55 protein-coding genes and 3 tRNA genes (1 of these 58 running past the window's edge) are annotated in these 55941 nt (G+C 67.3%); 39 read left to right on the plus strand and 19 right to left on the minus strand.

Annotation, left to right across the window (positions count from 1 at the left end):
• Positions 1-17 precede the first annotated feature (17 nt).
• Positions 18-218: a hypothetical protein gene (locus ACZ5ZX_RS05410; RefSeq protein ID WP_465500784.1), complete on the minus strand. Its 201-nt coding sequence runs from the start codon at positions 216-218 to the stop codon at positions 18-20.
• Positions 218-565 carry a hypothetical protein gene (locus ACZ5ZX_RS05415; protein WP_465500785.1) on the minus strand — a complete coding sequence of 116 codons (348 nt, stop codon included), beginning with the start codon at positions 563-565 and terminating at the stop codon, positions 218-220. The genes ACZ5ZX_RS05410 and ACZ5ZX_RS05415 overlap by 1 nt, the downstream gene beginning before the upstream one ends.
• Positions 566-680: 115 nt before the next feature.
• Here ACZ5ZX_RS05415 and ACZ5ZX_RS05420 point away from each other — a divergent pair, with 115 nt between their 5' ends.
• On the plus strand, positions 681-1004 hold the full coding sequence (locus ACZ5ZX_RS05420) for a winged helix-turn-helix domain-containing protein (RefSeq protein WP_465500786.1): 324 nt from the start codon (positions 681-683) through the stop codon (positions 1002-1004).
• On the opposite strand, the gene ACZ5ZX_RS05425 is transcribed toward ACZ5ZX_RS05420, so the two are convergent.
• Positions 991-1197, minus strand: a complete 207-nt coding sequence (locus tag ACZ5ZX_RS05425; protein ID WP_465500787.1) for a hypothetical protein — start codon at positions 1195-1197, stop codon at positions 991-993. The genes ACZ5ZX_RS05420 and ACZ5ZX_RS05425 overlap by 14 nt on opposite strands.
• 191 nt (positions 1198-1388) lie before the next feature.
• Between ACZ5ZX_RS05425 and ACZ5ZX_RS05430 the strand changes: the two genes are divergently transcribed.
• From ACZ5ZX_RS05430 to ACZ5ZX_RS05445, 4 genes are all read left to right on the plus strand, one after another.
• Positions 1389-2462: a P-loop nucleotide/nucleoside kinase family protein gene (locus ACZ5ZX_RS05430; RefSeq protein WP_465500788.1), complete on the plus strand. Its 1074-nt coding sequence runs from the start codon at positions 1389-1391 to the stop codon at positions 2460-2462.
• Positions 2452-3009, plus strand: a complete 558-nt coding sequence (locus ACZ5ZX_RS05435; RefSeq protein ID WP_465500789.1) for a P-loop nucleotide/nucleoside kinase family protein — start codon at positions 2452-2454, stop codon at positions 3007-3009. Before ACZ5ZX_RS05430 ends, ACZ5ZX_RS05435 begins: the two co-directional genes overlap by 11 nt.
• 68 nt (positions 3010-3077) lie before the next feature.
• Positions 3078-4007 (plus strand): NAD(P)-dependent oxidoreductase, encoded by a 930-nt coding sequence (locus tag ACZ5ZX_RS05440; RefSeq protein ID WP_465500790.1) that lies wholly within the window; start codon positions 3078-3080, stop codon positions 4005-4007.
• Positions 4008-4067: 60 nt separating this feature from the next.
• A complete protein-coding gene (locus ACZ5ZX_RS05445; protein ID WP_465500791.1) occupies positions 4068-4568 on the plus strand; it encodes a hypothetical protein in 501 nt (166 codons plus the stop codon).
• Between the two features lie 70 nt (positions 4569-4638).
• Here ACZ5ZX_RS05445 and ACZ5ZX_RS05450 read toward each other — a convergent pair whose 3' ends face one another.
• The 3 genes from ACZ5ZX_RS05450 to ACZ5ZX_RS05460 form a co-directional block, all read right to left on the minus strand.
• On the minus strand, positions 4639-4935 hold the full coding sequence (locus ACZ5ZX_RS05450) for a hypothetical protein (protein ID WP_465500792.1): 297 nt from the start codon (positions 4933-4935) through the stop codon (positions 4639-4641).
• Between the two features lie 779 nt (positions 4936-5714).
• A complete protein-coding gene (locus tag ACZ5ZX_RS05455; protein ID WP_465500793.1) occupies positions 5715-6095 on the minus strand; it encodes a hypothetical protein in 381 nt (126 codons plus the stop codon).
• A gap of 68 nt (positions 6096-6163) precedes the next feature.
• Positions 6164-6733 carry a dihydrofolate reductase family protein gene (locus ACZ5ZX_RS05460; RefSeq protein WP_465500794.1) on the minus strand — a complete coding sequence of 190 codons (570 nt, stop codon included), beginning with the start codon at positions 6731-6733 and terminating at the stop codon, positions 6164-6166.
• Positions 6734-6773: 40 nt separating this feature from the next.
• On the opposite strand from ACZ5ZX_RS05460, the gene ACZ5ZX_RS05465 reads away from it, so the two are divergent.
• Complete coding sequence (locus ACZ5ZX_RS05465) at positions 6774-7307, plus strand: GNAT family N-acetyltransferase (protein ID WP_465500795.1); 534 nt, start codon at positions 6774-6776, stop codon at positions 7305-7307.
• Positions 7308-7407: 100 nt separating this feature from the next.
• The gene (locus tag ACZ5ZX_RS05470) at positions 7408-7620 is read left to right on the plus strand and encodes a hypothetical protein (protein WP_465500796.1); all 213 of its coding nucleotides are present in this window, start codon (positions 7408-7410) and stop codon (positions 7618-7620) included.
• Between the two features lie 46 nt (positions 7621-7666).
• On the opposite strand, the gene ACZ5ZX_RS05475 is transcribed toward ACZ5ZX_RS05470, so the two are convergent.
• Positions 7667-8308: a TetR/AcrR family transcriptional regulator gene (locus tag ACZ5ZX_RS05475; RefSeq protein WP_465500797.1), complete on the minus strand. Its 642-nt coding sequence runs from the start codon at positions 8306-8308 to the stop codon at positions 7667-7669.
• 97 nt (positions 8309-8405) lie between these two features.
• On the opposite strand from ACZ5ZX_RS05475, the gene ACZ5ZX_RS05480 reads away from it, so the two are divergent.
• Both ACZ5ZX_RS05480 and ACZ5ZX_RS05485 read left to right on the plus strand, forming a co-directional pair.
• Positions 8406-8549: a hypothetical protein gene (locus ACZ5ZX_RS05480; protein ID WP_465500798.1), complete on the plus strand. Its 144-nt coding sequence runs from the start codon at positions 8406-8408 to the stop codon at positions 8547-8549.
• Positions 8550-8595: 46 nt separating this feature from the next.
• The gene (locus tag ACZ5ZX_RS05485) at positions 8596-8976 is read left to right on the plus strand and encodes a VOC family protein (protein WP_465500799.1); all 381 of its coding nucleotides are present in this window, start codon (positions 8596-8598) and stop codon (positions 8974-8976) included.
• 52 nt (positions 8977-9028) lie between these two features.
• On the opposite strand, the gene ACZ5ZX_RS05490 is transcribed toward ACZ5ZX_RS05485, so the two are convergent.
• Together ACZ5ZX_RS05490 and ACZ5ZX_RS05495 are read right to left on the minus strand one after the other, a co-directional pair.
• Positions 9029-9673: a response regulator gene (locus tag ACZ5ZX_RS05490; RefSeq protein WP_465500800.1), complete on the minus strand. Its 645-nt coding sequence runs from the start codon at positions 9671-9673 to the stop codon at positions 9029-9031.
• Positions 9664-10815: a sensor histidine kinase gene (locus ACZ5ZX_RS05495; RefSeq protein WP_465500801.1), complete on the minus strand. Its 1152-nt coding sequence runs from the start codon at positions 10813-10815 to the stop codon at positions 9664-9666. Before ACZ5ZX_RS05495 ends, ACZ5ZX_RS05490 begins: the two co-directional genes overlap by 10 nt.
• Before the next feature lie 135 nt (positions 10816-10950).
• Here ACZ5ZX_RS05495 and ACZ5ZX_RS05500 point away from each other — a divergent pair, with 135 nt between their 5' ends.
• Positions 10951-11601: a DedA family protein gene (locus ACZ5ZX_RS05500; RefSeq protein WP_465500802.1), complete on the plus strand. Its 651-nt coding sequence runs from the start codon at positions 10951-10953 to the stop codon at positions 11599-11601.
• A gap of 42 nt (positions 11602-11643) precedes the next feature.
• Here the strand turns inward: ACZ5ZX_RS05500 and ACZ5ZX_RS05505 are convergent, their stop codons facing one another.
• Positions 11644-12804, minus strand: coding sequence for an alkaline phosphatase PhoX (locus ACZ5ZX_RS05505; RefSeq protein ID WP_465500803.1), 1161 nt, complete (start codon positions 12802-12804; stop codon positions 11644-11646).
• A gap of 132 nt (positions 12805-12936) precedes the next feature.
• Positions 12937-13683, minus strand: a complete 747-nt coding sequence (locus ACZ5ZX_RS05510; RefSeq protein ID WP_465500804.1) for a TetR/AcrR family transcriptional regulator — start codon at positions 13681-13683, stop codon at positions 12937-12939.
• A gap of 83 nt (positions 13684-13766) precedes the next feature.
• Here ACZ5ZX_RS05510 and ACZ5ZX_RS05515 point away from each other — a divergent pair, with 83 nt between their 5' ends.
• Positions 13767-14699 (plus strand): zinc-dependent alcohol dehydrogenase, encoded by a 933-nt coding sequence (locus ACZ5ZX_RS05515; RefSeq protein ID WP_465500805.1) that lies wholly within the window; start codon positions 13767-13769, stop codon positions 14697-14699.
• Between the two features lie 54 nt (positions 14700-14753).
• Here the strand turns inward: ACZ5ZX_RS05515 and lon are convergent, their stop codons facing one another.
• The 3 genes from lon to ACZ5ZX_RS05530 form a co-directional block, all read right to left on the minus strand.
• The gene (gene lon, locus ACZ5ZX_RS05520; protein WP_465500806.1) at positions 14754-17156 is read right to left on the minus strand and encodes an endopeptidase La; all 2403 of its coding nucleotides are present in this window, start codon (positions 17154-17156) and stop codon (positions 14754-14756) included.
• A 342-nt stretch (positions 17157-17498) separates the two neighbouring features.
• Positions 17499-18362: an SAM-dependent methyltransferase gene (locus ACZ5ZX_RS05525; protein WP_465501048.1), complete on the minus strand. Its 864-nt coding sequence runs from the start codon at positions 18360-18362 to the stop codon at positions 17499-17501.
• A 38-nt stretch (positions 18363-18400) separates the two neighbouring features.
• Positions 18401-19339 (minus strand): GNAT family N-acetyltransferase, encoded by a 939-nt coding sequence (locus ACZ5ZX_RS05530; RefSeq protein ID WP_465500807.1) that lies wholly within the window; start codon positions 19337-19339, stop codon positions 18401-18403.
• Between the two features lie 280 nt (positions 19340-19619).
• On the opposite strand from ACZ5ZX_RS05530, the gene ACZ5ZX_RS05535 reads away from it, so the two are divergent.
• From ACZ5ZX_RS05535 to ACZ5ZX_RS05560, 6 genes are all read left to right on the plus strand, one after another.
• Entirely contained in the window at positions 19620-22235 is a 2616-nt protein-coding gene (locus ACZ5ZX_RS05535; protein ID WP_465500808.1) for a putative bifunctional diguanylate cyclase/phosphodiesterase, read from the plus strand.
• Between the two features lie 78 nt (positions 22236-22313).
• A tRNA-Thr gene (locus tag ACZ5ZX_RS05540) sits at positions 22314-22386 on the plus strand.
• 50 nt (positions 22387-22436) lie between these two features.
• A tRNA-Met gene (locus tag ACZ5ZX_RS05545) sits at positions 22437-22509 on the plus strand.
• Positions 22510-22554: 45 nt separating this feature from the next.
• Complete coding sequence (gene rpmG / locus ACZ5ZX_RS05550; RefSeq protein ID WP_005152047.1) at positions 22555-22719, plus strand: 50S ribosomal protein L33; 165 nt, start codon at positions 22555-22557, stop codon at positions 22717-22719.
• Between the two features lie 89 nt (positions 22720-22808).
• Positions 22809-23258 (plus strand): MaoC family dehydratase N-terminal domain-containing protein, encoded by a 450-nt coding sequence (locus ACZ5ZX_RS05555; RefSeq protein ID WP_037314051.1) that lies wholly within the window; start codon positions 22809-22811, stop codon positions 23256-23258.
• Positions 23255-23659: a MaoC family dehydratase gene (locus tag ACZ5ZX_RS05560; protein ID WP_465500809.1), complete on the plus strand. Its 405-nt coding sequence runs from the start codon at positions 23255-23257 to the stop codon at positions 23657-23659. The genes ACZ5ZX_RS05555 and ACZ5ZX_RS05560 overlap by 4 nt, the downstream gene beginning before the upstream one ends.
• A gap of 494 nt (positions 23660-24153) precedes the next feature.
• On the opposite strand, the gene ACZ5ZX_RS05565 is transcribed toward ACZ5ZX_RS05560, so the two are convergent.
• Genes ACZ5ZX_RS05565 through ACZ5ZX_RS05575 form a run of 3 tightly spaced genes read right to left on the minus strand, consistent with a single transcriptional unit; the run spans position 24154 to position 27237 of the window.
• Complete coding sequence (locus ACZ5ZX_RS05565) at positions 24154-25086, minus strand: SGNH/GDSL hydrolase family protein (RefSeq protein ID WP_465500810.1); 933 nt, start codon at positions 25084-25086, stop codon at positions 24154-24156.
• A 28-nt stretch (positions 25087-25114) separates the two neighbouring features.
• Positions 25115-26011, minus strand: coding sequence for a TIGR03619 family F420-dependent LLM class oxidoreductase (locus tag ACZ5ZX_RS05570; RefSeq protein WP_465500811.1), 897 nt, complete (start codon positions 26009-26011; stop codon positions 25115-25117).
• Positions 26008-27237, minus strand: a complete 1230-nt coding sequence (locus ACZ5ZX_RS05575; protein ID WP_465500812.1) for a pyridoxal phosphate-dependent aminotransferase — start codon at positions 27235-27237, stop codon at positions 26008-26010. The genes ACZ5ZX_RS05570 and ACZ5ZX_RS05575 overlap by 4 nt, the downstream gene beginning before the upstream one ends.
• A gap of 206 nt (positions 27238-27443) precedes the next feature.
• Between ACZ5ZX_RS05575 and ACZ5ZX_RS05580 the strand changes: the two genes are divergently transcribed.
• The 6 genes from ACZ5ZX_RS05580 to ACZ5ZX_RS05605 all read left to right on the plus strand — a co-directional run bounded on the left by ACZ5ZX_RS05580 (position 27444) and on the right by ACZ5ZX_RS05605 (position 31083).
• Positions 27444-27516, plus strand: a tRNA-Trp gene (locus ACZ5ZX_RS05580).
• Between the two features lie 27 nt (positions 27517-27543).
• Complete coding sequence (gene secE, locus ACZ5ZX_RS05585) at positions 27544-27996, plus strand: preprotein translocase subunit SecE (protein ID WP_007031001.1); 453 nt, start codon at positions 27544-27546, stop codon at positions 27994-27996.
• Between the two features lie 76 nt (positions 27997-28072).
• Complete coding sequence (gene nusG, locus ACZ5ZX_RS05590) at positions 28073-28933, plus strand: transcription termination/antitermination protein NusG (RefSeq protein ID WP_465500813.1); 861 nt, start codon at positions 28073-28075, stop codon at positions 28931-28933.
• A gap of 78 nt (positions 28934-29011) precedes the next feature.
• Positions 29012-29446 (plus strand): 50S ribosomal protein L11, encoded by a 435-nt coding sequence (gene rplK, locus ACZ5ZX_RS05595; RefSeq protein ID WP_020633284.1) that lies wholly within the window; start codon positions 29012-29014, stop codon positions 29444-29446.
• Positions 29447-29527: 81 nt separating this feature from the next.
• Positions 29528-30241: a 50S ribosomal protein L1 gene (gene rplA / locus ACZ5ZX_RS05600; protein WP_061979985.1), complete on the plus strand. Its 714-nt coding sequence runs from the start codon at positions 29528-29530 to the stop codon at positions 30239-30241.
• Positions 30242-30318: 77 nt separating this feature from the next.
• On the plus strand, positions 30319-31083 hold the full coding sequence (locus tag ACZ5ZX_RS05605; protein ID WP_465500814.1) for an alpha/beta fold hydrolase: 765 nt from the start codon (positions 30319-30321) through the stop codon (positions 31081-31083).
• An 88-nt stretch (positions 31084-31171) separates the two neighbouring features.
• Here ACZ5ZX_RS05605 and ACZ5ZX_RS05610 read toward each other — a convergent pair whose 3' ends face one another.
• A complete protein-coding gene (locus ACZ5ZX_RS05610; RefSeq protein WP_465500815.1) occupies positions 31172-32017 on the minus strand; it encodes a hypothetical protein in 846 nt (281 codons plus the stop codon).
• Positions 32018-32346: 329 nt separating this feature from the next.
• On the opposite strand from ACZ5ZX_RS05610, the gene rplJ reads away from it, so the two are divergent.
• The 13 genes from rplJ to ACZ5ZX_RS05675 all read left to right on the plus strand — a co-directional run bounded on the left by rplJ (position 32347) and on the right by ACZ5ZX_RS05675 (position 45422).
• Positions 32347-32898 (plus strand): 50S ribosomal protein L10, encoded by a 552-nt coding sequence (rplJ, locus tag ACZ5ZX_RS05615; protein ID WP_005152070.1) that lies wholly within the window; start codon positions 32347-32349, stop codon positions 32896-32898.
• A 48-nt stretch (positions 32899-32946) separates the two neighbouring features.
• Positions 32947-33333: a 50S ribosomal protein L7/L12 gene (rplL, locus tag ACZ5ZX_RS05620; RefSeq protein ID WP_219146144.1), complete on the plus strand. Its 387-nt coding sequence runs from the start codon at positions 32947-32949 to the stop codon at positions 33331-33333.
• Positions 33334-33865: 532 nt separating this feature from the next.
• The gene (locus ACZ5ZX_RS05625) at positions 33866-35035 is read left to right on the plus strand and encodes an ABC transporter ATP-binding protein (protein WP_465500816.1); all 1170 of its coding nucleotides are present in this window, start codon (positions 33866-33868) and stop codon (positions 35033-35035) included.
• A gap of 38 nt (positions 35036-35073) precedes the next feature.
• Complete coding sequence (locus ACZ5ZX_RS05630) at positions 35074-35826, plus strand: MlaE family ABC transporter permease (protein ID WP_020633292.1); 753 nt, start codon at positions 35074-35076, stop codon at positions 35824-35826.
• 3 nt (positions 35827-35829) lie between these two features.
• Positions 35830-36666: an MlaE family ABC transporter permease gene (locus tag ACZ5ZX_RS05635; protein WP_037314104.1), complete on the plus strand. Its 837-nt coding sequence runs from the start codon at positions 35830-35832 to the stop codon at positions 36664-36666.
• Positions 36663-38006: an MCE family protein gene (locus ACZ5ZX_RS05640; protein ID WP_465500817.1), complete on the plus strand. Its 1344-nt coding sequence runs from the start codon at positions 36663-36665 to the stop codon at positions 38004-38006. The genes ACZ5ZX_RS05635 and ACZ5ZX_RS05640 overlap by 4 nt, the downstream gene beginning before the upstream one ends.
• Positions 38007-38175: 169 nt before the next feature.
• Positions 38176-39207, plus strand: coding sequence for an MCE family protein (locus ACZ5ZX_RS05645; RefSeq protein ID WP_465500818.1), 1032 nt, complete (start codon positions 38176-38178; stop codon positions 39205-39207).
• Positions 39204-40190, plus strand: coding sequence for an MCE family protein (locus ACZ5ZX_RS05650; protein ID WP_465500819.1), 987 nt, complete (start codon positions 39204-39206; stop codon positions 40188-40190). The genes ACZ5ZX_RS05645 and ACZ5ZX_RS05650 overlap by 4 nt, the downstream gene beginning before the upstream one ends.
• The gene (locus ACZ5ZX_RS05655; protein ID WP_465500820.1) at positions 40187-41365 is read left to right on the plus strand and encodes an MCE family protein; all 1179 of its coding nucleotides are present in this window, start codon (positions 40187-40189) and stop codon (positions 41363-41365) included. Before ACZ5ZX_RS05650 ends, ACZ5ZX_RS05655 begins: the two co-directional genes overlap by 4 nt.
• A complete protein-coding gene (locus ACZ5ZX_RS05660; protein WP_465501049.1) occupies positions 41365-42567 on the plus strand; it encodes an MCE family protein in 1203 nt (400 codons plus the stop codon). Before ACZ5ZX_RS05655 ends, ACZ5ZX_RS05660 begins: the two co-directional genes overlap by 1 nt.
• Positions 42567-43832, plus strand: coding sequence for an MCE family protein (locus ACZ5ZX_RS05665; protein ID WP_465500821.1), 1266 nt, complete (start codon positions 42567-42569; stop codon positions 43830-43832). The genes ACZ5ZX_RS05660 and ACZ5ZX_RS05665 overlap by 1 nt, the downstream gene beginning before the upstream one ends.
• Positions 43833-43863: 31 nt before the next feature.
• On the plus strand, positions 43864-44397 hold the full coding sequence (locus ACZ5ZX_RS05670; protein ID WP_465500822.1) for a hypothetical protein: 534 nt from the start codon (positions 43864-43866) through the stop codon (positions 44395-44397).
• Between the two features lie 83 nt (positions 44398-44480).
• The gene (locus ACZ5ZX_RS05675; protein ID WP_465501050.1) at positions 44481-45422 is read left to right on the plus strand and encodes a hypothetical protein; all 942 of its coding nucleotides are present in this window, start codon (positions 44481-44483) and stop codon (positions 45420-45422) included.
• A gap of 138 nt (positions 45423-45560) precedes the next feature.
• Here the strand turns inward: ACZ5ZX_RS05675 and ACZ5ZX_RS05680 are convergent, their stop codons facing one another.
• Complete coding sequence (locus tag ACZ5ZX_RS05680) at positions 45561-46799, minus strand: hypothetical protein (RefSeq protein WP_465500823.1); 1239 nt, start codon at positions 46797-46799, stop codon at positions 45561-45563.
• Between the two features lie 665 nt (positions 46800-47464).
• Between ACZ5ZX_RS05680 and rpoB the strand changes: the two genes are divergently transcribed.
• The 3 genes from rpoB to ACZ5ZX_RS05695 all read left to right on the plus strand — a co-directional run.
• Positions 47465-50965, plus strand: a complete 3501-nt coding sequence (gene rpoB / locus ACZ5ZX_RS05685) for a DNA-directed RNA polymerase subunit beta (RefSeq protein WP_061979972.1) — start codon at positions 47465-47467, stop codon at positions 50963-50965.
• Positions 50966-51050: 85 nt separating this feature from the next.
• A complete protein-coding gene (locus ACZ5ZX_RS05690) occupies positions 51051-54965 on the plus strand; it encodes a DNA-directed RNA polymerase subunit beta' (protein ID WP_465500824.1) in 3915 nt (1304 codons plus the stop codon).
• Positions 54966-55163: 198 nt separating this feature from the next.
• Positions 55164-55941, plus strand: partial view of a serine hydrolase domain-containing protein gene (locus ACZ5ZX_RS05695; RefSeq protein WP_465500825.1) — the 5' portion only. 326 nt of this gene lie beyond the right edge of the window; only the first 778 of its 1104 coding nucleotides appear in the window; the start codon lies at positions 55164-55166; its stop codon lies beyond the right edge, outside the window.

The raw sequence follows: 55941 nt of genomic DNA on the forward strand, positions 1-55941 counted from the left end.
ATGAGCGAGAAGTCAGCTCAGAAACATGTGCGCTGAACGGTCACCAGCAGCGGGATCAGGCGCCACGCCTGCACACCGTGCGGGCCGGGAATCTCGGCGCGCAGCGCGGTCACCGTCGCCTGCAGCCACTCCCGGCACCGCGCGGCCGGCGCCGTCTTCGGCGGCATCGACGCGAACAGCTCGGCGAACACGGCCGGAACAAACAGACGGGCGCCCATCACGCCACCTCGCCGAAGCCGTGCAGCTGCGCGAGCAAGCGGGCCGACGACTTACCCGAACCCGACACCCCGCCAAGCGACCAAGACGACAGCTCGACCACCGAAGCCATCTGGTCGACGACCGGGGTGATCGCCGCCTCGAACTCCGCCAGCGTCCGCGTCTCGAAGTCGAATTCCGGCAGGTCGAACACCTCGTAACCCAGGTCCACCAGCAGATCCGCCACCGCGGCCACCTCATCGGCCACCACCAGCGCATCCACACCCACCGGATTCACCGCCAAGGCGTCAAACCCCAGGTCATCAGACATCGCCTCGATCTGGCGGCGGGTCGGTCGTGCGTTCCTCATCGGAAGTTCCTTTCGTCGTGCTGACATGAACCAGACTAGATCGCTATGTGTCAGTTGTCGTTAGACCGTTCGAGTGGTCTAGGTCAGTGTGTGTCGGTCCGGCTAAAATGTGCCTATGACCGCCAAGTACGAAAACTTTGCCGAGACGATCCGCGCCAGGATTCGTAGCGGCGAGCTGCGACCTTCTGAAATGTTGCCGGGCTATCGTGTCCTTGCGGAGCAGGAGAAGGTCTCACCCGGAACCGTGCAGAAGGCGCTGCAAGTCCTGCAGACCGAGGGCTGGTTGTCAGTGACTCCCGCCGTCGGCTTTTTCGTTAACGAGCCACCGTCCGACCTTCCGGGCACCGTGGACCTGGCAGGTGAGGTCGCAGCCCTCAAGGCTGGCCTAGCGGAACTAGCTGAGCGCGTGGCGCACCTCGAAGACATCAACCGTTCCTGAGGGATCGGAAGAAGGTGATCAGGCTGTCGACCACGTCTTCGCCGCTGTCGCGAGCGTCGGTGACAACTCCTGCCGACTCACCAGGGGACTTGAGCACCATCACGATGATCGCGAGAACGACCGCCGTGATAACCAGCTTCTTGAGGATCCCGCCGCCGGTCTTGAAGTTGAAGGGGTTGTTTTTGTTGGACATGTCCGCCTCCTGGCGTCTCGGTTGGAGTTCGTTGCTCGCTGTCTGAAATCAGCTTTGCGAACCGCGTCACATGTCGGTGACCTCCGACACATGTCAGTGACACTCAGCCGACAGCACCAACCGACAACACCGACAAGCACCGACAGCGCCGACAAGCAGCGTCACCTGTCAGGGTCGAGGAGTGAGGATCAATGACTCAGCAACGGGAAACCGTGCTGGTTGCACAGCAAGAACTGGGCCGCATACTCGCGCATTGGCGGAGCTCTGCTGGCCACGGCCAGCACGGCCTGGTCGACTTGCTGAAACAGGCCGTCCACAACGGCAAGGCGCCGGGCGTGCACCCCTACACCCGATCCTCACTGGCCAATTTCGAAGCAGGGCGACAGCGGCCGGACCGGCTCTTCTGCGAGTGGGCCGACGCAACGCTCAAGGCAGGAGGAGAGATCTTGCTGGCATATAAGGCAATGGAGCAGGCCGTGGCGACGCTGCATGAACGCTCACGACCTCCCGCGACGACCAGCGGGGCAGAGTGGCGTCGCGCGGATCACCACATCGCACAAGCTCCCGTCGCCTCGCCGCTAGACGACGTCATTCTCAACGCGTTCGCAGGAGCGGAAACGACCGGATCGGACATGCTGGAGGACCGCGTGCTGGCCGCACATCACTCCGCTGCCGAGCAGGACAACAACCTCTCTGTCGTGGTCGTTGCGGGCTTCGCCGGTTCCGGCAAGTCCGAGTTTGCGCGGTTCCTGGCAGCGGCGGCGCGCTGGGCACGGCTGAACAAGGACACGATCACGCGGCCCGTGGTCGAACAACTTCTCATCGCGCTTGGCAGTGACCGCCACGACCGGCATTCCGACCTGTACCTGCAAAAAGTGCGCCCGTTCGAGTATCGCGCCCTCATGGATGCCGCTATGGAGAACCTCGACGCAGGCGTCTCGGTGGTGCTGGACGCCCCGTTCATCCGCGAATTGGGCGACAAAGCATGGATGACCCGACTGCAGAACAACTGCCGTGCTCGCGGCGCCACACTGTCGGTGGTCTGGGTGCGTTGCGATGTTGAATCGATGTACGACTACCTGTCCTATCGCGCCGCCGCCCGCGACGACTGGAAGCTCTCGAACTGGCAGGACTACATCGCGACGATCGACCCCGACTTCCGACCAGTCGTTCCGCACTACCTGGTGGACAACAGGCTGAACGCGGCCACCACCCTGGTCGAACAGGCAGATCGGATCGTGAAGGCGATGCGCCGTGCCGAGTAACCGCGGCATCCTGCTCTACGGGCCGCCGGCCGCAGGGAAGGACACCGTTACCAAGCAACTGGTCGCGATCGGCCCGTACACGCATTTCCGGCGTCTCAAGGTAGGGCCGGGCCGGACCAGCGGCTACCGCATGGGCACTATCGAGCAGTTGACGACGCTGCGCGAGCAGGGACAGGTCATCTACGAAAACGAGCGCTACGACTCAACCTATGTTGTCGATAAGGGCGAACTAGACGCCATCGTGCACGAGCACGAGCGGGTTCCGGTGCTGCATGTCGGCCAGGTCGAAGCCCTTCGCGCGATCCGCCGCGACTATCCACTGACCTGGACGGTCGTGATGGTGTTCTGTCCGCGAGAAGAGGCTGAAAAGCGGCTCATTGCACGGAGTGACTTGAGGATTGCTGAGCGACTGGCGGTGTGGGACGAGACGCTTGCCGAAGCGCGCGGAGTAGACCTTGCACTGTTCGACCTGGTCCTGAACTCCGGTGCGTTCGAGCCGACGCACACAGCCAGGGCAATCGATTGGTGTCAGCGCCACCACCTGTAGTTCACGCTGCGCAGGGCAGACCTCTATCGTCGTTTCCCCTTGCGCCCCAGGGAAAGAATCCATTTCGCATGCCGAAAATCCTTGTCAGTTGCGAACCCGACGACCAGACCGGCGTTGATCTCCTGAGCCAGTTCGAGGATGTCGAAGTACTGCCCTACGACCCAGTCAAGCTCGCACTCACCGCGGACCAGCGGCAAGCCGAGATACTCGTGGTCTCCTTCCGTGGCAGCCGCCGCCCGATCCCGCTGATTTCTCAGCTTCCCGACCTGCGGATGGTGCAACTACTTTCCGCCGGAACAGACGAATGGGCGCCGCATGTGCCCGCCGACGTGGTCCTTGCCAGCGCCCGAGGCGGTCATGCGCATTCCGTCTCCGAATGGGTCCTATCCGCAGTGCTCTGCCTGTACCGAGGATGGCCCGTGCTGCTGGACTACCAACGCGAAGGCGTCTGGGCGCACCGCAAGGTCGACCCGGACACAATCGCCGGAAAACGAGTCCTCATCATCGGCGCCGGCCACATCGGAGCTGCTTCTGGTGAGCGACTCCGCAAGATGGGCGCCACCACCACGCTGGTCGCGAGCACAAGGCGGGACGGCGTGCACGCGCCCGATGAGATCCCGACTCTGATCGCCGGACACGACATCGTGGTGATCTCGGCGCCTCTCACCGCCGAGACGCGCCGCCTGGTCGACCAGAAATTCCTGGCGACGATGCCCGACGGCGCGCTGCTCGTTAACGCTGGTCGGGGTGAGATTGTCGACACCGACGCACTAATCGCCGAACTTCGGACCGGGCGACTGCGCGCGGCGCTGGATGTCACCGACCCCGAACCCTTGCCGCCAGGGCACCCACTCTTCACCTGCCCCGGCGTCATCATCAGCCCGCACATGTCGAAGAACGTCCCCGACACCGCACAACGCTGTTACGAGGTCGCTGCGCAGCAGATCAAAACCTTCCTCGAAGGCGGCATCCCATCGAACATCGAACGGCGACGTTAATCCATGTTCGTGCTGGTACTGCCGTCTTCCGATGTCAGAAGCTAGCCTCGAAAACGGCCGATGATCGCGCAGGAGAGGGGACGCGGCATGAGTGGACGACCAGAAGCAAGCGGGGGAGCTTGGAAGGCCAACGGATCCGATCTCCCCGACGACTGGAAGCCCTGGCGGCCAGGTGACCCGAGCACGATCAGCGAAGCCCCGGCTAGCTACGCAGCCAGCACATTCGCGGACGAACGCATTTATCGGCCGTCTGCTGACAACACGATTGAGGATTCTGGTCGCGAAACGAGCCAGGCAAGAAAGGAACCGAACGAGCGGGAACCGCGCACACGCTGGTGGACTGAGGAAAGCGCCCCCCGAAAATACGGCGAGGGCGACAAGGTCAAAAGCCGTCACGCGATTGGTGGCCCCTTCATGCGCCACGTCGACCCCGGTACACGCGGGAAAGTGGTAGGCAAGCGGAGCGGTCTCTTCGGCGATGACTACGTCAAAGTTGAGTTTGACAACGGCTACATAGAAGAGATCAAACCCGATGCTATTCAGCGCGACACCTGGTTCTGACAGACAGGTCGCGCCCAAACAACGAAGGCCGCCAGCGACTCCGCTGGCGGCCTTCGTTGTTTGGGCGAGCTCAGTTCGGCTGACCCGTTCCCGGCTGAGTACCGCCGAGTAGGCCGATAATCTGCTGCAACGATCGGTTCACTGTCGCGAAGCCCTCGCGCATTTCTTCGCGTAGGTCGATCTGGTTTTCGCGCAGCGCATTCAGCGTGCCGGTGTGAGCGCGCAGCTCAGCCCGTACCTCGCCGACGTCGCGATCCGCGCCAGCCGCCAGCACCCGAGCGGCAGCGGCATCGGCGGACCTCTCAGTCAGGTCCATCACCTGCCGCTCCAGTCGGGCAACTCGTTGCGCCAGCTCCTCGTCAGACATGGTGCGATCGTATCCTTCCAGTCGTACTCGGCAAGCACGTCGTGCACGAGCGGTCCGAGGAACTCAGGTTGCATAATCGAACGTATGTCCGAACCGGCAAGTCGTGTCGATGCTGCGCCGTACGTGCACGTGGTCGAGCCGCCTAGGCCAGTGTGGGTGGATTTGGGTCGCGTCTTCCCAGTTGACGCGCCGCGGAAGTCGCTCCCGGATGGGCTTGACCTCACCAGGACGGTGCCGGGGAGCCTGAGCAAGTGGGCCGCCACGGTCACCGGCCACTGGGTCGGATGGGTCGTCTTCGCCCTCGGAGTCCCCGGCGAGGGCGCTACGTGGCATCGTCAGTGGATCTTGTCGGACGCGCTAAAACCGCGGCGTGAGGACACGTGAACGGCATCCTGATGGTCCGCTACGGGCGTAGAACGGGCGCACGGGCGTCGATATTGACAACATTGCAGGTCAGAGTGTTGCAGTCGTTTCCCTGTAAATCAGACGGCACTGCCTTCGGGGGTTCGAATCCCTCACTCGCCACCCAAGAGCGGCCCCGTGACCAGGTCACGGGGCCGCTCTTGTGCGTACTGCCGGGCCGGTGCTGGGGACTGTCACCGTCTCAAGCGTGGTGGCCTTGGTGACGTGGCACCGCACTCACGTGCTCAGAGCGCGGGGTCCAGGCACGCGAGTTACGTGTCTGAGCACGCGAGTTACGCCTTCGCGCTCCCCGCCACCCCGGCGAACAGGCCCGCCCACAACCACGGCACGGTGGGCATACCCCTCGACAACTCTCGCTAACGGCCGGGTTCCGGCCGGTGCGGCCATGCCGGATGCCTGCTCGGTTCGGCCAGGTCTTCGAGGTAGGTGAACTGGCTGAAGTCGTCGTCCGCCAGAGGTGCTTCGAACGCGCGGCGGCGGCGTCGTCGTTCGGGCGGTGGGGGCGCCGTTTCGAGGGCCGCGGCCACCTCCGTCAGCAGCGGCCACAGCTTCTCCTGGGCTTTCGGGGCGAACAGTGCCTGCGCGAGCGGATGCTGGCAGGTCCCGGCGGCGACTTCCTCCCAGCTGAACGTGCCCTGCAGGACACAGTCCGCCGCCCGGCTCAACCGCGGCGGCGCGTCAGGTCGCGCGGCCGCCTGGCGGAAGACCTCGGCCGTGAATTTCGACGCGTCGACCATGACCCGCCACCTCCGTCTGTCTCCCGCCGCTACACGAAGCACGACCCTACCGAGGGGCGTAACGGACGTCAGTTCGACGCGGCTCGGTAGCGCAGCAGCACGATCCCCGAAGTGAACGCCCGTTCCTCCACCAGCCGCAACTTCGGCACGGCGGTCGCGCCCTCGAACAGCCGTCGGCCTTCGCCCGCGACGACGGGGTAGACGAACAGCCGGTACTCGTCGACCAGCCCGGCGCCGATGAGCGCGTGCACCAGCGAGACGCTGCCGGTCGTCACGATGTCCTTGCCCTCGGCGGCCTTCAGCTTCTCGATCTCGGAACGCAGGTCGCCGGAGAGCACCGTCGTGTTCTCCCACTCCGGCTCCGTCAGCGTGCTGGAGACGACGTACTTGCTCACCGAGTTGAGATAGGCCGAGATGCCCGTTTCGTCATCCGTCTGTTTCGGCCAATAACCGCGCATGTCTTCGAAGGAGACGCGCCCGAGGAGGAGGGCGTCGGCGTTTTCACGTTGTTCGCGGAGCGCGGCCAGCACGTCCGACCGGTCGACGTCCGGATCGCTGTCGCCGGGGCTGAACCAGTCGCCCGCCAGTTCGATGACGCCGTCGATCGTGCTGTTCTCCGTGACGATGAGTTCCCTCATGAGCCCGACCGTACCGCCGCCCTCCGACAAGAATGGGCTGATGAGCCTGCCGCCCTGGCCGTCCACCCCACCGGCGCACGGATCCGTCGTCCTCCGCGAGTTCGCCGAAGCCGACGTCCGCCTCGCGCTCGAACTCGGTGAAGATCCGTACGTGCCGCTCATCGGGAGCCTGCCCGCGCATCCCACCCGGCGGGAGGCGGAAGAGTGGATCGGCGGACAGAAAAGCCGTCACGCCGAAGGCCGTGGATTCCCCTTCGTGATCGACGTGGCGGGCACCGGGGTCGGGACGATCGGCCTCTGGTTGCGGAAACTTTCCGAAGGCATCGGGATCGTGGGCTATTCGGTCTCGCCTGAGCACCGGCGCCGCGGCTTCGCGTCCGACGCGCTCAAAGCGATCACTCCCTTCGCCTGGACGGTGCCGGGTGTGGAGCGGATCGAGCTGTACATCGAGCCGTGGAATCGCGGTTCGCTGCGCGCGGCCGAGAACGCGGGCTACCGGTACGAGGGGCTGCTGCCCGCCCATCACGAGATAGGCGGGATCGCGCGAGACATGCTGCTCTACGTCTCGCGTTGACGCCGTCGGCGTGTCAGGTGTGCCGTTTTCCCGGTTGAAAGTTGTGGCTTCCGGGGGTGCGAAGCGGGCTATGCTGCCGGGCGATGGCGAAGGGGAGAATATGAACGCGCTCCAGCCGTGGCACCTCATCATCCTGCTTCTGGTGGTCGCCATCATCGCGACCGTGGTCGTCGTCGTGGTGGTGTTGACCAGGAAGAAGCCGCCGCGGCCGCCGTATCCCGGCGGGCAGCCTCCGTATCCGCCGCAACCTCCCTATCCGCCCCAGCAGCCGGGTCAGTACCCGCCGCAGGGCGGCCCTCCTCCGCCGCGGTAGACCGACTGCTCGCGTTTAGCCCGCTAAACGCGCTTTGCCGTACCCCTCAAGATTCGCGGACCGCGTAGTCGCCGAAAGCGGGTTCCAGTAGCTCGAAAGCCCGCTTCGCCGCCTTCGTCAGCGCTTCGGCGATCTCGTCGTTGCTCTCGCCGGCGTGCGATCGCCGGAGCACCTCGCGGAAGAGGACGCGGTCGATCGCGTTGAGTTCGGCGGCCGCCATCACCGGGGTGACGTCGTCCGCATCGGCGCCGGTCTCGGCGGCGAGGAGTTCGGCGAGCGCCGCTTCCCGCAGTTCGTGCAACTCGCGCAGCCGTGCGGTCAGGGTGGGGCTTTCCAGCACCATCTTCGCGAAGGCGGGTCCGGTGAAGCCGATCACGGGGGAGTGCTCCGCCACCGCGTCCAGGAAGGTGCGCCGTAGCGCGGCCAGCGCCGACTCACCCGTCTTCCTGGAGCCGACCGCGTTCGCCAGTCCGTTCGTGAACTCCTCGTGCTGGTCGAGCGCCAAATCCTCTTTGCGCGAGAAGTAGTTGGTGACGGTCTTCTTCGCCACCCTCGCCGCCTTGGCGATCTCGGCGATCGTCGTCTCTTCGAAGCCCTTCTCGATGAAGAGCATCGTCGCGTGGTCGGAGATCAGCTGCCGCGTCTCCTGCTTTTTGAGTTCTCGCAAACCCACATCCGTGCTGGTCATGAGCGAACTTTACCACCGTCGTAAAAATATCCTTGACTTACTGTAGGTCGGATGTAAACTTACATCCGTACTACCGACCAGTGAGAGAAGAGGCTCCTTGACCGCTCGAATCCCCCAAGGCAACGAAGGCGCAGGCCGCGCCCAGGTCCGCCGGAACGACCGCCGCCATCAGCAGTCGTTCCCCGGCCGCACGACGCCGGTGCGCCGCTCGATCGGCGTTCCGCGGCGCAGGTCGTACTGACCGCCCAGCCAGTCCGAAAACCACCGCTGACCGAAGGGGATAGCCCATGAACGTCCTGACCTCCACCATTTCGCTGACCGTCGACGACGTCGCCGCCTCCAGCCGCTTCTTCACCGAGCACTTCGGCTTCACCGAGCAGATGGCCGCGGAGGGTTTCGTCTCCCTCGGGCACGAAACCGCGAAGGTCAACATCGTCCTGCTCGCGGCGGGGATCGAGGTCCTGCCGGAGCACCTGCGGCAGCAGCGCGCGGCCGGGGTGATCGTGGCCTTCACGGTCGACGATCTCGACGCCGAGGAGAAGCGCCTGCGTGCCGAAGGTGTCGAGATCACGCTGCCACTGCGGGAGGAACCGTGGGGAGAGCGTCTCTTCATGGTCACCGACCCGAACGGGGTGCCCGTGGAACTCGTGGAGTGGGTGCAGCAGTAAGGAAATATGAAGCGGGGCTTGGTCCACAGTGGACCGAGCCCCGCTTTTCCGCTCAGGAGCCCAGATACCGCAGGATCGCGAGGACGCGGCGGCTGTAGCCCGCGGTGTTGGCCAGTCCGAGCTTGTCGAAGATGGCGTTCACGTGCTTCTCGACGGCACTCTGCGACACGTACAGCGACTCGGCGATCCCGGCGTTGGTGTGGCCCTGCGCCATTTTCTCCAGCACTTCACGCTCGCGGGCGGTCAGCTTCGCGAGCGGATCGGTGTGCGTGGTCCTCGCGAGCAGCCGCCGTACCACCTCCGGATCGAACGCGGCTCCACCGGCGGCGACCCGGTCGAGCGCCTCCAGGAATTCGCCCACCTGGGCGACGCGGTCCTTCAGAAGATAGCCGACGCGTTCGCCGTCACCGGTGATCAGTTCGGCCGCGTAGCGCTTCTCGACGTACTGCGAGAGCACCAGGACGCCGATCTCCGGCCAGCGTTTCCGGATTTCGAGTGCGGCGCGAAGGCCCTCGTCGGTGTGGGTGGGCGGCATGCGGACGTCGGTGACGACCACGTCGGGCCGGTACGCGGCTGTCGTCGAGACGAGCGCTTCGCCGTCGCCGACCGACGCGACGACGTCGTGCCCTTCTTCGGCCAGCAGCCGGACGAGGCCCTCCCGGAGCAACGTCGAGTCCTCGGCGAGGATCACCCGCACGGCAGCACCGCCGTCACCACGGTCGGACCGCCGAGCGGACTGGCCACGGTGAACTCCCCGTCCGCCGCCGCGACGCGCCGCGCGAGACCGGAAAGGCCGCCACCGGATTCCCGCGCCCCGCCCGTGCCGTCGTCGGTGATCCGCACCCGCACGCTGTCCCCGTCCCGCTCGGCCTCGATGTCGATCCGCGTCGCCGCGGCGTGCTTGATCGTATTGGTGACCGCCTCGGACGCGACGAAGTAGACGACGGTCTCGATGGCCGCCGACGGCCGTTCCGGCAGGTCGACCCGCAGGTGGACCGGGACACCGGAGCGCTCCGCGAGCGCCTCCAGCGCGGGGTGCAGCCCGTCCGAGTCCAGCGCGATCGGATACACCCGCCACGAAACCTCGCGCAGATCGTTCAGCGCGCGCTGGGATTCCTCGTGCGCCTGCCGGAGCAGTTCCGACGCGTGTGCCGGATCGCCGGCGCGCCGCGCCCGGCCCAGCAGCATGCCGAGCGCGACGAGCCGCTGCTGGACGCCGTCGTGCAGGTCTCGTTCGATCCGCCGTCGTTCGTCGTTGACCGCTTCGACGACCTCGGCGCGGCTGGTCGCCAGCTCGGAGACCCGGCGGCGCAACTGTTCCTTCTTGCTGGGGCCGAAAAAGCTCGTCGCCAGTTTGCGATCCAGCGTCGCGGCCCCGATGAGTCCTTGCACGGAAAGGAAAATGAGGAGCGCGCCGAAGAGTGCGGTGGTGACGGGGTCGTACCAGTCGGCAGGGGCGTCACCGCCGGGCGACCTGCCGTCGAGGAGCTGATAGCCGATGATCACGCCGGATCCCGCGCCCAGCAGGATCAGGCCGAAGATCCCGGCGCTGAGCAGCCCGATGACGCAACGCGGGATCAGGTAGGCCATCGCGCGGCGTCCGGTGTAGTCCGTCGCGTTCTCGGCGCCGAAATACTTCTCCAGCCGCTGTCGCTCCATTTCGGACAGTGTGCGGGCGCCGGAGAAGACGGACCGCCGGAACGCGGGGACCGCGAGCGCGATGCCGCCGAAGAGCAGGTAGAAGAACTCCGCGACCGCTGTCGTGGCGCCGATCGCCAGGCCCAGCGTGCCGCGGAGCATCTTGCGCAGGTAGCGGCGCATCGCTGCCGGAACAGGCATAACGCCAGGTTAGCGGGGTAACCGAAGATCGGTACTGCGGTTTTCCACAGTGATCTGTGCCGCTTGACCGCAGTGTGCGGAACCCGGCTGATTCGTACGTTCGTTGATATCCGCAGACGACCACGAAAGGCCGCCATGAACCTCCTCCTCGCCCAAACCGCCAGCGAACCGATGGGAGGACTCGCCGGCTGGGCGGTGTCGCTGATGGACGCGCTGGGCGGTCCGGGGGCCGCGATCATCGTCGGCCTGGACAATCTGTTCCCGCCGATCCCCAGCGAACTGGTGCTCCCACTCGCCGGGTTCTCCGCCAGCCAGGGCACGTTCACCTTGGTGGAGGCGCTGGTGTGGACGACGTTCGGCTCGGTCGCGGGCGCGATCATCGTGTACTACCTCGGCCTGCTGCTGGGCCGAGACCGCACCCGCCGCTGGATGGCGAAGATCCCGCTGGTCAAGGCATCCGACTTCGACAAGACCGAAGCCTGGTTCCAGAAACACGGCACCAAGGCGGTGTTCTTCGGCAGGATGGTGCCGATCTTCCGCAGCCTCATCTCGCTGCCCGCCGGAATCGAACGCATGCCGTTTTGGCGGTTCCTGGCCCTGACCACGCTGGGCAGCCTGATCTGGAACACGGTGTTCGTCCTGGCGGGCTACGCCCTCGGGGAGAGCTGGCATCTGGTCGAGGAGTACGCCGGGTTCTTCCAGTACTTCGTGATCGCGGCCGTCGTGGTCGCACTGACCTTGTTCGTGGTGAGCCGTCTCCGTGAGAAGAACCGCACGAATGCCTGAGTCGTGCGGGGGCCGCCGGCCCGGGGCCCCCGCACGCTGGTCTCAGGAACGGAAGGGGCCGGTCACCTCGTAGGTGATCCCGCCGGAGGACGAACCGGAGGTGCCGCGTTGCGAGGAAAAGTACAGCCGGTTCCCCGCCGGGCTGAACGCCGGACCGCAGATCTCCGACGAGCTCTGGCCGTTGATCCGCAGGAACGGCGCCACGATGTCGTTCGGCGTGATGATGCAGATCTCCATGTTGCCGCCGTCTTCGGCGACGTACAGGTCACCCGACGAGGTCCCGGTGACGTTGTCGACGCCGGTCAGCGGCGCCGAACCGGGGCTGACGAGCGAATCGTCGTAGGCGAGTTCGTAGGTGCTGTTCGTCAGGTTGAGCTGCCAGACGCGGTTGTCACCCTTGGTGGTGAACCAGGCGGTGTCGTTGGCGTAGTGCAGGCCTTCGCCGCCGCTGAACCGCTTCGCGCCGGACACCTGGTTGCGCGTGGGGGTGGGGGAGCCGTCGGGGTCGGGCACGTTCGCCCAGGTGAAGCTGCCCGATGTCGCCGTACCGGCCTTCAATACCTGAAGTGTTCCGGCGGAAAGGTCGCCCCAGGTCGTCGGGACGAAGCGGTAGAAGCAGCCGTCCGTGGTGTCCTCGGTCAGGTAGACGACCTTGCGCACCGGGTCGGCCGCGGCGGCCTCGTGCTTGAACTTCCCCATCGCGGGCCGCTGGACCGCGGCCGTGGCAGGCCCGTTCGGCTGGCACTCGTAGACGAAGCCGAGGTCGATCTCCTCGCAGGAAAGCCAGGTGTTCCAAGGGGTTTTGCCACCCGCGCAGTTCTGCCGCGTATTCGCCAGGATGCGATGGGCGCCGGTGATGTTCCCGCTCGCGTCGAATTTGACCGCGCTGGCGCCACCACCCGGGTTGATCTCCGAGTTCGACACGTAGATCCAGCCGCTGCCGTCGGCGAACACCGCGCCGCCGTCCGGGGCGTTGTGCCAGGTGTAGCCGGTTCCCGCCACCTGCTGGCCGGAGCGCGCGATGACGCGGCTGGTGAATCCGGCCGGCAGCTGGATCCCGTTCGCGTCGGCCGCCTGGAGCGCGCCGTACGGGCTGGGTCCGTTCTGCGCGGGCGCCGCCAAAGCCGTCCCCGAGAGCCTGTTGCCGAACGCCGTGACCCCGGCGCCGACCACGGCCGCGCGCAGGAAATTCCGTCGCTTCACTCGTGCCTCCAAGACATCCGCTGATGTGGTGGTGCGGTAAGGAGCGGAGGGGAGGTTACGGGCGGAACGGGACTTTCAGGTGAATTCGCAACGTATTCGCCGGTGGCGAGGGAACTTTCGTAGGAACCGCGCTCAGTCGGGGGTGCCGTCCGGGTTCTCGATCAGGGCGCGGAATCCGGCGAGCAACGCGGTGAGGCCGACTTCGAACTCGTCGTCGCTGCCGAGTTCCGCGAGGACGTCGGCGTGCCGGACGAGCAACGGAACCGCCGCGGCGTCCCGCGAGCGGTACAGCTGTCCCCGGTGCCGTTTCTCTTCCGGATCCCGTGCGTCGACGCCGAGATTGAAGTGCACCGAGCCGATGACGAAGGTGGCCAGCGACGACGCGGCGGCGGCGGCGAGCTTGGGACTGAGACCCGCGCCGATGAACAATCCGAGGGCGTAATTCATCCCGGCCAACGAATTGGGGCCGAGCCGTTCGGTCCCGCGAAGGAGCGAGGCCACGCCGGGATGACGGCGCAGGTGCTCCCGGAATCGGTGCGCGGACCACGCTGCCTTCTCGGCCCAATCCGCGTCTTCGGGCGGAGCGGCGCTCGCCACGCTGATCGCCCTGTCGACAAGCAGGGTCACCAGCTCCTCACGGTTGCGGACGTGCCGGTAGAGCGACGCCTGGGTGCAGCCCAGCTCCTCGGCGACGTTGCGCATGGTCAGGGCGGCCGCTCCGCGCGCGTCGAGCAGGGCCATGGACGCGTCGAGGATGCCCTCGAGGGTCAGCGATCTGCGCCGCCGCTGCCGCGCGGGTTCGTTCTCCCTGGCCAGCCACCAGGCCGCCGTTCCCGGCCGGGGTTCGCCGGTCTCCGCTGTCGTGCTCGGTTCGTCCACCGGCCAAGGATAAGTCCTATGCGAACAAGTATCACTTAATATAAGCTAACGTTGTTCGCTTAACAGTGACCGAAGGGGAGACCATGCGTGCCGTACGAAACTCCGATCAGGGCATCCTCGTGACCGAGGCCGACGAGCCGGGAGGTTCCGGCGTCCGCCTCGCCGTCGCCTCGGTCGGCATCTGCGGAACCGACGTCGGCTTCGCGGCGAACGGCGTGCAGGGCTACACCTACGGCCACGAATTCGCCGGGACCGCCGCCGACGGCCGGTCCTACGCCGTCGAACCCACGGTCTACTGCGGAGAATGCGAGCAATGCCGCCAAGGCCACGTCCAAAGATGTGACGACCCTGACCACGGAACGCTCGGCATCTTCCGGGACGGCGGCATGTGCGACGCGGTCACGATTCCCGAGAACATGCTCGTCCCCCTCCCGGCCGGCCTGGACGTGCGCGACGCCTGCCTCGTCGAACCGGCGTCAGTGGCCGGGCACGGTGTCCGCGTCGCGGCACTCGAAAAGGGGGAGCGGGTCGCGATCGTCGGCGGCGGCAGCGTCGGGCTGCTGGCCGCGGCGACGGCCCGGCAACGCGGCTTCGACGTCGATGTCGAGGCGCGCCACGAGCACCAGAGGACCGCGGCGGAACGCCTGGAAGCCGGTTCGGTCACAGGCACCTACGACGTCGTGATCGACGCCGCGGGCAGCGAGGCGGGCCTCGCCCGGTGCGCCGAACTCGCCCGCCCTGGCGGTCGCGTCGTGCTGCTGGGGGTCTACCAGCACACGGCTCCGATCCCGGGCATCGTCAGTCTGGTCAAGGAACTCACCTACGTGCACTCCATCGCCTACAGCAGGCACGACGGCGTCCGCGACACCGAAGAGGCCGCGGCGCTGCTCGCCGGCAACCCCGAGATCGCACGGACGGTGATCACCCACCGCTTCCCGCTCGAAGACGCCGCGGAGGCCTTCCGCGTGGCGGGCGATCGGGCCGCCGGGGCCATCAAGGTCGTCCTTCACCCCTGAACAGCCGAAAGCCCCGGATCCTTCGCGGATCCGGGGCTTTCGGCTTCGTGCCGTTTACGCCGCCTGAGCGACCGGCGTGGACGCCAGGGTCAGCGCGATGTCCAGCACGTCACGGACGTTCGCCACGGCGTGGACGTCCAGCTGTGCCAGCACTTCGGCCGGGACGTCGTCGAGATCCGGCTCGTTGCGCTGCGGGATGATCACCGTCTTCATCCCGGCCCGGTGCGCGGCCAGCAGCTTCTGCTTGACCCCGCCGATCGGCAGCACCCGCCCGGTCAGCGACACCTCACCGGTCATCGCCACGTCCGACTTCACGACCCGGCCGGAAAGCAGGGACGCCAGCGCGGTCGTCATCGTGATCCCGGCGCTCGGCCCGTCCTTGGGTACCGCGCCCGCCGGGACGTGGACGTGGATGCCGCGCTCCTTCAGGTCGCCGACCGGCAGTTCCAGCTCGGCGCCGTGCGAACGCAGGTACGACAACGCGATCTGCACGGACTCCTTCATCACCTCGCCCAGCTGGCCGGTCAGCTGCAGCCCGGTGGCGCCGGACTCCGGATCCGCCAGCGACGCCTCGATGTAGAGGACGTCACCACCGGCGCCGGTCACCGCGAGGCCGGTCGCCACGCCGGGGGTCGACGTGCGCTGGGTCGACGCGGGCAGCGACGACTCCGGCAGATGCCGCGGACGGCCGAGGTAGGTCTCGAGCCCGTCGGCGTCGATGGTCAGCGGCAACTCGACCTCGTCCAGCGCGACCTTGGTCGCCACCTTCCGCAGCACCTTCGCGATGGTCCGGTTCGCGTTACGCACCCCGGCCTCCCGCGTGTACTCGGCGGCGATGCGGCTGAAGGCGTCGTCGGTCAGCTTGACGTCTTCCTTGCCGAGGCCGGCGCGGTCCAGCTCGCGGGGAAGCAGGTGGTCGCGGGCGATGGTGACCTTCTCGTGCTCGGTGTAGCCGTCGAGGGTGACCAGCTCCATCCGGTCCAGCAGCGGGCCGGGGATGGTCTCGAGCGCGTTCGCCGTCGCGAGGAACACGACGTCGGACAGGTCGAGTTCGACCTCCAGGTAGTGGTCGCGGAACGTGTGGTTCTGCTCCGGGTCCAGCACCTCCAGCAGCGCCGCCGTCGGGTCGCCGCGGTAGTCGGCGCCGACCTTGTCGATCTCGTCGAGCAGCACGACCGGGTTCATCGAGCCCGCTTCCTTGATGGCGCGGACGATCCGGCCGGGCAGCGCGCCGACGTAGGTGCGGCGGTGCCCGCGGATCTCGGCCTCGTCGCGGATGCCGCCGAGCGCGACCCGGACGAACTTGCGGCCCATCGCCTTCGCCACGGACTCGCCGAGCGAGGTCTTGCCGACCCCGGGAGGACCGGCGAGCGCGAGCACGGCACCCGAACGGCGTCCGCCGACCGGCCCGAGACCGGACTCCGCGCGACGCTTGCGCACGGCCAGGTACTCGATGATGCGTTCCTTCACGTCGTCGAGACCGGCGTGATCGGCGTCGAGGATGTCGCGCGCGGCGGCGATGTCGTGGACGTCGGTGGTGCGCTCGTTCCACGGCAGTTCGAGGACGGTGTCCAGCCACGTGCGGATCCAGCCGCCCTCGGGGGACTGCTCCGACGTCCGCTCCAGTTTGTCCACTTCGGACAGTGCGGCCTTCTTGACCGCGTCCGGCAGTTCGGCGGCCTCGACGCGGGCGCGGTAATCGTCGTCGCCCGCGGTGCCGTCGAGTTCGCCCAGCTCCTTGCGGATCGCTTCGAGCTGGCGGCGCAGCAGGAACTCCTTCTGCTGCTTCTCCATACCCTCCTGGACGTCCTTGCGGATGGTGTCGGTGACCTCGAGTTCGGCCAGCTGCTCGCGGCTCCATTCGAGGGCCTTTTCGAGCCGTGCCGAAACGTCGAGGGCGGAGAGCAGTTCGAGCTTCTGGTCGGTGTTCAGGTACGAGGAGTTGCCCGCGAGGTCGGCGAGCGCGGACGGGTCCTCGACCTCCTGGACGGCGTCGATCATCTGCCAGCCGCCGCGCTGCTGGAGGATCGCGAGGACGACGCTCTTGTACTCGGACGCGAGCTTCGCGGAGTTGTCGTCGGTGGTCTCGGTGGCGACTTCGGCGTGGACCCAGCGGGCGGCGCCTGGGCCGTCGGCGATGCGGCCGACCGTGGCGCGGCGGGTGCCGCGCAGCAGCACCGCGGTCTTGCCGCCGGGTACGCGGCCGATGCGCTCGACGGTCGCGATGGTGCCGAGTTCGGCGTACTCGCCGTGGACGCGGGGGACGATCAGCACCTCGGCCTTGGTGGCGGCGCTGGAGCGGATCCCCGGGAAGGAAGCCTGGGCAGGCGTGTTGGCCTGGGCGGACTCCACCGCGGCCCGCGTCTCCGTGTCGGTGAGGTCGAGCGGGACGATCATGCCCGGCAGCACGACGTCGTCATCGAGCGGGAGGACGGGCAGGAGGCGGTTGTCGGTCATCTGTGCACTCCTCGGTTAGTTGAGTCTGACTAGCTCAACTCTCCGATCGACCCGTTTGTTTCCCCCTGACGTTCGCCGTCAGCGATCACCCACCCCTCAGACCTCTGCCCCCAAGGGCGGCGCGTTTAGCCCGCTAAAGGCGACGCGACGCCCCGGGAGGTCGGATCTTTGGGTGGCGTGGAGTTCCGGGCTTGCGGTCAGCGGCTCGCCCCCCGGCCATGAGACGCGGGCAGCGAGCCCGTCGGCCTCCCTGCCCCCTCGCCACCGGCGTCACCTTGCCCACCCCTCGGACCTCTGTGCCCCAGGGGGCGCGTTTAGCCCGCTAAAGGCGACGCGGAGGGATCAGAGGTCGGACGTAAGCGGGTGCGCGGCGACCCCGCACCAGGCGAACGGCCGGGCACCTTCCTCGTCCCGTCGCAGCTCCCGCACCGGCCGCCAGTCAGGCAGGTGCACGACGCCGGGCTCCAGCAGCGGCCAGTCCCCGAAGAGCGGCTCGATCTCTTCGCGATCCCGCATCCACACCGGGTTGCTCGTCTTCCGGTACTGCTCGACCATCCATCGCAGGCCGTCGGCGTCCTCGCCGGTCTGCCCACCGAAGCTCATATGCGACAGCCCCAGCCAGCTGCCCGGCGCCAACGCGTTCCGATAGGTCGCGACCAGCGCGGGCGGATCGTCATGCGGCCCGGCGAAATGCAGCACGGCCATCAGCATCAGGCACACCGGCTGGTCGAAATCGATGAGCCGCCGCGTCTCCGGATGCCCCAGGACGTCCTTCGGCCGCCGCATGTCCGCATGGACGATCCCGGCCCAGTCGGTCGCCTCATGTCGTTCGAGGATCAGTTCCGCGTGCGCCACCGCCACCGGCTCGTAGTCGACGTACACGACCTTCGCCGTGTCGCCCGGTTCGAGTTCCTCTTGGACGATCTCGTGCACGTTCCCGGCGGTCGGGACACCGGAGCCCAGATCGATGAACTGCCGGATGCCCGCGTCCAGCGCGGCGCGCACGACACGGTTCATGAACTCGCGGTTGTGCCGCGCACCCGGTTTGACCCATCGCCACTGCCGTTCCAGCGCGCGGGCGAACTCACGGTCGACCGCCCAGTTGTGGGTGCCGCCGAGAAACCAGTCGTAGATCCTCGCCGCGGACGGCTTTTCGGTGTCGACACCGGCCGGCGCCACCGGCGCCGCGTCATCGTCGCTGGTCACCATGAACCCCCTGATCCTCGAAGATCAGCGTATCGGGATCAGCGCACGGCGGGCCGACGCTGCCAGTAGGTCCAGAGCGGCCGGTAGCCCTGCGCGTACCAGAACGGAGTCGAGCGCGGATTGGCCAGCGCGTGGTGCAGCAGCACGGCTTCGGTCCCGCATTCGTCGAAAACCTGGTGCGCGTGCGCGGCGAGGGCGGACCCCACCCCGCTCGACCGCGCCGGCTCGGCCACCGCCAGCGACGACAGATAGCCGACGCGGTCCGCCGCGACCCGGTCGCCGATCCACGAAGTCTCGTCGGGGAACTGCACCCGCACCATGCCCAGCGCGCGCCCGTACAGCTCCGCGATCCACAACGTCGGGTTTTCCCGGCCCAGCTGTTTCGACAGATCCGCCGTGATCGCTTCCTTCGCGCCTTCGCGCAAAGTGACAGATCCGAACTGGGCGTCATATCGCTGCAATTCCAGCTCGAGCCCGACCGCGGTTTCGAGATCATCCGTCTCGGCGGGCCGGATGTGCACCCCAGGCGTCGCGGGCGGCCCCGTCATGGCGAGCCGGTCGGCCGGCCGGACCGCGATCACCAGCACCGGAGCGAAACCGTGACGCAGCAATTCGGCCGAGCCGGGCGAATCGCGGCTCGGCCGCACCACGATCGCCGCCGTTTCGACATCCCCAGGTGGGGCGACCGCCTTCAGATGTTCATCCCATCGGGTGAGTAATGCGTCAAGAGCCGCTTCCGGGCGGGGACCGGTGAGCCGGGCTTCGAGACGATGTTCGACGAGGGCCCGCCACGGAGAGTCAACAGAATCAGGTCCTGCCTCGGTGCGTACCGACAATCCGGCGGCGGCCGAGTCGCCGGCTGTCGCGGAGAGTGACACGGAGCCCTCGACAGGCTCCAGTGCAGGCATTTCCGGGAGCAGGGCGTCCACTGTGGCGAGCCGCTCGGCGTGTCCGGCGGCGATCGCGTGGCTATTCATAGGGCTATTCAAGCCCCTACTGACGGGTCCGCGGGGAACTTCACGAGATTGGCCCCACCGCGGTGCCAGGTGACTTCCGGTAGTCGGAAGGAACGCGAATAACGCTCCCATTTCACCCCTTGGTCCACGCAGGTCAGCGCGACGAGCCCATTGTTAACCCTGGGGTGATCTCATACTGTCTCGAATGGGACTTGGGTACGCCCTCCGGGGTACTGTATTGCCCTCGTCCCCGAGGTCGCGGTAGGACAAGACCGGTTGGGCAGCCGGGAAGGAAGGTCGGATGCCGGACACGAACGGCAGCCCCGGGAGCACCGCACAGGCGGCACCGGGCAAGGGAGGGGCCGTTACGGAGGCTCGAACCGACGAGCGTCGATTCCGCGTCTACACCTTCGCCGTACTCACCATGGGCATCGCCGCCGCGGCCGCGGTCAGCCTGTGGCTGGACTTCGAGGCCTCCGACGATCTGTTGTGGATCGGGCCGATCCTCGCGCTCGCCTTCCTGCTCGCCGAACAACTCGGGATCAACGTCGACGTCCGCAGCGGTATCTCGTGGACGATCTCGTTCACCGAGATCCCGCTGGTCATCGGATTCTTCGTCGCGCCGTTCGAAGTCGTCCTCGCCGCGCATCTCGCGGCGGGCATCGGAACCCTGCTGGCCCGCAAGGTCGCGGGCCGCGTCCTCTACAACGCCGGCGCCTTCCTGCTGGAGATCACCGGCGCGTTCGCCGTGGCAGGACTGGTGAAACAGGCCTCCGGCGCGCACGACATGACCTGGATCGCCGCGCTGGCAGGCACTTTGACCGCACCGCTGGTCAGCACGCTGCTCGCGCTCGCCGCCGTCCGCGTACTGCGCCGCCGCATGCGGGTCAGCACCGCGATCCGGCTCACCGGCCGCATCCTCGTCGTCGGCTTCGTCAACGCGTCGGTCGGTCTTTCCGGTTATTTGGTCATTTCCGGTACGCCGAAGGCCTGGCCGCTCGTGCTGGCGGTCTTCCTCGGGCTCACCGCGTTGTACTGGGCGTACTCCGATCTGCTCCGCGAACAGCGCGACATGGAAGCGCTATCCGACGTCAGCCTGATGGTCGCGCGTTCCGGTCAGCAGGCGGCCGCGCGTCCCGCCGGGCGGGCCGACGAACTCGTCGGCGGGGTGGACGTCCGCGAGTGGGCGACCATCGCCGAACGCATCAAGGACCAGCTGGCCGCCGGCCGCGTCGTGCTCCGGCTGCGGCTGGAACCCAAGGACACCATGCGGATGGTCGTCGCGGGCGACGAACTGCCGCCGGTGGATCCGGCCGCCGACGACCCGTTGCTGCGCCTCCCCGGCGCGCACGTCCGGCATTTCCGGATCACCGAAGCCAATCCCGACGTCCGTTCCGCGTTGCTCGACCGCGGCGCGCAGGAGGCGCTGGTCGTCCCGCTGCGCAGTGCGAACCAGCTCCTCGGCGTCGTCGAAGCGCACGACAGGCTTTCGCGCTGGCGTGGTTTCGGCAAGTACGACGTCCAGTTGCTCGGCACGATGGCCAGCCACCTCGCGACGTCGCTCGACAACCGGCGCCTGCTCGCGACCCTGCGCCACGACGCCTACCACGATCCGCTGACCGGCCTGCTCAACCGGCCAGGCTTCCGCCAGGTCGCCAAGGAACCGTTGCGGGAACAGGTCGACGCGGTCGTGCTGCGGGTCGACCTCGACGTCTTCTCCACCGTCAGCGACGCGCTCGGTTACGTGTGGGCCGACCGGATGGTCATCGCCGCCGGTCGCCGTATCCGCGACGCGCTCGGCCCCGACGTCCCGCTCGCCAGGCTCGAAGGTGCTTCCTTCGCGGCGCTTCTCGTCGGCTGTGCGCCGGAACGCGCCCAGGCCGCCGCGGAACTGCTTCGCGCGGAACTCGTCGCCCCGTATCCGGTGGACCGGCTTTCCGTGGAAGCCAACGCGATGATCGGCTACGCCACGTCCTCCGCGGACGACGAGGACCAGGTCGACGTCGACGGGCTCCTGCAGCGCGCCGACGTCGCCGTCCGCGCGACCAAGGGCGGTGAAGAGGTCCGCGGCTACATGGCCAGCATGGGCCAGATCTTCATGCGCCGGTTCCAGATGGTCACGCAGTTCCGGCAGTCGCTCGAAGAAGGCCAGCTGAGCGTCCACTACCAACCCAAGATCACCTTGCCGAACCGGCAGATCCAAGGGGTCGAGGCGCTGGTGCGCTGGGTGCATCCGGAGTTCGGCAGGCTCGGCCCGGACGAGTTCGTCCCGGCGATCGAAGCCGCCGGTCTCATCGGCGTCCTGACGTCCTTCGTGCTCGAAGAATCGTTGAAGCGCGTGCGGAAGTGGCTCGACGAAGGTCTGCGCATCTCCGCCGCGGTGAACCTCTCGGTGCGGAACCTGGCCGACGAGGACTTCCCGACGAAGGTCGCGCGCGAACTCGACCGCTTCGGCATCCCGCCCGAGCTGCTCACCTTCGAGCTGACTGAATCCGGTGTGATGTCCGACCCGCAGAAGGCGCTGCCGATCCTGCGGGAGCTGCACTCGCTGGGCATCGTGCTCGCCGTGGACGACTTCGGCACCGGCTACTCGTCGCTGGCCTACCTGCGGCAGCTCCCGGTCGACCAGGTCAAGATCGACAAGAGTTTCGTCCTCGGCATGGGTACCGATCTCGGCGACCTCGCCGTCGTGCGCTCCATCGTCGAACTGGGCCACTCGCTCGGCCTCACGGTCGTCGCCGAGGGTGTCGAGGAGGACGTCGCGCGGGATCAGCTCGAGGCGATGGGATGTGACGTGGCACAGGGCTACCTCATCTCGCGACCGCTGCCGGAAGACCGTCTGGAGGCGTGGCTGCAGGCCCGCACGGCGCGTTCGCCGGGGCGACACTCCGAGACCGTCTTGACCCTGCTGACCTGAGGTTTTGTGGTAACCGGCCCCCCGGTTCAGACCCCTGAACCGGCCTGCTAATCTTTTCAAGTCCTCGCGAGAGGCCAGGCCCCTTTAGCTCAGTCGGCAGAGCGTCTCCATGGTAAGGAGAAGGTCTACGGTTCGATTCCGTAAAGGGGCTCGCGACCTCAGCCGCGTCACGCAAGCGTGTCGCGGCTTGGAGCATGTAAGGGCGGTGTAGCTCAGTTGGCAGAGCAAGCGGCTCATAATCGCTGTGTCGCCGGTTCAAGTCCGGCCACCGCTACGCGGTAACCCTGGGTGTCCCAGGCCTAGTAGAGAAGGAAATGCTGTGGCTGCCACTGACGTGCGACCGAAGATCACGCTCGCGTGTGAGGAGTGCAAGCACCGCAACTACATCACCAAGAAGAACCGGCGCAACAACCCGGATCGCCTGGAGATGAAGAAGTTCTGCCCGAACTGCGGTACGCACCGGACTCACAAAGAGACCCGCTGAGCGTCTGGCGGTTCTACAAGTCTCACCCGAAGCCGTCCTGGTCACACCAGGGCGGCTTCGGGCATTTCCGGGTTCTGTAGCCTGCTCGGGTGGCCTTGGACCAGTCGTTCACCGGGCGGGTGTACCCGCCGACCAGTACCTATGAAGTGAGTCGCGAGAAGATCCGGGAGTTCGCCGACGCGCTCGGCGACACGAACCCGCTCTACCGCGACACCGAAGCGGCGAAGGCGGCCGGATACCCCGACGTCATCGCGCCGCCGACGTTCCTCACGATCATCAACCTCGCCTCGATCAACGCGATCGTCACCGACCCCGAACTCGGTCTGGACTATTCGCGGATGGTCCACGGCGACCAGCGGTTCACCTACGTGCGGCCGGTGCACGCGGGCGACGTCCTGTCGCTCACCACGCATATCGACAACATCATGGCCCGCGCGGGGAACGACTTCATCAACCTGCGCGCCGAGATCGCCGGCGCCGACGGTGGCCCGATCGCCACCACGCACGCGCAGCTCGTGGTCCGAGGGGAGGGCGCGTGAGCACGTTCACCGCCGGAGAAGAACTGCCGCCGCTGACCGTCGAGGTCACCAGGGAGCAACTGGTGCGGTACGCCGGTGCCTCGCTGGACTTCAACCCGATCCACTGGAACGAGGCCTTCGCGAAGGAGGTCGGCCTGCCGGACGTCATCGCGCACGGCATGCTGACCATGGCGCTCGGCGCGCGGCTCGTCACCGACTGGCTGGGTGACCCGGGCCGTCTCGTCGACTACTTCGCGCGCTTCACGCGCCCCGTGGTCGTGCCGAACGACGGTGCGGCGACGATCGAGTTCACCGGGAAGGTCGCCGTGGTCAACGACGACGGCACCGCGCGGATCGACATCACCGCCAAGTTCGACGGCAAGGCCGTCCTGGGGAAAGCCCAAGTGATCGCCCGCGCCTGACCCGAAAACGACAGCAAGGGACCTTTGCTAGCGTCGCTTAGCATGCCTAAGTAAGCGAGAGCAAAGGTCCCTTGCTCTCTTTTCGCAGGTCAGAGGGGTCACCAAGGTTCCGGGGCGGCTTGCGAAGCGCCGCGAAGGCGCTTCGCAAGCTTATTGAGGGGTAAGCCAAATTTGGCGTGTCCTGAGGGCCTTCAGGACATCACGCTTCGACGCTGGGGCAGCGGGGGCTCGCCTTTGCTTACGCACTGGTGTGGAGCTTGTGCGGGTTGCCGGGGCAGTCCGGGTGGGGAGGATTCCGGACGTTGAGTGTCCCGGATCTTCCGTTGATCAAGGGGCGAGACCGGGCGACGATGCCCGCGCAACCACCTCGTCCAGGTCAGGCCCAAGCCCGGTCCGTGAAGGCCTCCTTCACTACCTTCAGGGTAAGCAAGGGGGCCTTCACGGCAACGAGCCGATCACGCCATATTTGCCTTACCCCTCAATAAGAAAGGCCCCTACGCGACCTTAAGCAGTTTCTCGATGACCTCCGCCATGCCTTCCTCGCCCCGGGCGTTCGGGTGCAGCGGCGCCGCGGGAACCGCGGGCGCGGGCCCCTCGACCCACCGCCGGTTCGCGGCGCTGCACATGTCACGTCCCTTGCTCGCGGTCGACATGTCGGCGAAGCCTGCTTCGTGCTTCTTCGCCGTCTCCTGCAGCGCGGTGTTCAGCCGCGCAAGCGAGCTGCGGAAGTAGGCCATGTCTCCGGCTCCCACCGGCAAGACCGGCCAGCAACCGTTGTCGTCGTCCGGAAGCACTGTCGGATATCCGACGACCACGATGCGCGCTTCGGGCGCCTTCGCGCGGATCTGGCCCAGAATCCCGCCCAACCGGTCCGTCGCGGCGTTGATCCGCTCGACGAGTTGATCGCGTCCGCCGGCGGTCAGCTGCGTCTTGCACGGCGAAGCGGTTTGGTGCTGCGTCGCGCACTGGCTCGCGAAGCCGACAAAGCCCACGTCGTTGCCGCCGATACCGACGGTCACCAGCGTCGTGTCGCCGTCGATCGCGTCGAGTTGCGGGGCGTTCGTGCCGTCGCGGGTCTTCTGCGCGCTGGTGAGGTGTTCGGTCGTGGCGCCGCCGCAGCTGACGTCGACGAACTCGGCAGGACGCAGCTTCGCGGCCAGCAGGGTGGGGTAGTTGTTGTCCGAGCGATCGCAGCCGGCGGGCGCGCCCACGGGCCGTCCGGTTCCTGGGGACGCCGTGTAGGAGTCACCCAGAGCGACATATCGCCCAGCGCCATCCGAGGTGGTGACCCCCGCTGGTGTCACCGATGTTCCGCGCTCCCACAGGTGGTAAGCGATCCCCAGGGCCGACAGCACGATCACCAGGAACAGACAGCCGCCGCCAGTTCTCCGCTGCGTCACCCATTCGTTGTACGCGACCAAGGTCACTTTGTCATCGGACTCAAGGCCCGTTCCTTCAGTCGCCCGGGACGAGCCCGCGCAGCTCGGCGGCGAGATCGAGCGCGTGAGCGACATCCCGCGCGAGGTAATGCGGGTCGACGAAGGCCTCGGTGATCCCGGTTTCGGCGGCCTCGTCCAGCTGCCCCGCGACATCCTTCAGATCGGTACCCGACTTCGGATTGATCCGCAGCACCCGCCGCAGCGCGCCGGGGTCGCGGCCCGCCTTCTCCGCCGCGCTCGCCGCGGTCTCCCACAGCTTCGCGAGGTAGGGCGCGGGCAGTCCGGCAGGCAGCCAGCCGTCCGCGCGGCGGCCGACCCGCTCCAGCGCCGCCGTCGAGAATCCGCCGAGCAACACAGGCGGACACGGGCTCTGCACCGGCCGCAGCCCGACCTTCGACGCCGGGATCCGCCAGCGTTCGCCCTCGTGCTCGACCGGATCGCCGGTCCAGAACTCCTGAAGGACGTCGAGAAGCTCCTCCAGCTGCTTGCCGCGCCCCTTCCAGGGCGTGCCTGTCGCGGTGTACTCGTCGCGAAGCCAGCCGGTGCCCAGCCCGACGTCCAGACGGCCACCGCTCACCTGATCCAGTGAAGTGAGCATCCGGGCGAGCACCACGGCCGGATACACCGTTCCGGTGAGCGTGCTCGTCCCGAGCCGGACCTTCTGCGTGACGCTCGCGGCCACCGTCAGCAGGATCAGCGGATCGGCGAAGGTGACGAATTCGGGCGGGTACGGCCGTTCCGGCGTGCCGCCGGGGTAGCGGTCCGACGGCGAAACCGGGGCCAGCACCCGGTCTCCGACCCACAACGACGCGTAGCCGAGTTCCTCGGCGGCCGTCGCGAAACCGGCGACGGCGTCCATCGTCGCGAGAGGACCGTACTGCGGAAGAGCGATTCCCAGGCGCATCACGGTCACCGTGCTTCCGCGAGCAGCCGCCCCATCCTGGTGATGCCCTCGGCGAGATCATTTTCGTCCAGCGCATAGGAAATCCGGAAGTACCCCGGCGTCCCGAACGCCTCGCCGGGCACCACGGCGACCTCGGCCTCGCGCAGGATCAGATCGGCCAGGGCCACCGTGTCCTTCGGCCGCTCGCCGCGAATTTCCTTACCCAGTAAGGCTTTCATCGACGGGTACAGGTAAAAGGCGCCGAGTGGCACGGGAGTCTCGACTCCCGGGATCTCGGAAAGCAGCGAAAGCGCCGTCTTGCGCCGGAAATCGAACGCTTCACGCATCATGTGAACGGCGTCGAGCGGACCGCTCACCGCCGCCAGCGCGGCCCGCTGCGCGACGTTCGAAACGTTGCCGCACAAGTGCGACTGGTACGCCGTCGCCGCCTTGACCACGTCCTGGGGGCCGATCAGCCAGCCCACCCGCCAGCCGGTCATCGAGTACGTTTTTGCGACGCCGTTCAGGATGACCGTCCGGTCGGCGAGTTCCGGGACCACGACGGGCATCGAGGGGGCTTCGGCGCCGTCGTAGACCAGGTGTTCGTAGATCTCGTCGGTGACGACCCAGAGGCCGTTCTCGTACGCCCAGCGCCCGATCGCCTCGACCTGTTCGCGCGGGTACACGGCGCCTGTCGGGTTGGACGGCGAGACGAACAGCAGCACCTTCGTGCGCGGTGTCCTGGCGGCTTCGAGCTGCTCGACGGTGACCAGATATCCCGTCGTCTCGTCCGCGGTCACCTGCACTCCGACGCCGCCGGCGAGGGCGATCGACTCCGGGTAGGTGGTCCAGTACGGCGCGGGCAGCAGCACTTCGTCGCCCGGGTCGAGCAACGTCGCGAACGCGGAGTAGACCGCCTGCTTGCCGCCGTTGGTCACCAGGACGCGGCCAGGGTCGACGTCGAACCCGGAATCGCGGACGGTCTTCGCCGCGATCGCCTCGCGAAGCTCCGGCAGCCCGCCCGCGGCGGTGTAGCCGTGGTTCACCCTGTCCCGGACGGCCGCTTCGGCGGCGTCGAGCACGTTGGCCGGGGTGGGGAAGTCCGGCTGGCCCGCCCCGAACCCGATCACCGGACGGCCCTGCGCCTTGAGCTCCCGGGCCTTCGCGTCGACCGCCAGCGTGGCCGACGGCGTGATACCGCCGATGCGGGCCGAGACGCGGGACGCCGGGGAAGGTGAGGGTGCGGGAGCGCTCATGGCGACATCGTGGCACGATCATGGGGTCGGCCGTGGGGGAATTTCCTCGCGGAAGGCTGCTCCGCGCCGCTTTGAGGGGCGCGGTTGCGAAGCTGTTCGGGGGTTGCCGTAGACTTCTGGTCTCGGAACGCACTACGGTCATCCCCGCCACGGCGGTGGGGACGATGGAATGCGTCCTCGGGAGCCCCAGAGCATCGGGGTTCCAAAGGGGTGTAGCTCAATTGGCAGAGCAGCGGTCTCCAAAACCGCAGGTTGCAGGTTCAAGTCCTGTCACCCCTGCGTAAGCGAACTGGTGAAGGCGGAGGAGTGGTCGTGAGCGACAGCGACGCCAGCGGTGAGAAGGCGCAGGACGGCGCCGGGCAGAAGCCCGACGAACAGTCCCGCCCGGTGACCGCCGCTGCCCGGCGTGAGCGCCGTGCGTCCGCGCGCCCGTCCGGTAAGGCCGACGCCAAGTCGGATGACAAGACCCGCCCCGCCGGCAAGGCGAAGGCCGGGGACAAGACCGAAAAATCCAAGGACGCCAAAGGCACGGCGACTCCGAAGCGCGACCGCAAGCCGAAGCAGGCGTCGATCTTCGCCCGGCTGATGCGTTTCATCCGCGAAGTCTGGGCCGAGCTGCGCAAGGTCATCTGGCCGAACCGCAAGCAGATGGTCACCTACACCGCGGTGGTGCTGGTCTTCGTGGTGTTCATGGTGGCGCTGGTGAGCGGCCTCGACCTGGCCTTCAAAGAGGTCGTCGGTGCCGTCTTCGGCAGCTGAGGCAGCCGGTCGCGGCGCTTGAGCGCGCCGCACGGTGGCCGGCGCCACGGCAACCGATCAACTGAGAGGACGGAACGTGACCTCCGACAACGGCACAGCAGCCGGTCATGAGCTGACCGAGCTTTCCGACGAGCAGGTGCACGCGGCACTCGGCGACGAGCAGTCCGAGCACCTGGACTCCGTCGAGGTGCCCGCCGCAGGCGACGAGGTCGACGAAGCCGGAGATGTCGCGGAGGCCGACGAGGCGTCCGTCGAGACCGAAGACGACGACAACGCGGCCGAAGACACCGCCACCGAGGCCGAGCCCGCCGAGGAACTCGACCCGGTCGCGAAGCTGCGCGCGGAACTCAACGCCGCTCCCGGTGAGTGGTACGTCGTGCACTCGTACGCGGGTTACGAGAACAAGGTGAAGACCAACCTCGAGACCCGTACCCAGACGCTGGACGTCGAGGACTACATCTTCCAGATCGAGGTGCCGACCGAAGAGGTCACCGAGATCAAGAACGGCCAGCGCAAGCAGGTGCAGCGCAAGGTGCTGCCCGGCTACATCCTGGTCCGGATGGACCTGAACGACGCCTCGTGGAGCGCGGTGCGCAACACGCCGGGTGTCACCGGGTTCGTCGGCGCCACCTCGCGCCCGTCGCCGCTGACCGTGGAAGAGGTGCTGAAGTTCCTCGCGCCCAAGGTCGAAGCCGCGGCACCCGCCAAGTCCGGCAAGGGCGAGGCTGCTTCGTCCGAGTCGCAGCTGGGCGGCCCCGCGGTCGAGGTCGACTTCGAGATCGGCGAGTCGGTCACCGTCATGGACGGCCCGTTCGCGACGCTGCCCGCGACGATCTCCGAGGTCAACGTGGACGGGCAGAAGCTGAAGGTCCTGGTGTCGATCTTCGGCCGGGAGACCCCGGTCGAGCTGTCGTTCAACCAGGTCTCCAAGATCTGACGGCCGCCAGACGGCCGGCAGTCCCCGCGTACTGGCAGGTGTGCGGGGGACTCAAGTCAGTAAGAAGGAACAAACGAAATGCCACCCAAGAAGAAGAAGCTTGCGGCGATCATCAAGCTGCAGATCAAGGCGGGTGCGGCCAACCCCGCGCCGCCGGTCGGCCCCGCGCTGGGTCAGCACGGCGTCAACATCATGGAGTTCTGCAAGGCCTACAACGCCGCGACCGAGTCGCAGCGCGGGGACGTCGTCCCGGTCGAGATCTCCGTGTACGAAGACCGCTCGTTCGACTTCAAGCTCAAGACGCCGCCGGCCGCGAAGCTGCTGCTGAAGGCCGCGGGCGTGGAGAAGGGCTCCGGCGAGCCGCACAAGACCAAGGTCGCCAAGGTCACCTGGGACCAGGTCCGCGACATCGCGAAGACCAAGGAATCCGACCTGAACGCGCACGACATCGACCAGGCCGCGAAGATCATCGCCGGCACCGCCCGCTCGATGGGCATCACGGTCGTCGACTGAGCTTCACCCCGCACCACCGTGGGAGAGCCAGGGCTGGCTCCAACACCACACTGATCCGTTGAAGAGTTAAGGACAGAAGTAATGCCCAAGCACAGCAAGGCCTACCGTCAGGCTCTTGAGCTGGTGGACCGCGAGCGGCTCTACGCCCCGCTCGAGGCCGCGAAGCTGGCCAAGGAGACCTCCAAGTCGAAGATGGACGCCACCGTCGAGGTCGCCATGCGCCTCGGTGTCGATCCTCGTAAGGCCGACCAGATGGTCCGCGGCACCGTGAACCTGCCGCACGGCACCGGTAAGACCGCTCGCGTCATCGTTTTCGCCGTTGGTGACAAGGCCGCCGAGGCCGAAGCCGCCGGCGCTGACGCGGTCGGCACCGACGAACTGATCGAGCGCATCCAGGGTGGCTGGCTCGACTTCGACGCCGCGATCGCGACGCCGGACCAGATGGCGAAGGTCGGGCGTATCGCCCGCATCCTCGGCCCGCGTGGCCTCATGCCGAACCCGAAGACCGGCACCGTGACCCCCGCGGTCGCGAAGGCCGTCTCGGACATCAAGGGCGGTAAGATCAACTTCCGCGTCGACAAGCAGGCCAACCTGCACTTCGTGATCGGCAAGGTCTCGTTCGACACCGAGAAGCTGGTGGAGAACTACGCGGCCGCGCTGGACGAGGTCCTGCGGGCCAAGCCGTCTTCGGCGAAGGGCCGTTACCTGCGCAAGGTCGTCGTCTCCACGACGATGGGCCCGGGTATCCCGGTCGACCCCGCCCGGACCCGCAACCTCCTCTCCGAGGACGCGTAAGTCTGAGTCGTACATCACTGACAAAGGGGCGGTTCCGCTACAGCGGGGCCGCCCCTTTTTCGTGTTTGCTGGAGGGCATGCCTACCTTCGTGTCGTTCGACGGGCTCCAGCTGAGCTACACCGTGTGGGAGGGCGAAGGGCGTCCGGTGCTGTTGCAACACGGTTTCGCCGCCGACACGAACGCCAACTGGATCGCGCCCGGCGTCGTCGCCACCCTGCAGCAGGCGGGGCTGACGGTGATCGCCCTGGACGCGCGCGGGCACGGCCGGTCGGCGAAGCCGCACGACGAGGCGAGCTACGGCGACGACGCGATGGTCCGCGACGTGTCCACGTTGCTCGACGTACTGGGCCTCGACGAGGTGGCGATGGTCGGCTACTCCATGGGCGCGATGATCGCGCTCGGCGCGGTGGCCGCCGACCCGCGGATCCGATGCCTCGCGATCGGCGGGGTCGGCTCGGGGATCGTCGACTTCGGCGGCGTGGACACGCGAGTCGTCACGCCGGAGGCGATCAGCGAGGCACTGCTCGCTTCGGACCCTTCGACGCTCCCGCCGTCTTCAGCGCCTTTCCGGGCTCTGGCCGACGCTCTCCGCGCGGACCGCGTCGCTCTGGCGGCCGTCGCGCGCGGGACCGCGAACCCGAAACTGGACCTGACGGCGATCGCCGTCCCGACCCTGGTCCTGGCCGGCGACAACGACCCGCTGGCGGCCGAACCCGAACGCCTGGCCGCCGCCATCGCGGGCGCCCGCCTCGTCCGCGTCCCCGGCGATCACATGACCGCCGTCATGCACCCCGCCTTCGGCTCCGCCCTCACCGGCTTCCTGACCTCGCACGACCTCTGACCCACGTCGCCTTTAGCGGGCTAAACGCGATCCGGCGGGCACTTGCGTTTCGCCCCCTAATCGCGATCTGAAGGGGAAGAAGCCCAGGTCAGTTGCCGGTCGGGGGAGCGGGACAGGGTTCGGGGGAGTTCGCGTGCCCGGTGATCAGCCACTGGCCCATCTCGACTTCCTGCAGGGTGAAGCTGCCCAGCAGGGGCCCGCCGCGGATGTTGTACCAGCACGAGTGGATCGTCAGGTTCTGCCGCGGGACCACGCTCGACATCGGACGCACCGCGTAGATGTACGGCGTGATGTCGGTGACCTTGGCGTTCAGGGCCGGGACGGCGGTGGCGCAGTCCGGGTAACCGAGGTCGCGGGCGAACTGCGCCTGCGCCTGCTCGCTCATCGACAGGCAGACCTTCTCGACCCGGGTGGCAGGCGGGTACGGCTTGCCGATCGTGTCGTAGATGGCCCGCACCGCTTCCCACGGATTGGTCGAAAGCACCTGGTTGGTGTGGTGCTTGCCCCCGCCGCCCTGGACGAACGTCGCGGTGTCCTGTCCGGCGTCGCTGGGGAAGATCTGCCGGTAGGCGATGGTGGCGCCGATGCAGATCAGCAGGATCACGATCACCCAGGCGAGCAGCTTCCCGCCAAGACGTCGCAGCCACCGCGGCATGCGCGGTCGAGGAGCATGGACGAGCTGGCCGGGCGGCGGTCCCGGAGGCCCTGGAACTTGCCCGCCGTAATGCTGGGTCGCGGGCTGCGCGGGCTGGGAGGGCACGAGGCCCTGCTGCTGTGCCTCGGTGAACTTCAGATAGTCCTGGAACTGCTGAAACTGCTGGAACTGGCGCAGTTGCTCCTCGTCCAACCGAGGCGCGGGCTGACCTCCCGCCTTGGGCTCGATGTCCGTGCCGGGCTCGTTGCCCGGCTTTCCGTCATCACGCTGCTCCGCCACGTCACCATGATGCCCCGCGAGCCCTCCTGTGCACTCCGCCGGTCGCGTTTAGCCCGCTAAACGCGATCTGACCGGGCCCCGGTGCGAAGGCCGGGAGAGGGTCACGTATTCTTGTCAAGGTTCTACCGAAGACCGCTGGTCTTCTCCTGGTCATCTGGCCTGGAGAACGAAGGCCCCGCTAGGGCGGGCGACCCGCGCAGGAGGAACGAGGCTCGCCCGCGACGTATCCCGTCGCGTGCCCTGACGCCCCGCGCCTGTCTGCGCTGGGGCGTTTCGTCGTTTCAGGGCTCTCAAGGCCAGTGGATCACTAGCCAAGAGAGGAGGCGACCATGGCGAAGCCCGACAAGGAGGCGGCCGTCGCCGAGATCGCGGAGAGCTTCCGCAGCAGCTCGGCCACAGTCGTTACCCAGTACACCGGCCTCTCCGTGTCCCAGCTGTCCCAGCTGCGCCGCGCTCTCGGCACCAGTGCCAAGTACCGGGTCGCGAAGAACACCCTCGTCAAGCGTGCCGCCACGGACGCGGGCATCGAGGGCCTTGAAGACCTGTTCGTCGGCCCGACCGCCATCGCCTTCGTCGAAGGTGAAGCTGTTGACGCCGCGAAGGCGCTTCGCGACTTCGCGAAGGACAACAACGCGCTTGTGATCAAGGGCGGCTTCATGGACGGCAAGACGCTGTCCGTGGACGAGATCAACCAGATCGCCGATCTCGACAGCCGTGAGGTCCTGCTCGCCAAGGCGGCGGGCGCGTTCAAGGCGAAGCTGTCCCAGGCCGCCGCGCTGTTCCAGGCGCCGGCGTCCCAGGTCGCTCGCCTGGCTGCCGCGCTGGAGGAGAAGCAGCGCAACGCCGGTACCGAAGCAGCCGAAGCACCCGCCGAGAGCTGAACACCCCCCACCCCGAACTTTTAGTTCGTTTCAGAGAGGAAAGCCACCATGGCGAAGCTGAGCACCGCCGAGCTGATCGACGCCTTCAAGGAGCTCACCCTTCTTGAGCTGTCCGAGTTCGTCAAGGAGTTCGAGACCACCTTCGACGTGACCGCGGCCGCCCCGGCTGCCGTCGTCGCCGCCGGCCCGGTGGGCGCTGCCCCGGCCGCCGCCGAGGAGCAGGACGAGTTCGACGTCGTCCTCGAGTCGGCCGGCGACAAGAAGATCCAGGTCATCAAGGTCGTCCGTGAGGTCGTCTCGGGCCTGGGCCTGAAGGAGGCCAAGGAGCTGGTCGAGGCCGCTCCCAAGGCCCTCCTGGAGAAGGTCGACAAGGAGGCCGCCGAGGCCGCCAAGGAGAAGCTCGAGGCTGCTGGCGCCAAGATCACCATCAAGTGATCCCGGGCGCGTCAGCGCCTACCGCAGCACCGCCGAAGGGGCGGGCATCCACCACGGATGCCCGCCCCTTCGCTTTGGCCCACCCCGCCCCCCGTGTCGACTTTCGCCCGCTAATCGCGACGCGTAGCCACGCTAAGTACCTGAGCGCGCCCAGGGCACCGGATCGCGTTTAGCCCGCTAAAGGCGATCCGGGGCGATGCCCGGCGGCCGGCAGCGGCACCCCCGCTGACCTGCGTTTAGCGGGCTAAACGCGACGCGCGCAGCGCCCCGACCTGGGCAGGGACCGAGTTGTGGATCTGCGAGCGAGGGTGACGTGCACTACGGTGCTGCAAGCGGTGCACGGGCCGACAGCGGGCTGCGCGAAAAGTTACCCGCGGGTCTGGCCAGAAAAGAAAACTGGTGAGTAACCTGTTCGCACTCAGCTCGTTGCACCTGGTTGACGCGGGTATCGCTGCGCGGACGCGTGCGCTCTCTCGAGCCAGTGGCACGGGAAGGCAGTGCGCGACGACGCGGAACAGCTCCTGGAGGTGCGATGGGTGCCGAGGTGGTCATCGAAGGTCTTTCGAAGTCCTTCGGTAAGCAGGCCATCTGGCGGGACGTCACGCTGACCCTGCCCCCGGGCGAGGTCTCGGCGATGCTCGGTCCGTCCGGAACCGGTAAGTCCGTCTTTCTGAAGTCGATGATCGGTCTGCTCAAGCCGGACCGGGGCCGTTGCATGATCAACGGCGTCGACATCGTGACGTGCTCCGAACACCAGCTTTACGAGGTGCGCAAGCTCTTCGGCGTCCTCTTCCAGGACGGCGCGCTGTTCGGGTCGATGAACCTCTACGACAACGTCGCCTTCCCGCTGCGCGAGCACACGAAGAAGTCGGAGACCGAGGTCCGCCGGATCGTGCTCGAGAAACTCGAGATGACCGGTCTCAACGGCGCCGACAAGAAGCTGCCCGGCGAGATCTCCGGCGGTATGCGCAAGCGCGCCGGTCTCGCCCGCGCCTTGGTGCTCGACCCGCAGATCATCCTGGTCGACGAGCCGGACTCCGGTCTCGACCCGGTCCGCACCACCTACATCTCCCAGCTGTTCCTGGACGTCAACGCGCAGATCGACGCGACGTTCCTGATCGTCACGCACAACATCAACCTCGCCCGCACCGTGCCGGACAACCTGGGCATGCTCTTCCGCAAGGAACTGGTCATGTTCGGTCCGCGCGAGGTGCTGCTGACCAGCGAGGAGCCGGTCGTCAAGCAGTTCCTCAACGGCAAGATGGACGGCCCCATCGGCATGAGCGAGGAGAAGGACTCCGCCCAGCTCGCCGCCGAACGCGCGATGTTCGAGGCCGGTCACCACGCGGGCGGTGTCGAGGACGTCTCCGGGGTGCCGCCGCAGATGCAGCCCACCCCGGGTGTGCCGACCCGGATGGGCGCGGTCCGCCGCAAGGACCGCGTCATGCAGATCCTGCACGGCCTGCCGCCCGAGGCGCAGCAGAGCATCATCGAGTCGCTTTCCCCGGAGGAGCAGCAGCGCTACGGCGTCCGCCCGCAGCGGCTCGCGGCCGCGGGCCACCGGTCGGCACCTGCCGAAAGCTCGATCCCGAACCACCATCAGGGCCAGCTGCCCGACGACCAGGTCGCCCACATCCCGCATCCCGGGAGAGCGGGCAACCACCGCTTGCGGCCACAAGATCCGGGGTCAGGTGGCGCGTGAGCTCTTCCGCTTCATCGGCGAAGATTCCCGGGATCGGCATGTTGCGCGAGACCGGGAACCTGTTCGCCCTTGGCCTCGACATCGTTCGTGGCATCTTCCAACGACCGTTCCAGCTGCGGGAGTTCATCCAGCAGGCCTGGTTCATCGCGAGCGTCACGATCCTGCCGACGGCGCTCGTCGCGATCCCGTTCGGCGCGGTCATCTCGCTGCAGTTCGGTTCACTCGCCCGCCAGCTCGGCGCCCAGTCCTACACGGGCGCCGGGTCGGTGCTCGCCACCGTGCAGCAGGCCAGCCCGCTGGTCACCGCGCTGCTGGTCGCGGGCGCCGGCGGTAGCGCCGTCTGCGCCGACATCGGCGCGCGGACGATCCGTGAAGAGATCGACGCGATGGAGGTGCTCGGCGTCTCCGCCGTGCAGCGCCTGATCGTGCCGCGCGTGCTCGCGATGATGCTGGTCGCGCTCCTGCTCAACGGCATGGTCAGCGTCATCGGCGTGCTCGGCGGTTACTTCTTCAACGTCGTCCTCCAGGGCGGGACGCCGGGCGCGTACCTGGCGAGTTTCTCCGCGCTGGCCCAGCTGCCCGACCTCTGGGTCGGCGAACTGAAGGCGCTGATCTTCGGCTTCATCGCCGCTGTCGTCGCCTCTTACCGGGGACTGAACCCGTCCGGCGGCCCGAAGGGCGTCGGCGACGCGGTGAACCAGTCGGTCGTCATCACGTTCCTGATGCTGTTCGTGGTGAACTTCGTGATCACGCTGATCTACCTGCAGATCGTGCCCGGAAAGCTGGACTGACGCATGACCTTCCTCCAGGGCGCCAAGCGGGTCGCCAACCGTCCATTGCAGACTCTGGACACCCTCGGCGACCAGATGTCGTTTTACGGCCGCGCGTTGCTGTGGACGCCGCGGACGCTGCGCCGCTACATGAAAGAGGTCCTTCGGCTGCTGGCCGAGGTGAGCTTCGGTTCCGGCTCGCTCGCGGTCATCGGCGGCACGGTCGGCGTGATGGTCGGCCTCACCCTGTTCACCGGTGTGCTCGTGGGCCTGCAGGGCTACTCGGCGCTGAACTCGATCGGCACCTCGGCCTTCACCGGCTTCCTCACCGCGTTCTTCAACACCCGGGAGATCGCGCCGCTGGTCGCGGGCCTCGCGCTTTCGGCGACTGTCGGCGCCGGGTTCACCGCCCAGCTGGGCGCGATGCGGATCTCGGAGGAGATCGACGCGCTCGAGGTGATGGGTGTCCCGAGCCTGCCGTACCTGGTGACCACGCGGATCATCGCCGGTTTCGTCGCGGTCATCCCGCTGTACGTCATCGGCCTGCTGAGTTCGTATCTCGCCTCCCGGTTGGTCGTTATCTACATCTACAACCAGTCAGCGGGTACCTACGACCATTACTTCGACCTGTTCCTACCTCCACAGGATGTGTTGTATTCGTTCATCAAGGTGCTGTTGTTCAGCGTCCTGATCATCCTGTCCCATTGTTATTTCGGTTACCGGGCCTCCGGTGGCCCCGCCGGTGTCGGCGTGGCGGTCGGTAAGGCGGTCCGGCTGAGCATCGTCACGGTGTCCATCATGAACTTCTTCATCGGTTTCGCGATCTGGGGAACCGACGTCACGGTGAGGATCGCAGGATGATCGCGACTTTGCGACGCAGGCTTCTCGGCCTGATGCTCGTCGCCGTGATCGTCGGCGGGGTCGCGCTGAGCATCGCGCTGTACGAAAAGGCGTTCACGCCGGTGGTGAGCGTGAAGCTCCAATCGGACAGCATCGGGAACCAGTTGCTGAAACAGTCCGACGTGAAGGTCCGCGGTCTCATCGTGGGTTCGGTGCAGGACATCGCCGCGACGCCGGACGGTGCCGAACTCACGCTCGCGCTGAAGCCCGAATCGGCGAAACTGATCCCGCAGAACGTTTCGGCGCGATTCCTGCCGAAGACGTTGTTCGGTGAGCGGTTCGTCTCCCTCGAAATCCCGGACGCGCCGTCGACGAGGACGATCGCCGAGGGTGATGTGATCACCCAGGACCGCACGTCCAGCGCGGTCGAACTGGAGCAGGCTTTCGCCCACCTGATGCCGGTCCTTCAGGCGGTCCAGCCGCAGAAGCTGTCGAGCACGCTGTCCGCGATCTCCACCGCGCTCAACGGCCGCGGCGACCAGCTCGGCGACACCCTCGCGCAGCTCGGCAGCTACGTCGGCGAGCTGAACCCGCACGAGCCGCAGCTCCAGCAGAACCTCAAGGAGCTCGCGAAGTTCTCGGACAACTTCAGCGCCGTCGCCCCGGATCTGGTGCAGACGCTGGACAACCTGAGCACCACCACGCGCACCGTCGCCGACCAGAAGCTGAACCTGTCGAACCTCTACGGCAGCGTCACCCAGGCCTCGGTGGATCTACAGACCTTCCTGCGGAACAACGCCGACAACCTGATCCGCCTCGCCGACACGGCCCGTCCGACGGCGGAACTGCTGGCGAAGTACTCGCCGGAGTACCCGTGCGTGATCGGGCAGATGGCCGACAACCTGCCGAAGATCGACAAGGCGCTCGGCAAGGGCACCGACCGGCCCGGGTTGCACGCGACCATCGAGATCACTGTCAACCGCGGTCCGTACCTGCCGGGCAAGGACGAGCCGAGGTTCGAGGACAAACGCGGTCCGCGCTGCTACGACCTGAAGCAGTTCCCGGACCCGTTCCCGCAGTATCCGCCGGACGGCCCGATCAAGGACGGCAGCACGGTCAAGGCGCCCGCCCGGTCGGCCAACGACGGCCTCTCGCCGTCGAACGGCTTCGCGAACTACGGCGGCTACAACGGGAACGGCGGCGGCGCGCCCGCCGGTAACCCGTCGTACAGCGCTTCGGAGTCCGACTTCCTCGCGCAGCTGGTGGCCCCGCAGGTCGGTATGTCCGCCGCGGACGTGCCGGGCTGGGGCTCGCTGCTCGTCGGTCCGCTCTACCGCGGAGCGGAGGTGCACGTCCGATGACTGGAACGAAAGTTGCGCCCCCTGTCGAGAAGGTGATCGACACGCGCGCGTTCCGGCCGGAGGCCTCGCTATCGCGGAGGCAGGCCGTCCTTTATGCACGACAGGCGCTCCCGGCTGGTAGTCACGGCCTGGCTACGCGATCGCGATCGCGCGCAGACGGGGGGAAGGCATGAGGGGATTGCTCGCACCGCTGATCAAGCTCTGCGTCTTCGTCGTGGTCACCGTGCTGTTCACGACGATCCTCGGGATCAGCATCGCCAACATCAACACCACCAGCACGAACGCCTACAAGGCGCGGTTCAGTGACGCGACCCTGTTGCTGCCCAACGACGACGTCCGCATCGCGGGGGTCAGGGTCGGGCAGGTCAAGGACGTCCGCATCGTCGACCGGCGCCAGGCCGAGGTCGAGTTCGAAGTGGACGCCGGCCGCAAGCTGCCTGCCGGGGTGACCGCGCAGATCAAGTTCCGCAACCTGGTCGGCCAGCGCTACGTCTCGCTCGGGCAGGGCACCGACTCCTCCGGCAAGACCCTGGAGCCCGGTGGCAACATCCCGCTAGAGCGGACCACTCCCGCGCTCGACCTGACGCAGCTGTTCAACGGGTTCAAACCGCTGTTCACCGCGCTCAACCCGGACGACATCAACAAGCTGTCCTACGAGGTCATCCAGGTCCTGCAGGGCGAGGGCGGAACGATCGAAAGCCTGCTGCAGCACACCGCGTCGCTGGCGACCACGATCTCCGACAAGGACCAGGTGATCGGTGAGGTCATCGACAACCTGAACTCGGTGCTCGACACGGTCAACGCGCATACGCCGCAGCTGAACGACCTGATCGTCAAACTGCAGCAGCTGGTCTCCGGGCTGGCCGCGGACCGCGAGCCGATCGGTGACGCCATCGACTCGCTCGGCACCCTCGCGCAGACGACGTCCGGCCTGCTCGGTGAGGCCCGCGAGCCGCTGAAGCAGGACATCGCCGCGCTCGGCACGCTGTCGAAGAACCTCAACGACAGCCAGCCGATCGTCGAGCACTTCATCCAGTTCCTGCCGCAGAAGGTGACGGCGCTGACCCGCACCGCCGACTACGGCTCCTGGTTCAACTTTTTCGCCTGTGAGCTGAAGGGGGCCGTCGCCCTGCCTCCGCTGATCAACGAACCGATCAACCTGCCGCTGCTGCCGGTGAACCGGGCGAGGTGCACGGCATGAAGTCGTTCCAGAAACGCAATCCGGTCCCGATCGCGCTGGTCGGCATCTCGGTGCTGCTGCTCGGTTTCCTCGCCGCGCTCAACTCCGACGACCTGCCGGTGATCGGCGGCGGGACCACCTACAGCGCCGACTTCTCCGAGACCTCGGGGCTGCAGAAGGACAACGACGTCCGCGTCGCCGGGGTGAAGGTCGGCAAGGTCTCCGACATCAAGCTCGACGGCGACAAGGTCCGGATCTCCTTCAAGGTCAAGGACGCCTGGCTCGGCGACAAGACCAGCGCGGCGATCAAGATCAAGACCGTGCTCGGCCAGAAGTACCTGGCGCTCGACCCGCAAGGGCAGCGCACGCTCGACCCGAGCGCGACCATCCCGCGTGAGCGCACGATGTCGCCGTTCGACGTCCTCGACGCCTTCCGCGGGCTTTCGCAGACCGTCGACAACATCGACACCGCTCAGCTGGCGAAGAGCTTCGACGTCATCTCGGAGACCTTCGCCGACACCCCGGCCGACGTGAGGGGCGCCCTCACCGGCCTTTCGCGTCTCTCGGACACGATCGCTTCCCGGGACTCGCAGCTGGCCAGCCTGCTCGCCAACACGCGGCAGGTTTCGCAGACGCTCGTCGACCGCGACGCCGAGTTCCAGAAGCTTCTGGCCGACGGCAACAAGCTGCTCGGCGAGGTGTCCCGCCGCAAGGAGGCGATCTCCGCGCTGCTGGACGGCTCGCGCAACCTCGCCACCCAGCTCAAGGGCCTGGTCGACGACAACGACGCGCAGCTCGACCCGGTGCTCACCCAGCTCGACCAGCTGACCTCGATGCTGCAGCGCAACCAGGACGCCCTCGGCCAGGGCATCGCGCGGTTCGCGCCGTTCATCCGCGTGTTCACCAACACCATCGGCAACGGACGCTGGTTCGACAACTACATCTGTGGACTGGTCCTGCCGTCGTTCGGCCCGATCAACGACAAGGGGTGCTACGAGAAATGAGTACCCGACTCGGAGAGAGCCTCGCCCGTGGCCTCACCATCGCGATCGTGCTCGCGCTGGTGGTCGCCGGCGCGCTGTGGTGGACGCTCAAGGACGCCGGCCGCAACCACCTGACCGCCTACTTCGCCGGCGCCGTCGGGCTGTACGAGGGCAACAGCGTCCGGATGCTCGGCGTCGACATGGGCACGGTGACCAAGATCCAGCCGATGGGCAACCAGGTCCGCGTCGAACTCGAGTACGACCGTTCGGTGGCGGTGCCCGCGGACGCGAAGGCGATCATCGTGTCGCCGTCGCTGGTCAGTGACCGCTACGTGCAGCTGGCCCCGGCCTACAAGGGCGGTCCGCGCATCGACGACGGCGCCGTCATCGGCCTCGACCGCACCGAGGTCCCGCTGGAGGTCGACGAGCTCGCGGCCAGCCTCTCGCGGGTCAGCAAGTCGCTCGGCCCCAACGGCGCCAACAAGAACGGTTCGCTGTCGAACCTGCTCGACACCGCCGCGAAGAACTTCGACGGCAACGGGCAGGCGCTGCACGACACGATCACCAAACTCGGCCAGGCGGCCGGCACCTTGTCCGGAAACAAGGACGACCTGTTCAAGACCGTCGAGAACCTCGGCTCCTTCTCGCAGACGCTGGTGAACAGCGACAAGCAGGTCCGCGACTTCGAACGGCAGCTCGCCGACGTCAGCGGATTCCTCGCGGGGGAGCGGGAAAACCTCGCGGCCACGGTGAAGCAGCTGTCCGACACGCTCACCGCGGTGCAGGCGTTCATCGAGAAGAACCGCGACCGGCTCAAGTCCAATGTGGACAAGCTGGCCAGCGTGACCAAGGTGCTCGTCGACCAGCGCGGCGCGCTCGCCGAGATCCTCGACGTCGCCCCGGTCGGCCTCGGGAACCTGGTCAACACCTACAACGCGTCGTCGGGCACGCTCGACGCGCGGGCCAACCTCAACGAGCTCACCCAGCCGCCGCTGGTGATGGTGTGCAACCTGCTGAAGCAGACCCCGGACGCGCTCGACGCGCTCGGTGACGCGTGCAAGGGGATCGCCGGACTGGTCGACGGGCTGGTGCCGCTGCCGTCGATCGCGCAGGTGATCCAGTCGTCGCAGGCGGGCCAGTTGCCGCCGCTTCCGCTGCCCATCGCCGGTCAGCTCTATGGAACGGCGGCGAAATGATGCGTACGAAACTCGCTTTCGCGGCCGTCGGAACGGTCGCCGCGCTGACCTTGAGCGGGTGCGGCTTCAGCGGGATCTACGACATCCCGCTGCCCGGTGGCGCCGAACTGGGCGACCACCCGTACACGGTCAAGGTGCAGTTCCGGGACGTGCTCGACCTGACCCCGCAGGCCGGGGTGAAGGTCAACGAGGTGTCCATCGGCCGGGTCGAGGCGATCGGGCTGACGCCGGACGGCTGGAACGCCGAGGTCACCCTCCGGGTCAACGGCGACGTGAAACTCCCCGCGAACGCGATGGCCAACGTCAGGCAGTCGAGCCTGCTCGGTGAGAAGTACGTCGAGCTGGCCGCGCCGTCGGACGGCCAGGGCAAACTCGCCGACAACGCGGTCATCCCGCTGGCACGGACGAACCGCAGCGTCGAGGTCGAAGAGCTGCTCGGCGCGCTTTCGCTGCTGCTCAACGGCGGCGGGGTGGAACAGCTCAACACCATCACCAAGGAACTCAACAACGCCACGAGCGGCCGCTCGCCGGAACTCAAGGCGCTGCTGAACAACACCAACCAGCTGGTGACCAACCTGGACAAGCAGTCCGCGAACATCACGCGGGCGCTCGACGGGCTGAACCGGCTTTCACTCACGCTGAACGGCCAGAAGGACAAGCTGGTCGGCGCGGTCGACAACCTCGGCCCCGGGCTCGGTGTGCTGGAGCAGCAGCGCGGCCAGCTGGTGACCATGCTGAACGCGCTCAACAACCTTTCCGGCGTCGCCGTCGACACGGTGAACAAGAGCAAGGACGATCTCGTGGCCGACCTCAAGGCGCTGCAGCCGACGCTGCAGAAGCTCGGCGAGGCGGGCTCGGATCTGCCCAAGGCGCTGGAGATCCTGCTGACCTTCCCGTTCAGTGACGCCGCGTACGACGGCGTCAAGGGCGACTACTTCAACCTGTTCGCGAAGATCGACCTGAACCTGAACGAGATCCTCAAGAACCTCGGCCGCAGCCGTCAGAACCCGCTCCAGGACGTCGTCCCGGTGCCAGGGCTGACCGGCGGGACCGACGGGCCGGGGGTGAACCCGCCGCTGCCGATCCCGGACAGCGTCGGGGGCGTCGCCGGCGGTCAGGCGGGCGCGCCGCAGGGCGGCGGACAGCCGCAACAGACCGGACCCGCCGGTATCTTCGGCCTGCTGTCGGGAGGTGCGGGCTGATGCTGGTCCGGAGGACGAAGATCCAGCTGGTCATGTTCGCGATCATCTCCGTGGTCGCCATCGTGTACGCGCTCATCCGGTTCGCCGGGCTCGGCTCGGTCTTCGGCGACGAGGGCTACACGGTGAAGCTCGAACTCAAGCAGTCGGGCGGCATCTTCCAGAACGCCGAGGTCACTTACCGCGGCTTCAACATCGGCCGCGTCGGCGAACTGCGCCTGACCAAGACCGGGCTGGAGGCCGACCTCAACATCGCGCCCGACGCCCCGCAGGTGCCCGCCGATCTGGACGCCGTGGTCGCGAACCGGTCCGCGGTCGGAGAGCAGTTCGTCGACCTGCGGCCCAAGGGTGAGAACGGGCCGTTCCTGCGGCCGGGTTCGGTCATCCCGGCGGACAAGGTCAAGACCCCGGTGCCCACCGAACAGCTCATCGGCGACCTCGACAGCCTCGCGGCGTCGGTGCCGACCGATTCGCTGCGCAAGGTCGTCGACGAGTCGTACAACGCCTTCAACGGCACCGGCCCGGATCTGCAGCGGCTGCTCGACACCGCGCGCAGCTTCACCACGACCGCGCAGGAGTACCTGCCGCAGACGATCCAGCTGCTGGAAAAGGGCGGACAGGTCCTCGAAACGCAGAACGACATGGCGAGCTCGATGAAGTCGTTCAGCGCGGACCTCAACAAACTGTCCGGCCAGCTGAAGAACTCCGACGCCGACATCCGCAAGCTGATCGGGATCACTCCGCAGGTGGCGACCCAGATCAGCGAGGTGCTGGCGGAATCGGGGCCGGGGCTGGGCGCGCTGACGGCGAACCTGCTCACGACGTCGAACCTGCTCGTGACCCGGCTCGACGGGCTCGAGCAGGGGCTGGTGACCTACCCGATGCTCGCGGCGGGCGCCAACACCGTCGCCAACGACGGCACCGCGCACCTGGGCCTCGCGCTCAACCTGTTCAACCCGCCTTCGTGCACCAAGGGCTACATCGGCCTCGACAAGTACCGCGAAGGCACCGACACGACGCCGCGCGCGCCGAAGGACGACGCGTACTGCGCCGAGCCGAAGGGCAGCCCGATCAACGTGCGCGGTGCGCAGAACGTGCCGTACAACGGGGTCCCGCAGATCCCGTCGCAGGGCGACGTCGCCGCGAACGCCGGACGGTCGGCCGAGGAGCTGGCCAGCCTGCGCGCGGCGCAGGGCATGCCGAGCGTCCTGCAGAGCCCGGGCGTCAGCCTGGCCAGCCTCGGCGCCTTGCTGGGACTGCCCGGCTGAGCCCGAGACCGTATACCTACCCTGGAGTGTCATGAGTTCTTCTCGATCGTGGACCTCGCCGCGGAAGCTGGTGCTGGGCGCCGCGGCGTTCGCGCTGGCCGCCCTGCTCGCCGCGGGTCTGTTCGGGATCCAGTGGGCGGTCGCGGCCTCGGACGACAACGCCGACCTGGCGCGTTCGCGGGACGAGGTGGTCAAGGCGGGCGGCACCGCGATCAAGGCCTACACCGAGGTCGACTTCGAGAACCTCGACGAGTTCTTCAACCGGCAGAAGGCCGTCTCCGACGACAAGATGAGCCAGCAGCTGGCCCAGCTGGAGCCGACCTACCGCAAGGCGCTCGGCGACGCGAAGACCAAGGTCGCGACCACGATCCAGGACATCGCGGTCGAGGAACTCGACGACCACGAAGGCAAGGCGAGCTTCCTCGCCGCCATCACCACCCAGGTCACCCAGGGCGACAAGGCGAGCTCGAAGGCGTTGCGCCTGGAGGTCTCGATGACCCGGGTCGGCGATGAGTGGAAGCTGTCCGGGATCGACAACGTGCCCCTCGTCGCGGCCGGCCAGTAAAGCGTCACCTAGAACGGAGCCTCGTAGTGCCCCCCTCCCGTCGCCAGCCCCCTCGCAGCACTCCGCCGGTGCGCCGCCCCCGGGTGGCCGGTCTGCGCCGGCCCGGCGCTTCCCCGGTCAGTGAGGCGCCTGCTCCCGAGGTGGAGGCCGAGGTCGAGGTCGACGAGACGCCGGTGACGAAGCCGGCGCCGGTCCGCCGTCCTTCGCCGAGGCCTGCTCCGCGTCCGGCTCCTGCTCCTGCTGTCGAGGCTTCGGAGCCCGCTGTTGAGGCTTCGGAGGCGCCTGTAGAGGTCGAAGAGGCTCCTGAGGCTGTTGAGGTCCCTGAAGACGAGGTCGTCGCGAAGCCGAGTCCGCGTGCGAAGGCTCGTGCGGTGGCCCAGGCGAAGCCGGACGACATCGAAGAGGCCGAAGCCGAAGTCGCCGCCGAAGCGGACTCCGACTCGGAGAAGCCGAAGAAGCAGGGCTCTCCGCAGCTGATCCTGGCGGGCGCGCTGATCGTCGTCGGGCTGCTGCTGGCCGCGGCCGCGGTGTTCTTCAAGTTCCAGGCGGACGAGGTGACCAGCTCGACGGAGAACACCGCGCTGCTGGACGTCGCGAAGACCTCGCAGGTCAAGGACCAGGTCGCGAAGGCGACCGAGGCACTGTTCTCCTACGACTACAACAACATCGCGAAGACCGAGGCCGCGGCGAACGACCTGCTGGTCAACGACGAGGTGCGGGCGAAGTACAACCTGCTGATGGGCGAGGTCAAACGGCTGGCCCCGCAGCAGAAGATGGTCGTGACCTGCAAGGTCACCCGCAGCGCCGTCATCCGGCTGGAGGGTGATCGGGCCGACGTGATGGTGTTCGTCGACCAGAGCTCGACACGGGCCGACACGAACAAGACGACCGCCGGTAGCGCGCAGCTGCACTTGAACGCGGAGCTGCAGGGCGACAAGTGGAAGATCACGGCGATGAACACCTACGCCGCTCCGCCCAACCCCACCGCTTCCTCAGCCCCCGCCTCCCCGGCCCCGAGCAAGTAGCCCCGGGATCGCGTTTAGCCCGCTAAACGCGATCTGGGCGGGGCCTGCCGCACCCCGCTCCCGAGGCGCGCCAAGTCGCCTTTCGCGGGCTAATCGCGACGCGCCGCCGCGCTGACCTGGGCGTGCCCGTCCGAGCGGTCAGAGTCCGCGCGACCGCAGCTTGAAGCGGGTCTTCCTCGCCTTCTTGGCCATCGCGTGGTCCGGATGCTCAGCGGCGACGACGTCCAGCAGCTCCAACATGGCGGGGTGACCGGAGCCCGTCAGGAGGTCGACGATGTCGAACCCGCCGTCCATATCGGCGAGTTGGTGCACGAAGGCGCCTAGCTCGTTCATGGCCGCGTAGTGATCGGCCATCCCGATGACGACCTCGTCGCGGCTGACCGATTCGCGATCGATCGCTCCACGCTCCGCCAGCCACATCGTCGCGACCGCCCCGGGCAGGCCGCCCTCCGCGCGGATCCCGGCGGCGGTGGCGAGGCCGGTCTCACCGGTCTCTCCGAGCGCGATCAAGGCGAACAGCCGCTCGGACGGGGTGGCCGCCGACCGGAGGAACTCGCCGGCCTCGGTCGTCGCGTCGAGGGGTGACCGGCGCCGAGCCCAGGCTTTGAGCTCCGCGTCGACGGCCTCCGGTGTGGCGTCGGGAAGGTGTGAACACAGATTGACGAGACTCTTGTCCGCGGCCTCACCGGCGATCGGCGCGGCCACCCCGGCCTCGCGGAGCTCCCGGTTGGTCGCCCAGACCGCGAGCGAGGTGAGCCCGATCAACGTGGGGTCCGGATCCGGGTTATCGGCGAGTTCGGCGAGCTTCGCGAGCGCGGCGGGGTCCGTCACGGTGGAGCGCTTGATCGCGCCGAGCCGGTCCAGCAGCTCCAGGAGGACGGTCGTCGCGTAGCGGAGTGAAGGACTCGGCGCCGGAGAGCGCTCGAACATCCCCGAGAGAAACCCGAGCGTGAGCTCGGCGGGAAGTGGGGCTTCGCCCGACTGGTACAGCGTGAACGCGAGGGCCGAAGCCAGCTGAGGGAACCGTATTTCGGGGCCGACGGACTCTGCGTCCGCCAGCTCGTGCCCTGCCGCGCCGATCGTCGAAAAGGCTCGTTCCCACAGGGCGAGGGGGTCGTTGAGGAGCTTCGCGTTCTTCTTGACCGGCACGTGGGCGCCCTTGAAAACGCGGACGAGCCCGCAAGCCTCGGCCCAGCGAGCGACCAGGGTGTCCCCGGGGCCGCTGTGCCCGTCCAGTCCGGCGACGTACTGGCGGAGTTCCTTCAGCACTGGACTTCGCTCGGCGGCGAGGCGCAGTTCGGCCTCTGGCCGCATGACGACAGGGGACATCGCTGGCGTGGGGTCCGGCTCCGGCCCGTCGTCGCGCGTCTGGAACATCGCCCCAGTCTGTCATCGGCCACCGACACGCGTTCAGCCCGCTAAACGCGTGTCGCGTTTAGCCCGCTAAAGGCGCTCCAGAGGGCTTCCTGTGCGTCGCCCCAGAAGGCTCACCGGTCACAGCGGTCACACGGCCGGAGCCACGGTTGTCACCTTCGCGGCCGTCTGATGCCCGACCTGGCGACTCTCCGAAGTGCCCGCCGGCCGGATGACGATTAGCCCGCGAAACGCAGGTCGGCGCGCCGACGCCGTCACCTGCGGGTACCGGACGGTAACCAGGACAAGCGTCTTGTTCGTCACCCTCCGCGTGACCTCTTCAACGCTGCGCCAACCGGCGGGACCACCGCGCGGCATCTTGACTACGAGCCCGCGTGGGGTCACGCTTACTGGCAACGGCGAGAACCGGCGGTTCCCTTGCGGGAGGGACGGCCCCGGGGAAGCCGAGGAGAGGCATACCTGAAGACGTTGCGATGCAGGCTGGGCCCCATCGGGAGCGCCCCCTGGACAGACCGCGACGTTCGGGCTAGACTGCTTCTTTGCGCTGCCCTCTTTCAGGCTGCCCGGAGCCGGTAGTTAGGATAGTGGGCACACGGCACCCTTGACAGACCGCATCAGCTGTTGCTGACGCGGCTGCTCACCGCTCATTGTCCCCGGAAGGACGCATCTTGGCAGTCTCTCCCGCGAACCAGGCCACTGCTGCGACCACCTCGGCTGTATCTCGCTCGGAGTCCACGGGAATCCCGGGAGCCCCCAAGCGGGTCTCCTTCGCAAAGATTCGCGAGCCGCTCAACACCCCGAACCTGCTCGACGTGCAGATCAGGTCATTCGAATGGTTCACCGGCGACGAGGCGTGGTTCGAACGCCGCGTCGAAGAAGGTGAAGAAAACCCGGTCGGTGGCCTGGAAGAGGTCCTCAACGAGATCTCGCCGATCGAGGACTTCTCCGGATCCATGTCGCTGTCCTTCTCCGACCCGCGCTTCGACGAGGTCAAGGCCTCCGTCGAGGAGTGCAAGGACAAGGACATGACGTACGCGGCCCCGCTGTTCGTGACCGCCGAGTTCGTGAACAACAACACCGGCGAGATCAAGAGCCAGACGGTCTTCATGGGCGACTTCCCGGTGATGACCGACAAGGGCACCTTCGTCATCAACGGCACCGAGCGTGTCGTCGTGTCCCAGCTGGTCCGTTCGCCGGGTGTGTACTTCGACACCAGCGTCGACAAGACCACGGACAAGGACGTCTTCAACGTCCGCGTCATCCCGAGCCGCGGTGCGTGGCTCGAGTTCGACGTCGACAAGCGCGACACCGTCGGTGTCCGTATCGACCGCAAGCGCCGTCAGCCGGTGACCGTGTTGCTGAAGGCGCTCGGCTGGACCACCGAGGCGATCCGCGAGCGTTTCTCCTTCTCCGAGACGCTGCTCGCCACCCTCGAGAAGGACCACACCGCCGGCACCGACGAGGCGCTGCTCGACATCTACCGCAAGCTGCGCCCGGGCGAACCGCCCACGAAGGAGAGCGCGCAGACGCTGCTGGAGAACCTGTTCTTCAAGCCGAAGCGCTACGACCTCGCCAAGGTCGGCCGGTACAAGCTGAACAAGAAGCTCGGCCTCACCACGCCGTACGACACCGGGACGCTGACCGAAGAGGACATCGTCTCGACGATCGAGTACCTGGTCCGGCTGCACGCCGGCGAGGACAAGGCGACCGTCGGCGACCAGGTCATCCCGGTCGAGACCGACGACATCGACCACTTCGGCAACCGTCGTCTCCGCACCGTCGGCGAGCTCATCCAGAACCAGATCCGCGTCGGTCTGTCCCGGATGGAGCGTGTCGTCCGCGAGCGGATGACCACCCAGGACGTCGAGGCGATCACGCCGCAGACCCTGATCAACATCCGTCCCGTCGTGGCGGCGATCAAGGAGTTCTTCGGTACTTCGCAGCTGTCGCAGTTCATGGACCAGAACAACCCGCTGTCGGGGCTGACGCACAAGCGTCGTCTGTCCGCCCTCGGCCCGGGTGGTCTGTCGCGTGAGCGCGCCGGCATGGAGGTCCGTGACGTCCACCCGTCGCACTACGGCCGCATGTGCCCGATCGAGACGCCGGAAGGCCCGAACATCGGCCTGATCGGCTCGCTCTGCTCGTACGCGCGGGTCAACCCGTTCGGTTTCATCGAGACCCCGTACCGCAAGGTCGTCGAGGGCCGGGTCACCGACCAGGTCGACTACCTCACCGCGGACGAGGAAGACCGTTTCGTGAAGGCGCAGGCGAACGCGCCGATCTCGGAAGACGGCACCTTCGTCGAAGACCGCGTCCTGGTCCGTAAGAAGGGCGGCGAGGTCGAGCTGATCGACCCGCTGGACGTGGACTACATGGACGTCTCGCCGCGACAGATGGTCTCGGTCGCGACCGCGATGATCCCGTTCCTCGAGCACGACGACGCGAACCGCGCGCTGATGGGCGCGAACATGCAGCGTCAGGCCGTTCCGCTGCTGCGTAACTCGGCCCCGCTGGTCGGTACCGGCGTGGAGCTGCGTGCCGCGGTGGACGCCGGTGACGTGCTCGTCGCCGAGCAGGCCGGTGTGGTCGAGGAGCTCTCGGCCGACCTGATCACGATCATGCACGACGACGGCACGCGGAAGAGCTACGGACTGTACAAGTTCCGCCGCTCGAACCACGGCACCTGCTTCAACCACCGCCCGATCGTCAACGAGGGCGACCGGGTCGAGCAGGGTCAGGTCATCGCCGACGGCCCGTCCACCGAGAACGGTGAGATGGCGCTCGGCAAGAACCTGCTCGTCGCGGTCATGCCGTGGGAGGGCCACAACTACGAGGACGCGATCATCCTCTCCGAGCGCCTGGTGCAGGACGACGTGCTCACGTCGATCCACATCGAGGAGCACGAGATCGACGCCCGCGACACCAAGCTGGGCGCCGAGGAGATCACCCGGGACATCCCGAACGTCTCCGAGGAGGTCCTGGCCGACCTCGACGAGCGCGGCATCATCCGCATCGGTGCCGAGGTCCGCGACGGCGACATCCTGGTCGGCAAGGTCACGCCCAAGGGTGAGACCGAGCTGACCCCGGAAGAGCGTCTGCTCCGCGCGATCTTCGGCGAGAAGGCCCGTGAGGTCCGCGACACCTCGCTGAAGGTGCCGCACGGCGAGACCGGCAAGGTCATCGGCATCCGCGTGTTCTCGCGCGAGGACGACGACGAGCTGCCCCCGGGCGTCAACGAACTGGTCCGCGTCTACGTGGCCCAGAAGCGGAAGATCCAGCCGGGCGACAAGCTCGCCGGCCGCCACGGGAACAAGGGTGTCATCGGCAAGATCCTCCCTGTCGAGGACATGCCGTTCATGGAGGACGGCACGCCCGTCGACATCATCCTGAACACCCACGGTGTCCCGCGTCGTATGAACATCGGCCAGGTACTGGAACTCCACCTGGGCTGGCTGGCGTCGCAGGGTTGGAAGATCGAAGGCAACCCGGACTGGGCGAAGAACCTCAACGAGGAGCTCTACGACGTCGACCCCGGCACGAACACCGCCACCCCGGTGTTCGACGGTGCCAAGGAAGACGAGCTGACCGGCCTGCTCGGTGCCACCAAGCCGAACCGTGACGGTGAGCGCATGGTGAAGCAGAACGGCAAGGCCACGCTGCTGGACGGCCGCTCCGGCGAGCCGTACCCGTACCCGGTCGCGGTCGGCTACATGTACATCCTGAAGCTGCACCACCTGGTCGACGACAAGATCCACGCCCGGTCCACCGGTCCGTACTCGATGATCACGCAGCAGCCGCTGGGTGGTAAGGCGCAGTTCGGTGGCCAGCGCTTCGGTGAGATGGAGTGCTGGGCGATGCAGGCGTATGGCGCCGCCTACACCCTGCAGGAGCTGCTGACGATCAAGTCGGACGACGTGGTCGGCCGCGTGAAGGTGTACGAGGCCATCGTCAAGGGGGAGAACATCCCCGAGCCGGGTATCCCGGAGTCGTTCAAGGTGCTCCTGAAGGAGCTCCAGTCGCTTTGCCTCAACGTCGAGGTGCTGTCGAGCGACGGCGCCGCGATCGAGATGCGCGACTCCGACGACGAGGACCTCGAGCGTGCCGCGGCGAACCTCGGCATCAACCTGTCCCGCAACGAGTCGCCCTCGGTGGACGACGTCGTGCACTGATCCGCGATGAGGCGGGGGCCCTTCAGGCTCCCGCCTCCGCTCGCCAACTCCTCTAGTCGCATCAACCCCAAGGGGATGTAAAGACGTGCTGGACGTCAACTTCTTCGATGAGCTCCGCATCGGCCTCGCTACCGCCGACGACATTCGTCAGTGGTCCTTCGGCGAGGTCAAGAAGCCGGAGACCATCAACTACCGGACGCTCAAGCCCGAGAAGGACGGCCTCTTCTGCGAGAAGATCTTCGGCCCGACCCGGGACTGGGAATGCTACTGCGGTAAGTACAAGCGGGTCCGCTTCAAGGGCATCATCTGCGAGCGCTGTGGCGTCGAGGTCACTCGCGCCAAGGTGCGCCGTGAGCGGATGGGCCACATCGAGCTGGCCGCTCCCGTCACCCACATCTGGTACTTCAAGGGTGTTCCTTCCCGCCTCGGCTACCTGCTCGACCTGGCGCCGAAGGACCTCGAGAAGATCATCTACTTCGCGGCCTACGTGATCACCGGCGTGAACACCGAGCTGCGGCACAACGACCTGCCGACCCTCGAGAACGAGATCGGCGTCGAGCGCAAGAACCTCGAGACCAAGCGTGACGCGGACATCGAGGCACGGGCGCAGAAGCTGGAAGCCGACCTGGCCGAGCTGGAGGCGGAGGGCGCCAAGTCCGACGTCCGCCGCAAGGTCAAGGAGGGCGGCGAGCGTGAGATGCGCCAGATCCGTGACCGCGCCGGTCGCGAACTGGACCGTCTCGAGGAGGTCTGGACGACCTTCACCAAGCTCGACGTTCGCCAGCTGATCGCCGACGAGCTGCTCTACCGCGAGCTCGTCGACCGCTACGGCGAGTACTTCACCGGCGGCATGGGCGCGGAGGCCATCCAGAAGCTGGCCACCGAGTTCGACGTCGCGGCCGAGGCCGACAACCTGCGCGACACCATCCGCAACGGCAAGGGGCAGAAGAAGCTCCGCGCGCTGAAGCGGCTCAAGGTCGTCGCGGCCTTCCAGGCCACCGGCAACGACCCGCGCGGCATGGTGCTCGACGCCGTCCCGGTGATCCCGCCGGACCTGCGCCCGATGGTCCAGCTCGACGGTGGCCGGTTCGCCACCTCCGACCTGAACGACCTCTACCGCCGGGTCATCAACCGCAACAACCGGTTGAAGCGGCTCATCGACCTCGGCGCGCCCGAGATCATCGTCAACAACGAGAAGCGGATGCTGCAGGAGGCCGTCGACGCGCTGTTCGACAACGGCCGCCGCGGCCGCCCGGTCACCGGTCCCGGTAACCGCCCGCTGAAGTCGCTGTCCGACCTGCTCAAGGGCAAGCAGGGCCGGTTCCGTCAGAACCTGCTCGGCAAGCGTGTCGACTACTCCGGCCGTTCGGTCATCATCGTCGGCCCGCAGCTGAAGCTGCACCAGTGCGGTCTGCCGAAGGACATGGCGCTCGAGCTGTTCAAGCCGTTCGTCATGAAGCGGCTGGTCGACCTGAACCACGCGCAGAACATCAAGTCCGCCAAGCGGATGGTGGAGCGCTCGCGCCCGCAGGTGTGGGACGTGCTCGAAGAGGTCATCACCGGTCACCCGGTGATGCTGAACCGTGCGCCGACCCTGCACCGCCTCGGTATCCAGGCCTTCGAGCCGCAGTTGGTCGAAGGCAAGGCCATCCAGCTGCACCCGCTGGTCTGTGAGGCGTTCAACGCGGACTTCGACGGTGACCAGATGGCCGTGCACCTCCCGCTGTCCGCGGAGGCGCAGGCCGAGGCCCGCATCCTGATGCTGTCGGCGAACAACATCCTTTCGCCGGCGTCGGGCCGCCCGCTCGCCATGCCGCGTCTGGACATGGTGACCGGTCTGTTCCACCTGACCCGGCTGAACGAAGACGCCGAAGGCACGGGCAACGCCTACTCCTCGCCCGCCGAGGCGATCATGGCGTTCGACCGCAAGGCGCTGAGCCTGCACGCCAAGGTCAAGATCCGCATCGTCGACCGTCAGCCCGCCAAGGCCGACGAAGCGGCGCTCGCGGAGAAGGGCTGGGAGCCGGGCAAGGCTTGGCTGGCCGAGACCACCCTGGGCCGTGTGCTGTTCAACGAGCTGCTGCCGGCGGACTACCCGTTCATCAACGAGCCGATGCCGAAGAAGCGTCAGGCCATGATCGTGAACGATCTCGCCGAGCGCTACTCGATGACGCAGGTCGCGCAGACCCTGGACCGCCTGAAGGACGCCGGTTTCTACTGGGCGACCCGTTCGGGTGTCACGGTCGCGATCTCCGACGTGCTGGTCCCGAAGGGCAAGGCCGCCATTCTGGACGAGTACGAAGGCAAGGCCGACCAGGTCGAGAAGCGGTACCAGCGTGGTCAGCTGTCGCACGCCGAGCGCAACAACGAGCTCGTCAAGGTGTGGACGCAGGCCACCGAAGAGGTCCACAAGATCATGGAGACGGCGCTGCCGGACGACAACCCGATCGCGATGATCGTGAAGTCGGGCGCGGCGGGCAACATGACGCAGGTCCGGTCGCTGGCCGGTATGCGTGGTCTGGTGTCGAACCCGAAGGGTGAGTACATCCCGCGTCCGATCAAGGCCAACTTCCGTGAAGGTCTGTCGGTGGCGGAGTACTTCATCGCGACGCACGGTGCCCGTAAGGGTCTGGCGGACACGGCGCTCCGTACCGCCGACTCGGGTTACCTGACCCGTCGTCTGGTGGACGTGTCGCAGGACGTCATCGTCCGTGAGATCGACTGTGGCACCACCCGCGGTATCAACATGCCGATCGGTGAAGACATCGGCGACGGCAAGGTCCTGCGCGACCAGCACGTCGAGACCAGCGTGTACGCGCGGAACCTGGCGACCGACGCGGTCGACGCCAAGGGCAACGTCGTGCTCAACGCCGGTGACGACATCGGTGACCCGGCGATCGACAAGCTCATCTCGAGCGGGATCTCCAAGGTCAAGGTGCGTTCGGTGCTGACCTGTGAGTCGGCCGTCGGTATCTGCGCCACCTGCTACGGCCGGTCCATGGCGACCGGTCAGCTCGTCGACGTCGGCGAGGCCGTGGGTATCGTCGCGGCCCAGTCGATCGGTGAGCCGGGTACGCAGCTGACGATGCGTACGTTCCACCAGGGTGGTGTCGCCGGTGACGACATCACGACCGGTCTGCCCCGTGTCCAGGAGCTGTTCGAGGCCCGGGTCCCGAAGGGCAAGGCGCCGATCGCCGACGTCGATGGCCGGGTGCGCATCGAGGAGAGCGAGCGGTTCTGGAAGATCACGCTGATCCCGGACGACGGCAGCGAAGAGATCGTCTTCGACAAGCTGTCCAAGCGTCAGCGGCTCGCGAACACCCCGAGCGGCCCGCTGGGCGACGGTGACCGCGTGTCGGTCGGCCAGCAGCTGCTCGAAGGTACGCCGGACCCGCACGAGGTCCTGCGGGTCATGGGGCCGCGCGAAGCGCAGATGCACCTGGTGGACGAGGTCCAGAAGGTGTACCGGGCGCAGGGTGTGTCGATCCACGACAAGCACATCGAGGTCATCGTCCGGCAGATGCTCCGCCGGGTCACGATCATCGACTCCGGTGCCACGGACTTCCTGCCGGGCGAGCTGCCCGAGCGGACCAAGTTCGAGGCGAAGAACCGGGCGTCGGTCGCCGAGGGTGGCGAGCCGGCTTCGGGTCGCCCGGTGCTGATGGGGATCACGAAGGCCTCGCTGACCACGGACTCGTGGCTGTCGGCGGCCTCGTTCCAGGAGACCACGCGTGTCCTGACCGACGCGGCCATCAACGGCCGCTCGGACAAGCTCGTGGGCCTCAAGGAGAACGTGATCATCGGTAAGCTGATCCCGGCCGGTACCGGGATCAACAAGTACCGCAACATCCAGGTGCAGCCGACCGAGGAGGCGCGGGTCGCCGCTTACGCGATCCCGTCCTACGACGACGGCTACTACACCCCGGATGTGTTCGGCTCCTCCACCCCGGGTGCCGCGGTGCCGCTGGACGATTACGACTTCGGCCGCGACTTCCGCTGATCCACCCAGCTCCACCCGAAGCGCCCCTGGCTCCCGGCCAGGGGCGCTTCGCTTTTCCCGCCCGCCGGATCGCGTTTAGCCCGCTAAACGCGACCTGGCCGGGGAGCGACGATCGGTGCGGTATCCGCCTGGATGCGCGACGGTTGGCGGGCGATCCCGGGAGCGCCGGCCGAAAGGATGGTCGGCATGGATTCCCTTATGGCAGATGAGAACACGGCCTTCGCGCAGCTCCAGTCCGCATTGGACGACGTCCACCGCGCAGGGGTGCCCGGTGTGTTCGCCGAGGTGCGCGCGGGCGAGCGGGTCTGGCGCGGTGCCTCCGGTGTCGCAGATCTCGAGACCGGCCGCCCCGTCGAGCCGGGGATGCTGCAACGCGTCGGCAGCATCACCAAGACCTTCGTCTCCGCCGCGGTGCTGCAGCAGGTCGAGGCCGGGCGAACCGGGCTCGACGCGCCGATCGGTGACCACCTGCCGCGGCTGGTCCCCGGTGAGCGCGGTCGCGAGATCACGGTCCGGATGCTGATCAACCACACCAGCGGCCTCGCCGAATATCTGCCGCACGCCTTCCCCTCGCTCAAGGAATTCGCGCCAGGGAGCCTGGACGACAACCGCTTCCGGAAGTTCCGCCCGGCAGAGTTGATCGCCCTGGGCGTCGGCGCACCCGCCACCGGCGAGCCGGGGAGCACGCCGGGGGTGTACTCCAACACGAACTACTTCCTCCTGGGAGAACTGCTGGAGCAGTTGACCGGCACTCCGGCCGAGGAGTACATCCGCCGCGCCATCATCGAGCCCGCGGGTCTCACGCACACCGGGTTTCCCGCCGTCGCGTGGATCGAGGAACCGCACTCGCGGATGTACGAGGCGCTGTTCGGTCTGATCGACCCGCCTCGTGACTACAGCACTTACGACATGTCCTGGGTGATGCCCGGTGCCGGCCTCGTGTCGACCCTCGAGGATCTCAACCGCTTTTACCGCA

It is taken from the genome of Amycolatopsis sp. NPDC033938, assembly GCF_055575975.1.

Excerpts from the sequence above, each read along its gene's own strand:
- ACZ5ZX_RS05625 (WP_465500816.1), top strand. The coding sequence starts at position 33,866 with ATGGGTGCCGAGGTGGTCATCGAAGGTCTTTCGAAGTCCTTCGGTAAG.
- ACZ5ZX_RS05470 (WP_465500796.1), top strand. The coding sequence starts at position 7,408 with ATGAACGCGCTCCAGCCGTGGCACCTCATCATCCTGCTTCTGGTGGTC.
- rplA (WP_061979985.1), top strand. The coding sequence starts at position 29,528 with ATGCCCAAGCACAGCAAGGCCTACCGTCAGGCTCTTGAGCTGGTGGAC.
- ACZ5ZX_RS05455 (WP_465500793.1), bottom strand. The coding sequence starts at position 6,095 with ATGGTCGACGCGTCGAAATTCACGGCCGAGGTCTTCCGCCAGGCGGCC.
- ACZ5ZX_RS05485 (WP_465500799.1), top strand. The coding sequence starts at position 8,596 with ATGAACGTCCTGACCTCCACCATTTCGCTGACCGTCGACGACGTCGCC.
- ACZ5ZX_RS05465 (WP_465500795.1), top strand. The coding sequence starts at position 6,774 with ATGAGCCTGCCGCCCTGGCCGTCCACCCCACCGGCGCACGGATCCGTC.
- ACZ5ZX_RS05660 (WP_465501049.1), top strand. The coding sequence starts at position 41,365 with ATGCGTACGAAACTCGCTTTCGCGGCCGTCGGAACGGTCGCCGCGCTG.
- ACZ5ZX_RS05430 (WP_465500788.1), top strand. The coding sequence starts at position 1,389 with ATGACTCAGCAACGGGAAACCGTGCTGGTTGCACAGCAAGAACTGGGC.
- ACZ5ZX_RS05655 (WP_465500820.1), top strand. The coding sequence starts at position 40,187 with ATGAGTACCCGACTCGGAGAGAGCCTCGCCCGTGGCCTCACCATCGCG.
- ACZ5ZX_RS05575 (WP_465500812.1), bottom strand. The coding sequence starts at position 27,237 with ATGAGCGCTCCCGCACCCTCACCTTCCCCGGCGTCCCGCGTCTCGGCC.
- ACZ5ZX_RS05670 (WP_465500822.1), top strand. The coding sequence starts at position 43,864 with ATGAGTTCTTCTCGATCGTGGACCTCGCCGCGGAAGCTGGTGCTGGGC.
- rplL (WP_219146144.1), top strand. The coding sequence starts at position 32,947 with ATGGCGAAGCTGAGCACCGCCGAGCTGATCGACGCCTTCAAGGAGCTC.
- ACZ5ZX_RS05665 (WP_465500821.1), top strand. The coding sequence starts at position 42,567 with ATGCTGGTCCGGAGGACGAAGATCCAGCTGGTCATGTTCGCGATCATC.
- lon (WP_465500806.1), bottom strand. The coding sequence starts at position 17,156 with ATGACCGACAACCGCCTCCTGCCCGTCCTCCCGCTCGATGACGACGTC.
- ACZ5ZX_RS05635 (WP_037314104.1), top strand. The coding sequence starts at position 35,830 with ATGACCTTCCTCCAGGGCGCCAAGCGGGTCGCCAACCGTCCATTGCAG.
- ACZ5ZX_RS05645 (WP_465500818.1), top strand. The coding sequence starts at position 38,176 with ATGAGGGGATTGCTCGCACCGCTGATCAAGCTCTGCGTCTTCGTCGTG.
- rplJ (WP_005152070.1), top strand. The coding sequence starts at position 32,347 with ATGGCGAAGCCCGACAAGGAGGCGGCCGTCGCCGAGATCGCGGAGAGC.
- ACZ5ZX_RS05415 (WP_465500785.1), bottom strand. The coding sequence starts at position 565 with ATGAGGAACGCACGACCGACCCGCCGCCAGATCGAGGCGATGTCTGAT.
- ACZ5ZX_RS05440 (WP_465500790.1), top strand. The coding sequence starts at position 3,078 with ATGCCGAAAATCCTTGTCAGTTGCGAACCCGACGACCAGACCGGCGTT.
- ACZ5ZX_RS05420 (WP_465500786.1), top strand. The coding sequence starts at position 681 with ATGACCGCCAAGTACGAAAACTTTGCCGAGACGATCCGCGCCAGGATT.
- ACZ5ZX_RS05410 (WP_465500784.1), bottom strand. The coding sequence starts at position 218 with ATGGGCGCCCGTCTGTTTGTTCCGGCCGTGTTCGCCGAGCTGTTCGCG.
- ACZ5ZX_RS05425 (WP_465500787.1), bottom strand. The coding sequence starts at position 1,197 with ATGTCCAACAAAAACAACCCCTTCAACTTCAAGACCGGCGGCGGGATC.
- ACZ5ZX_RS05630 (WP_020633292.1), top strand. The coding sequence starts at position 35,074 with ATGTTGCGCGAGACCGGGAACCTGTTCGCCCTTGGCCTCGACATCGTT.
- ACZ5ZX_RS05680 (WP_465500823.1), bottom strand. The coding sequence starts at position 46,799 with ATGTTCCAGACGCGCGACGACGGGCCGGAGCCGGACCCCACGCCAGCG.
- ACZ5ZX_RS05450 (WP_465500792.1), bottom strand. The coding sequence starts at position 4,935 with ATGTCTGACGAGGAGCTGGCGCAACGAGTTGCCCGACTGGAGCGGCAG.
- ACZ5ZX_RS05650 (WP_465500819.1), top strand. The coding sequence starts at position 39,204 with ATGAAGTCGTTCCAGAAACGCAATCCGGTCCCGATCGCGCTGGTCGGC.
- ACZ5ZX_RS05515 (WP_465500805.1), top strand. The coding sequence starts at position 13,767 with ATGCGTGCCGTACGAAACTCCGATCAGGGCATCCTCGTGACCGAGGCC.
- ACZ5ZX_RS05460 (WP_465500794.1), bottom strand. The coding sequence starts at position 6,733 with ATGAGGGAACTCATCGTCACGGAGAACAGCACGATCGACGGCGTCATC.
- ACZ5ZX_RS05605 (WP_465500814.1), top strand. The coding sequence starts at position 30,319 with ATGCCTACCTTCGTGTCGTTCGACGGGCTCCAGCTGAGCTACACCGTG.
- rplK (WP_020633284.1), top strand. The coding sequence starts at position 29,012 with ATGCCACCCAAGAAGAAGAAGCTTGCGGCGATCATCAAGCTGCAGATC.
- ACZ5ZX_RS05445 (WP_465500791.1), top strand. The coding sequence starts at position 4,068 with ATGATCGCGCAGGAGAGGGGACGCGGCATGAGTGGACGACCAGAAGCA.
- ACZ5ZX_RS05475 (WP_465500797.1), bottom strand. The coding sequence starts at position 8,308 with ATGACCAGCACGGATGTGGGTTTGCGAGAACTCAAAAAGCAGGAGACG.
- ACZ5ZX_RS05640 (WP_465500817.1), top strand. The coding sequence starts at position 36,663 with ATGATCGCGACTTTGCGACGCAGGCTTCTCGGCCTGATGCTCGTCGCC.
- ACZ5ZX_RS05535 (WP_465500808.1), top strand. The coding sequence starts at position 19,620 with ATGCCGGACACGAACGGCAGCCCCGGGAGCACCGCACAGGCGGCACCG.
- ACZ5ZX_RS05495 (WP_465500801.1), bottom strand. The coding sequence starts at position 10,815 with ATGCCTGTTCCGGCAGCGATGCGCCGCTACCTGCGCAAGATGCTCCGC.
- ACZ5ZX_RS05530 (WP_465500807.1), bottom strand. The coding sequence starts at position 19,339 with ATGAATAGCCACGCGATCGCCGCCGGACACGCCGAGCGGCTCGCCACA.
- ACZ5ZX_RS05500 (WP_465500802.1), top strand. The coding sequence starts at position 10,951 with ATGAACCTCCTCCTCGCCCAAACCGCCAGCGAACCGATGGGAGGACTC.